Below are 55,706 nucleotides of genomic sequence, written 5' to 3' on the forward strand. Positions count from 1 at the left end.
TTTCGCCGCTGGCACGGCCAGCAAAGTGGTAACGGCGTGCGCGCCCGCGCTCTCTCCGAAGATCGTCACGTTATCGGGATCGCCGCCGAATGCCGCGATGTTCTCGCGTACCCACCTGAGCGCCGACACGAGGTCACGCAAGTAGAGGTTGTCGTCAATATGGATGTCTGCGGTGGACAGCGACGACAGGTCGACAGCCCCTAGCGCGCCGAGGCGGTAGTTTGCCGATACGTACACGCAACCGCTGCGGGCAAGCGACGCGCCATCATAGATCGGTGTCGCGGAACTGCCCAGGAAGTACGCCCCGCCGTGAATGAAGAACATCACGGGCAGAGGTCGGTCCGAGCCGCCGTCGGGTGCAACGACATTGAGGGTGAGGCAGTCCTCGCTCATGGGCTGGAACTTGCCCGGACCGACGATGGTGTATCGGCGGGGCTGTGGAGCGCAGTAGCGGAATCGGTGGCAGGGTCGGACGCCGTCCCACGCTTCGACCGGCTGGGGAGCCTTGAACCGCAGCGCGCCGACTGGTGGCTTGGCGTAGGGAATGGAACGCCAGCGATTGACGCCGTCCCGCGTGAATCCTTCGATGGCGCCCGAGGTGAGTTCGGTGCGGACTGTCTTCGCTGGCATGTATCGACAATAGCGAATGACTATTCACACCAGCGCCCGGCTCTGCCGTTCAGTCGCCGTGTCGGGCACGGTTTGGCCTGCTACTGATGACTCACTCGACTTCGGTCAGCGGCCTCCACGGCCGTTCGGTGACGTCGTGGCTGATTCTTAAGCACCGGTTACTTCTTTTCAGAAGAAGAAGCTACCCATGACCGGCTATCTCCGGGCGTGCGGGGACATCCTCAGCGTTGTGAGCGTCGGTACTCGCTCGGAGAGCGGCCGGTCCATCGCTTGAAGGCGTGTGAGAAGTTAGCAAGATCGCCGTATCCGAGCTCGGTCGCGATCTGGCTTGCCGACATTGATCGGGTGATTAACAGCATCATCGCGCTCTCCCGCAGACACGACTGGCGCAACTCGCGAAACGTGGTGCCCTCTTCGGCGAGCCGGCGTTTGAGTGTGCTGGTGGATACCGAGAGTTCGTCTGCGACCCGCTGGCAACTTCGCTGTCCGGGATCCTCGTCCAACAACCGTCTCACCTTCTTGGAGAAGGACGTGGCTCCGCTCTGCTCGTCGAGGGTCCGCCTCAGCTCGGCGACGGCGAGTCGATACGCAAGGGGATCGGAGAACCGGCACACTTCATTGAGCGCGTTGACGGGAACATGAAGGTAGGACATCGGTGCGTCAAAGAACAGGCGCCCGGCTAGTACCATCTCTGCCGCGAGTTTGTTCAGGGAGACCGGCGCTGACCAACTCAAGTGGAGCGTGACGGTCAGCGCGTCACTGACGAGCATGTCCAGCAGTCGTAACAACGCCGAGCCGGTATATGTGACTGCTAAGCAGTCCAGGGCCCGATCGCCTGTGTGCCCCCAGAGCCCGACGGTGAGACCTTGGTCGTTTGGACGGAATTGTGCATTGATCGCCGTGGTGATCAACGGTAGATAGGTGAGCAGCTCGACGATCTCGGCTACCGAGCCTGCGCTGACCAGCGGGACGCTCAACGGGCCGAAAGATGTCAACTGTGCCTGTCCTGCAAACGAGAAGCCGAGCAGGGTTGCCCGGTCGACGTCTAGATCGGGGTACAGATCGCGAAACCACCGCAGTGGCGCCTGGACATCGTGCTGCATCAGCGTCGCCTCGTCGGTTCCCTCGCGCGCCATGATGGTGCGAAGCCGCGCGACGGCGTCCGGGTCGAGTGCCTGGCTCTCCAGCATTTGCACGAACGCGACCGGAGGCACACCGGCGTTGCTGAACTTCACCGATCGTGCCCCCTGAGCCCAATCCACAAGTTCCTGATCCGCGCAAACATAGCGGAAGCGCTCGGATTGGACAATCCTGTTAACAAGTATTCACATTCAGGGCAACTTAAGAGGAGTCGGTAATGGCCGTTGTCACTTTTGTCTCCCACGACGGCGACAAGCACCAGGTGCCTCTCGATGAAGGCCAGTCACTCATGCAGGTCGCGACCAACAATGCAGTGCCTGGCATCGACGGCGACTGCGGAGGCGAAGCGGCGTGCGGTACCTGCCACGTCGTCGTCGATCCGCAGTGGTCCGATCAGGTCGGCTCCTCCGGCGTCGGCGAAGAGGAGATGCTCGCGATGAACCCCGAGCGTCAGCCGACCTCTCGGCTGTCCTGCCAGATGACGGCCTCCGAGGCATGGGACGGCTTGATCGTCCATCTGCCGGAGTTCCAGATGTGACGACGAAGGGAAGTGGTCAAACATGGTAAAAATCTCTGAAAAGGTCGCCGAGAAAGTTCAGGCGACCATCCCGATCGACCTGCAGATTCAAGGTGCACACGCCTACGACAAAACTCGGCGTTGGGTGACCGGTACGAACGGGAAGAAACTCTTTGTAGAGCGTCCTATTCCGCCGGCCGAGGAGGTCGAACTCGCCGACATCGATCTCAGCAATCCTTTTCTCTATCGCCAGGGGCGCTGGCAGTCATACTACGAGCGCCTGCGTAACGAAGCTCCGGTCCATTATCAGCGGCACAGTGCCTTCGGCCCGTTTTGGTCCGTCACCCGGCATGCCGACATCGTGGCCGTCGACAAGAATCATGAGGTCTTCTCCGCTGAGCCATTGATCGTCATCGGGGTGCCGCCCCGCTTCCTGGATATCAAGATGTTCATCGCGATGGATCCACCACGCCACGACCTGCAGCGGGCGGCTGTCCAAGGGGTGGTCGCACCCAAGAACCTACGGGAAATGGAGGGTCTGATTCGCTCGCGCGTAAGGGAGGTGCTGGATAACCTCCCCGTGGATCAGCCGTTCGACTGGGTTCACGACGTCTCGATCGAGCTGACCGCTCGAATGCTTGCGACCCTGCTGGACTTTCCGTACGAGCAGCGTCGCAAGCTTGTCGAGTGGTCGGATCTGGCAACCTCGATGGAGCAAACCAACGGCGGTCCCTCGGACCTTGACGAGACGTTCGTCGGCATGCGCGCCATGGCCCGAGATCTCAGCCGGCACTGGCACGACAAGGCGGCCCGGACCGGTGCCGGAGAAGAGCCTGGGTTCGATCTGATCACCATGCTGCAGAGCAATGAAAGCACCAAAGACCTGATCGACCGGCCGATGGAGTTCTTGGGCAACCTTCTGCTGCTGATCGTCGGAGGCAACGACACGACCCGGAACTCGATGAGCGGCGGCGTTCTCGCGTTAAACCGCTACCCGGACCAGTTCGAGAAGCTGAAAGCAAATCCCGACCTGATCCCCAACATGAACTCCGAGATTATCCGATGGCAGACGCCACTCGCCTACATGCGCCGGATCGCCAAGGCCGACACCATGCTGAATGGTCAGTTCATTCGCAAGGGTGACAAGGTCGTGATGTGGTACGCATCGGGAAACCGCGATGAGCGCGTATTCGATCGGCCCGACGACTTCATCATCGACCGGGACAACGCCCGCAACCACATCTCTTTCGGGTTCGGCGTCCACCGCTGTATGGGCAACCGGTTGGCCGAGATGCAGTTGCGGATCCTGTGGGAGGAGCTGCTTCCTCGTTTCGAGAAGATCGAGGTCATTGGTGAGCCCGAATACGTGCAATCCAACTTCGTCAGGGGAATCAGCAAGCTGATGGTCCGCCTCACCCCGAAAGCCGGCGCATGACTTTGCATCGAGCGGTCATCGTGGGCGCCAGCCACGCGGGCGCCCAACTGGCGGCCAGCCTTCGTCAAGAAGGATGGGACGGCGAGATCGTCCTCGTCGGCAATGAATCGGCAGCGCCCTACCAACGCCCTCCGCTGTCGAAGGCATATCTGGCCGGGAACTGCACAGTCGACAAGCTCGCGATCCGCAGCGCCGAGTTTTACACAAAGCTGCGAATCGAAGTTCTGGATGCGACGGTGGAGGCAATCGATCGCGCAGCGGGTCACCTCTCGCTGAGCACCGGCGAGGTGCTGCCCTACGACAGGCTCGCGCTGTGCACGGGCGCGCGCCCCCGTCGGCTCTCCACCCCAGGCGCCGACCTGGCCGGAGTCTTCTACCTACGCACCGCGGCGGACGTCGAGATGATCCGAGACGCCACCAGACCGGGGCGTCGAGCCGTGATCATCGGCGGCGGTTACATCGGATTGGAGACGGCTGCCTCCTTGCGTGCGTTGGGTCTAGAGGTCACCGTGCTCGAGGCGACGGAGCGCGTCCTCGAACGGGTGACCGCCCCGGAGGTATCGGCGTTCTTCGACCGGATCCACCGGGAGGCGGGCGTCAACATCCAGACGGGCGCGCGGGTCGAGGCTCTGTCTGGCGACGGCAAAGTCGGCGAAGTAGTCCTGGCCGGTGGCGAATCGATTTCCGCCGACCTCGTCATTGTCGGCATCGGCGTTGAGCCGAACACCGAGCTCGCCGCTGCCGCGGGCTTGGTCGTCGACAACGGCGTCGTGATCGACGACCAAGCCCAGACCAGCGACTCCGCCATCATGGCCGCCGGGGACTGCGTCAGCCACGACATGGCTCGTTACGGCCGCCGTATACGTCTGGAGTCCGTGCCCAGTGCGGCCGAGCAGGCCAAAGTCGCGGCGGCGACTTTGTGCGGGAAGTCCAAGAAGATATCAGCGCTGCCTTGGTTTTGGTCAGATCAATACGACCTCAAGCTCCAGATCGCGGGTCTCAACACCGGGTACGACGAGGTGGTCCTCAGCGGCGACCCGACCCGCGACCGCGACTTCACCTGCTTCTACCTGCGTGCCGGCGAGCTCATCGCCGCCGACTGCATCAATCGCCCCCGCGACTTCATGTTCAGCAAGCGGGTCATTACGCAGCAGGTCCCCGTCGAACGGGCCGAACTCATGCTCGCCGGCTCGGTCTGAGGTCATGGCTGCATGGGCGATGGGACGGCGACTGCGATTGCGACGCGTGTGTCGGAGACGAACGTCAGCGAGAACCGCCATCCAACTCCGCTGGCCGCGGGGACTGGCTAGCGGATGCCGCCGGGCACCTCGGCGGTGTTACCGCAGCGCATCAGAAGCTAGTGGAGGTCGCCAACAGGCGTGACGATTTTTGCGGGGGGAGCATCGTCTTGAGTCGATGCTCGCGACTGTTCTGTTCTGACAACGAGATTGGTGGAGATTGACGGTGGCGGTATTCAAGGACGAGGACGAGGTCTATGCCTTCTTGGGTGGGATCTTTCAACGGGGCTTGGAGAAGGAGGGACTGGCGGACAAGCTCGCAAATTCGGGTGTGGTGTTACGGGTGCACTACACCGATCCGGACGCGGTGGTAACGGTGGACATGCCGAAGAAGGTGGTGGAGACCGGAGCGGCCAGTACCGCGGTGCCCAACGTGGAGTTGTTCATGTCGGCGGACACTGGAAACAAGTTCTGGCTGGGCAAGGTGAACCTGACGATGGCGATGGCCAAGGGGACGGTGCGCGCAAAGGGCCCGGTGCCGAAGTTGATCAAGTTGATTCCGCAGGCCAAGAATCTGTTCCCCGAGTACCGGTTGATGCTGCAGAGTCAGGATCGGCAGGACCTCATCGATGCGTGACCGTCGCCTCATCAAGGGTTGTCGGGCGGGCTCTCGATGAGGAGCACGATGCAGGACGTTGCGTTGACGGTGCCCGCGATCGTGGCCCATGCTGCGGCAGTCCATGGCGATCGCGAGGTGTTGACCGCACGCGGACCCCAACAGATCTCTGGGGTGTCGTATCATGAGTTGGGGCAGCGTGCGGCGCGGTTGGCGAATGCGTTGCGCGAGATAGGCATTTGTGGAGACGAGCGTGTCGCGACGCTGCAGTGGAGCAACCAGGAGCACCTGGACTGTTACGCGGCGGTGCCGTCGATGGGTGCGGTGCTACATACGTTGAATCTGCGGCTGCCACCTGAACAGCTGACGTGGATCGCCAATCATGCCGAAGATCAGGTGATCATCGTCGACGGTACGGTGCTGAACCTGTTGGCGGCGGCGTTGCCGTCGATGACCTCGGTGCGCACGGTGCTGGTGACCGGCACGGGTGATCTTACCGCAGTGCAGGGCTGCGGAAAGGACGTCCTTCGCTACGACGATGTGGTGGCAGCCCAGCCGAGCACGTTCGACTGGCCCGACGTCGACGAGCAGTCGGCCGCAGCGATGTGCTACACGAGCGGTACTACCGGGCACCCGAAAGGCGTTGTCTACAGCCACCGTTCGACGTGGTTGCACTCTCAATCGGCGTGCACCTCGAACGCCTTGGGCATCGGTCATGACGACACGGTGTTGGCGATCGTTCCGATGTTCCACGCTAATGCCTGGGGGTTGCCGTATGCGGCGATGATGGCGGGGGCGCAGCTTCTGCTGCCTGACCGTTTCCTGCAGGCGGGGCCATTGGTGGAGATGATCGAGGCGGCCCGGCCCACGATGGCGGGCGCTGTGCCGACGATCTGGACCGATGTCTTGCACTACCTGCGCGACAATCCCGGCCACGACGTGAGTTCGCTGGAGATGGTGGCGTGCGGTGGTTCGGCGGTTCCGAGGTCGTTGATGACTGCCTATGACGAACTGGGCATCCGAATCGTGCAGGCCTGGGGGATGACTGAGACCTCCCCGCTGGCTGCGGTCGCTCTGCCGCGGAACACCGACACCCCGGAGAGGTCCCTTTACCTGCGGGGAACCCAAGGCAGGGTAGTGGCCGGTGTGCAGGCGCGCATCGTTGATGACAGCGGTGCAGAACAACCTTGGGACGGACTGTCGGTGGGGGAGATTCAGATCCGCGGCCCGTGGATCACTCAGTCCTATTACGAGCATGACAGTCCGGCGGTGTCGCCGGACGGTTGGTTATGCACCGGGGATGTCGGGACCATCAGCGCCGATGCGTTCATCACTCTCACCGACCGCGCCAAAGACGTGATCAAGTCTGGAGGGGAGTGGATCTCCTCGGTGGAATTGGAGAACGAGTTGGCCGCTCACCCTGCAGTACGCACCGCCACGGTGATTGGAGTGCCCGACGACAAGTGGCAGGAACGGCCGCTGGCAGTGGTGGTCCTGGCCGCTGACTGCACCGCCACCGCTGCGGAGTTGACTGAGTTCCTGCGTGCACGGGTGGCCAAGTGGTGGCTACCGGAACGGTGGGCGTTCGTCGCCGACGTTCCGTTGACGTCTACTGGCAAGTTCGACAAGAAGAAGCTGCGCCGCCAGCATGCCGACGGTGAGCTCGCCGTCGAGACGCTGGCGTGAACCATCCACTGCTACGGAAGCACCGACGTTGAGGAGAGGACACACATGAAAACACGCGCTGCCGTGCTCTGGGGCTTGGGAGAGAAGTGGGAGGTTGATGAGATCGAGCTGGATCCGCCCGGTGCGGATGAAGTGCTGGTCCGGTTGACCGCCAGCGGGTTGTGCCATTCAGACGAACACCTGGTGACCGGTGATCTGCCGTTTCCGCTGCCCGTCGTCGGTGGTCATGAAGGCGCCGGCACCGTGGTCGAGGTGGGTGCAGGTGTCGAGGACCTGGCCGAGGGCGATTCGGTCATCCTGACGTTCCTGCCGTCTTGCGGGCACTGCTCTTACTGCGCGCGCGGGATGGGAAACCTGTGCGACATGGGTGCGGCGATCATGATGGGACCCCAGATCGACGGCACCTACCGCTTCCATGCCCGCGGCGAGGATGTCGGCCAGATGTGCTTGCTGGGCACGTTCTCGGAATACACCGTGGTGCCGAAGGCCTCCTTGGTCAAGGTTGACCACGGGACACCGTTGGACAAGGCGGCCTTGATCGGTTGCGGTGTCACGACCGGTTACGGCTCGGCGGTACGCACCGGTGACGTGCGCGCCGGGGATACCGTGGTCGTGATCGGCGCCGGCGGCATCGGCATGAATGCGATCCAAGGCGCCCGCATCGCTGGCGCGTTGACCATCGTGGCTGTCGACCCAGTGGAGTTCAAGCGCGAACAAGCTGGCGGTTTCGGCGCGACGCATGCCGTTGCCACCATCGATGAGGCCTGGTCACTGATCAGCGACATCACCCGTGGCAAACTCGCCGACGTCTGCGTCTTGACCACCGACGTCGCCGAAGGGGCCTACACCGCTGAGGCGCTATCACTGGTCGGTAAACGCGGCCGTGTGGTCATTACCGCGATCGGACACCCCGAAGACACGTCGATGTCGGGCTCGCTGCTGGAATTAACGCTGTATGAAAAGCAGATCCGCGGTGCCCTCTACGGCTCGTCCAACGCCGCCCACGACATCCCGCGGCTCGTCGAACTCTACAACTCCGGACAACTCAAACTCGACGAGCTGATCACCCGTGAGTACACCCTCGATGAGATCAATGAGGGCTACGACGACATGCGGTCAGGCCGCAACATCCGAGGACTCATCCGATTCTGACAGAGCACCGAAAGCAGGGAAGCGCAAAACGGCACCAAGCGAGCTCAGTACAACGATGGCGATGCTGCGGGTCAGGGGCTCTCACCGTTGACGCTTTGATGCGGATAGCGATCGAAAGCAATGTTTCCCATAGTCATAGGCGGTCGAGCTGCGCGGGTGAGATTGGCTGCGGTCGACCAGTTCTGGCACCTACCGCCAGCCGCGACGCCTTGATGGAACGTAGCTTTCGATGAGTCTTAACAGTGCTATTGGACAAGAGAGGAAGCGGCGATGGCGAGGATTGAAATTCCCTATCCCCACAGGAGAGGAGGGCACTGTGGTTCCGGTGCGCTGCGTGACCTTACTGAATGGGCACAACTAGGATGGGGGACAGAAACACTCAGTGAAGGATTGGTCTTCACCCTCGGCGGAGCCTTGGACTTCTCGTACGTCCGCTCTACGCAATTGTTTCCCCAGATCTACCTGGTAGGACGAGGAAGCGACCTGGAAAAAGACTACCTCTCCCGAGTTGGTGCAAACTGCGTAGTGCGATCGACCGATGACGCAGACGTGGGATGGTCATTTGTTACCGACGAAGTCGACAAGGGCCGACCCGTCATGGTCTGGGCTGACATCGGCGAACTTCCTTACCTGCGCGTCCGATTGCACATGAGCCGTCACGACATCGTCATCACCGGATATGATGACGAACAAGGGGTTGCCTATGTGGTCGATAATGACCGCGAGACCACCCAAACGGTGGCTTATGACGACCTGCGCCGGGCGCGGTCCTCGGTAGGGTTCCCTACACCGACCCGGCACACCACATATCACGTCGACTGGCCGGAGCGAGTGCCCGACCTTGGGCCGATTGCCGCCACTGCATTAGCCGCGAGCGCAGCTTTCATGCGCGGCGGTGCCGTAGGTGCGCCGCTACTGCGCATCGAGGCAGCTGAAGTCGAGGCCTCCGGTTTGAAGGGTGTGCAGGAGTTCGCCGATGACGTACGGCATTGGCCAACGGTGTTTGATGACGACGCCCTGACCGCGGCATTGTTCGGGCTCGGGGCGTTCATCGAGAAAGCCGGAACCGGTGGCGGGCTCTTTCGTATGCTGCAAGCACAAGGTTGCCAGAATATCGCCGATCTCCTCGGGGACGCCGCCGCAGCCGAAGCGGCGGCCGCGGCCCGACACGCTTCCCAAGCGTGGTCTGAGCTTGCGGCCGCAGCCACCGATGCCGGCACATCGCTACGGAGTCGTAGTCTCGCTGCGGCCAAAATCGCCGCGACGATCCCGGACTCCGAAACACGCCTCGTCGAAGCCCTCGAAACGGCCAGTCGATCCGTTGGCACTGTCGATACCGGCCTCGAGGCTTATCTGAAAGGCTATCTGTGAGCGACACTTCAAACGAATCGAGTTTCCTGGAGACAACTGGGTTCCTCGATTGGCAGCACGACGATGTACAGCGCTTCACCGAGGACGCGGTCGGTGACGTTCGTGACCCTGTGCAGAAGGCGAGGTTGATCTTCACCGCTGTGCGGGACAGGATTTGGTACGATCCCTATAGCACCGACGACGATCCCGAGCATTATCGGGCGAGCTATGTAGCGACAGCGTCGAGGGCGTATTGCATACCGAAGGCGGTGCTGCTGACCGCGGCAGCTCGTGCGGCGGGCATTCCGGCCCGGCTCGGATTCGCGGACGTGCGCAACCATCTGCAGACCACCACATTGCGTGCCCGGATGGGAGGTACCGACGTGTTCGTCTACCACGGATATAGCGAATTACAACTCAACAACCGCTGGGTGAAGGCCACTCCGGCGTTCAATGCCGAGCTCTGCGCGCGATTCGGTGTACCTCCGATCGACTTCGACGGCCACACCGATGCGCTCCTCCATGCCTACGACGGTGGGGGAAGCCAACACATGGAGTACCTCAACGACCGCGGTTGGTACCACGATCTCCCCTTCACCGACATCGTTACAGAGTTGCATCACCGGTACGGCCCGCTCATGGCTGGCGCTGGAGCCCAGCGTGACGCCTTCTCCCAGGAGTTGTGAGGCGCTGCGGACTGTGTGCCAGTTCATTGTGACGCGATCTGGCCGGCTATGAATACACTGCAGTCCAAGGGATTACGGGCAGGACCAGATAGCCGACAGTGTCCTAATCGGAAGGTGTGTCGCAGCGATGATCTCGGCGGGCTAACGAGTCCTACATACATATCTACCGGCGATCAGCCCAGTCGACGCCGGCGCAATTCTTCAGTCGTGTGGTGAACCACGCGCTACGAGGGTCTATTTAGGAGGGTTTCGTCATCGAAGAGCAAGCGGAAGAAGATTCGGCCATCGCATGGTGGCATAGCTTTCAGGATCGTGCTGTCGCCGCCGACGGCGACTACCTTGATGCGCACCACCCGTGGTGCCTTGGTTGCGGCACAGACAATCCGCACGGTCATCGCCTGCGAGCGCGTCGGCATGGCGACGGGGTGGGTGCCAGGCATATCTTCGACGGCAGACATCGCGGCGCACCCGGTATCGCACATGGCGGCGCAGTCATGACCGTACTCGACGACATGGTGGGCATGTTGCTGTACGTCGTCGGTGAGATGGCCGTCACCCGCAGGTTCGATACCGAGTTCTACGCGCCGGTGTTGCTGGGGGTCCCCTACGAGGTCAGCGCGGAGCTGGTGTCCAAGACCGGCCGGAAACTCGAAGTCCGGACAGAATTGCGCGAGGAGACTACCGGTCAGCTAGTCGCGTCCGCCTCAGGGTTATTCGTCGTCGTCACGATGGCGCACTTCACTAGTTCCATACAGAAGGCGACTTCGACACCCTGCATTGTGCGGTCACCCAGGGAGGGAAGATGCTGAGCACCAGCCTTGGAGGTGGCGCACGGCTGGCCGCGCGCGTTCCACGTCTCTTACCCCGCTCGACGCAAACATCATCAACGCACTCATGTACCTGGTCGCCGAGGATCACCTCCACCAGACGGCGGCCACGGGTCAGCGCCGTCGTATTCGACGGCCCGCGCCCGCGCACAGGAGACCGGTCATGAGCACCTACGGCCTGTCGGTTCTCGGCGCGGATTTGAAGTCACTGGCCCAGACCGCACACGCCGCCGATGCGGCCGGGTTCGACGCCGTATGGGCCTCGGAGTTCTACTCCCGGTCGGGTTCGATCTCCATGGCCGCGATGGCCAACTGCACACAGAACTGCCGGATCGGTTCCTCCATTCTCTACGGCGTCGGCCGAAGCCCCCTGGTGCTGGCCACCGAGGCGCGTGATCTCGACGAACTCTCCAACGGACGGCTGGTGCTGGGCATCGGCAACGGCACCAAGCGGATGATGAGCGACTGGCACGGCGTGCCCGACACCTCCGCGCCCGCGCTGCGGATGGAAGAACTCGTGATGCTGCTGCGCCGGATATGGAACCTGCATGAAGGCCCGATCCATCACGAGGGTCGTTTTTACAGAATGAATCTCACGCCGACCGGCGACGTGGGACCCTCCAGCCGGCCGATCCCGATCGTCACCGCCGGTGTCCGGCCTCGGATGTGCGAGGCGGCCGGGCGGGTGGCCGACGGGCTGGCCGGACATCCCCTGTTCACCACCACCTACGTCGAGGAGATCGTCCGGCCCGCTATCGCCAGGGGTGCCGCGCACACCGGCCGCGACCCCAATGACGTGGAAATCATTTCCATGGTGATGTGCGCCATCCACGACGACGCCGAGGTCGCCAGGCGCGAACTGGCGCAGCAGATTGCGTTCTACTCCTCGGTCAAATCCTACGAGACGGTACTTGATGTGAACGGCTTCGCCAGCGAAGGCCGAACCATCCGGGAAGCATTCGCCCAGCGCGATTTCCCGGCGATGTTCGCCGCGGTGTCCGAGGAGATGATCGACACCATGGGCGTCGCGGGGACGGCACACGAGGTCCGTGAACAGCTGAGACGCTACGACGGCGTCCTCGACCACATCATGCTGTATTCACCATCGGTTGGCATCGCTCCCGAGCGCGTGCAGCAAAACCTCGACAGCATCATTCGGGAATGCTCGCCCGCCTCGATGTCGCCAGGGCAGTCCGGTCCACGTTCAATCTGATCCACGCATTGCCGCCGAAGTTGACCCGTCCCCGTCCGCGGTCGCATTTAGTGCGTCTGTCGCGCCGACCCCGCCGACGGTTGTGCGGCGTTGTTGAGGATGTTGGCGTCGTCGCTGTCGGGGAGGTCGTGGCGGACCACGCGTACCCGCCCCCGGGGTAGGCATGCCATGTAGCCGTGGCGCTTGCCGTACAACTCCCATGCCGTTTCCTCGGAATCGGGGTCGACGTCGATGCTGTGTCCACGCGAGAACCTCAGGTGTAGCCCTCCATCGTCGCCGGACCAGGCCTGAGTGCACACCGCGCCGGCGAGGTTCAACAACGGGCGTTCGTCAGTCGCGATCTTGAGTGGATCGATGCGTACCGCTTCTGCGGGATACGGGTCGACCGCAGGCAGTGTCAGCAGCAAGGGGCACGAGATGACAATCTCGTTGTAGTCGTCCAGGTCCAGGACCAGGCCGTCGCGCACGGAGACGCGTTGCACGACACAATTTTCGATCCATTGGGTATACATGGCACTCTCCTTCGCCGCGTCATCGAGCCTCGCCCTAAGGGTACTTCAGGTAGCGCTGCGATACTACTAGTATCGTTATGCGGTTTCCGCGGGTCGTGCGCGGCTGGTCACCACGCGCCGAGTGGCCAGGTCGATGCGTTCGCGAGTATCGGCGGCCGACGCTCGGTGGCCACAAAAGGCCACGAGGTTGGCCAGCCACACGTCGGAGATGATCGCGGCGATGTGTAAATCGGCTGGAGTCGGTTCGCCGCCCCTGAGCGTGCGGGCCAGCAGGGTCTGAATTTCGGCGGCGGCGCAGTCTAGTTCTGCGGCTGCCCGGGTGTCTGCAACGGCGAACGCTCGTGTCATGGCTGATGTCAGCCAGGGATCGCGCTGCCAGCGGTCATGTAGGTGTGTGGTGAGACGTTCGAGCCGTTCCAATGGCGTGCCGTCACCGCTAGCCCAGTCGTCAGCCGAGTCGAGTCGGCGAAACTCGCGCGATAGCGCCGCCACCAACAAGTTGGTCTTCGCCGGGAAGTGGCGGTAGAGCGTGCCGACGGCGATACCGGCCCGCTCGGCGACCGACCGCATCTGAACCGCCTCATAGCCACCTGACGTGGCCACGAGCAGGGCCGCGTCCAGAATCGCTTCCCGGCGCTGGGTGGATGAATGCGAGGCGGGCGCTACAGCGGTCCGCGTCCGGCCGCCGGCTGATTTTGCCTCCAGCGGTCGGGTTTTGCCATGGCTGCGAGAAAGGGGGAGCGTCATGGTCGCCCGTCGTCGAGGCCGCCGTGACGTGAGAACTGTTCGAGAAGGCCGCCAAAAGCACTGACGTCGCCGTGCGCAGCGAAGTGATCCTGGCTGACCGCGACAAATACCGCAGTGGCGGTGAAGCGGTTGGCCCCATCGGAATCAGTGCCCGTCGCCATGACGTGCAGAGCCCGTCCTTCGCGGCACCGGATGTGGGCGGTGATCCTGTGGGGTTGATGCAGAGGTACCGGCCGCAGATACTCCACTGTCAGGCTGCGAGTCACCGCTGGTGTGCCGGCGATCCACAATGTGAATCCCAAGACGTCATCGCACGCCGCCGCAACTGCTCCGCCATGGGCCAGCCCAGGAGCCCCGATGTGGCGCTCGTCGAAAATCACGTCGGAGTACACCGCGTCGCCGCGGCGGTGCACCACCAACTGCAGTCCGTGGGGATTGTCGGGGCCGCAACCCATGCACGTTGTCGTGTGCGAAGGTAACCGCTTCGGCAGCGACGCGCTTTCCGGCACAATCACGCTCCAATACTATCGGTTTCGCTTCGATACCGTTAGTACCACACTGCTAGACTGCCAGGACAGCATCGCGTGAAATCGACCGCCGAGGTGAATGAGTGAGCGACAGTCAGCCAGCGCCGGTCCCTGACGATGACGTGGACCCGCGGCGAATCCGGTCTCGAAATCGACTGCTGGATGCAGCCGCGACCCTTCTGAGCACTGGCGGCGTGGAAGCCGTCACGATCGATGCCGTCACCAAAGCGTCCAAAGTGGCCAGAACCACGCTTTACCGCCATTTCCAAAGTTCGTCGCACCTGCTCGCAGCCACGTTCGAACGCTTGCTTCCCCAGGTGGCGACTCCGGTACCGACCAGCGGCCCTCTGCGTGACCAGTTGATCGAATTGCTAAGCCGCCAAGCCGCTCTTTTCAACGACGCGCCACTGCATGTCACGACGCTGGCATGGCTGTCCCTTGGTCCCACCGGCCCGACGAACGAAGCCGATGATCGACACACATCCGGCGCGTTGCGGGCCCGAGTCGTCGACCAGTACCGGCAACCGTTCGACGCCATACTCTCTAGCCCGACGGCGCAAGCCGAGTTGGAGAACTTCGACCGAGAACTGGCGCTGTGCCAACTGGTCGGCCCACTGGCGTTTGCCCGGATGACCGGGATTCGCGGCATCACTCACGACGACTGCGAGAACCTCGTCGATGGCTTTCTCGCCGCCCACTGCAAGAGCGACGATGGCGAGACCAAGCGCGTGAAGGCCGCCAGTCTGCATGCAGGGCGACCGCTCGCATAGCCCTCTAGCGGCAACGAGTTTCACTGCGCCCAGTCTGGCTGGTCTTCGAACTTTCCTCTGCACTCCAGTCACGTCGGCGATGGCACCGGCGAAATGTTCGCCGTCACTCGCTAGGGGCCGTGCACGCAGATCGCAGGCATGCCCACGACGACTATGTCGGGCCAGGCGACGTGAACCGCCTCAGCGTTCGCAGTGCGGTTGCTCGCGTTGAGACCCCGTAGCACTTTCGTCAATGGCATTGCGGATCGATGCGTGTTTATCGTCCGACGAAAAGTGATCGTGCTGGCCCCAGAGTGCAAGAGGTGTGTCGGAATTGGAGGAACTGGCTGGCAGGGATGGCTTGGTGGCAAGCGGGGCGGGTTACTCGGCAGTGACGACAGCGGCCGGGGCGCGCCATCGGAAGTGACGCTGAGCGACGCGCGGAACTGAGACGAATGTGGCTGTGGTCGTGGACGAAACCTCGTGTTGCTTCGTAGGTTGTCGACATGACTGCTGTGTCGAAACTGGAGGCGCGTCGTCGCGCCGTCGAGGCGCAACGCCGAGCGAACGAAGTGCGAGCGCAGCAGGACCGTGCCAACGCCGATGACGCGACCGCCGTTCGGGCGTTGATCGGACGCCTGCAGGATGTGGACGAATGGCAGGCCCGTCGCGTCGCGCAGTCTCGCCAGCAAGCGGAGGCGGAGGCGCAGCGCAGGCGCAGCCGCTATTACGCGGAAGCCTGTGCATCGATCAAGGACATGCGGGAACGTGGCGCGACGTTGGCGGCTATCGCCGAGCTGGTCGGTGTTGATGTCAGAGAGATACGCGCGCTGCTGCGCAGCAAGGCGGCGAAAGCCGTTAAGAAGCAACCGGCTGCGCGCGCTGATGCATGGCGCGACGCTCGTGTGGACACGGAGTGGCCGCGGTGCGTGCGATGCGATGTGTTGATGATGGATCCTGAAGACAGGCCACGTCGCGGACGCTGCCGGCTCTACTGCTCGGACACGTGTCGGCGCGACTCATCTGCTGCACGCATGGCTGCCGAGCGCCACGGAACGCCGATCCGCGTCGTCGAGGTGCCGAGGGCCGGTTCCGCGACCGACCTCGCCCTGACGCCTGAAGATTCACCGGCTCCTGTCCCTGTCAGCGCGCTCGACGCCGCAGACATTGCCTCCCGGGACGAGCGGGCGCTGTGCACGCTGCTAGCGAGGCTCACGGAACGGGCACGGCACAAGGACCTCGACCGAGCGACTCTGACGGCGGCGCGTGATCTCGCCAAAGCTGTTTATCCGTATCGCGCCTGAACGGCTCAGCAACCGTATCGATCATCTGGTCGTCAACGCCCGTTGTGCCCGCGTGATGCGCGCTGCGTAACCTGGGTCACGTGGCAGATAACCCGCCAGGCAATCGATGTGCGTCCTGCGCAACATCGGCATCGGCGTTGCCGAGCGCCCTAGGGCGGATCCGTCGCCAGTGAGCGCAGTCGCTCGTAACCTGCCTTCTGACTCCGCGATCCGGCCGGGAGCGGACCGCGGCGTGCTTCGATAGGTACGTGGGGCCACCCTGTCCGAAATCAGCTGTGCGATTGGTGAGGCGGACACCCCGAGTGGGTCTATGCAAACCGTCCGCGCTCGAGAGTCGGCGCTTCGATGGGTACCGACGCGCGATAGAGTCGCACGGGGCATTTGTCGACCGTGAGGAAATGGATTGGTTCCCAAGTAATCCCGGCGGCGTTCAATGACTTCCGATGGGACTTCCATTCGTCGCGAAGCGGTTTCTTCTCCGACGGTCCGAAGCGGACGTCTGTCAGCACGAGTAGTCGCACACGCTTCGGATACAGTGTGGTCCCCTCGACGATCTCCAAACGAAGCTGTTCGACGTCATCGCACCAGTCCTGCGACTTCTTCGCCTTCGAAATGAGTTTGCGCAGAGCTTCGAATACCGGACCGGCAAGCGCATCGTGCACAGCAGGCCGGCCAAGTTTGCTGGCAAGGCGCTGTCCGAGAATGAGCTCGTCCTCAATCGAGGCGAACCCCACGACCGGTTCCTGCGCAGCGAGCAAACCCTTGCTGACCGGAACGATCGCGCGCAGGTCCACGGCCCAAACCGCTCCAGGAACCGGAGGCTCACTTAGCCAGACGTAGTCGGAGAGCTGATGGTCTTTGATCTGCTGGACCTTCTCCGTCGAAAAGACTGAGATGTCGCGTACCGGGCATGCCTGCACCAGCGGATGCCGCATCCCGGGACCGCCCGCAATGTCGCAGGTCTGTGACACCACCGCGGCATACCCGCTGTCACTCAATGGTGCTGACCGAGCACGCACCTCACCCAACGCTCCATCGGCAGCGGGTTCTCCGGTTACAGGGTCGTCTACCCACGCTGGGACGATCCATGCGCCGCGATCCATCGGGAGAAGATGCCCTTGCCGCCACCGCTCCAGAGCGAGAAGCGTGTGCGGGGGCCATCGCTCCGGCAGGAGTCGATCAATAGTCACCGGGCGAATCCGTCCTCGACGTTCTCGGTCACCACCGGACCACCGGTTCGAATGATCGGTGTCTCGACGTGTTCGGCGATCCCCTCGTATACCGAAGTGCCGATCTCTCGCCGAGGGAACGGCGTCCGATCCACAGCCAGGTCAACGAGGTCGTCGAACCGGCCGTCGAGTAGTGCGGAGGCTCGCTTCTTGTCGGCACGCAGCCACCTGTTCATCGGCTGGTCCAGTGTGCTGCGGAGGTCGTCGACGGCGTCCGCCAACTCCCACAGTCCACCCAAGCTGGCTACACGGGGCCGGCTGGCGGGGGGCTTTGCCGCCCACGAGTGGAACGTGCGCTTGTTGATGCCGGTGGCCTTGAACATCTCCTTCTGCGTTAGGCCCAGTTCGGCTCGGATTCGTTCGAAGGCATCAAGAACATCGACCGTCTCGTCGACCTGTTGCTCGTCGGACAGCACCGTATCGATGAATGTATACGGCATCGTCAACCACAGCGCCGAGCCCGGAAGGTTCATCTGCCCGTCGAGACTCTTGAAAACTTCGACGCGAACCTGATCCCATCCGCACGGGTCGAGGGCTCCAGAGAAATGCGCGACGACATCCCGCAACCCCGGCGATGAACTCATCTCCACGAACGTGCTGGACCAGAGTCCGTCCTCGCAAGGGGCCGGGTACAGGCCCTTTTGTGCTCGGGCCCAGGAAGGTGACCGGAGCACGCGGGAGCCGGTCGGCTGCTGCTCCATGATCGTCATTTCGCGCTCCCTTCTCGAAGCTCTTTCAGGTAGGTATCGGTAACCGACGCCTGAAAAAGTGACAACGAAGTGCGGTTCAGCCGCTCCGCTGAGATGACGACCTCTCGCACGTCGAACGTGAATGAGGAGTGGCGGAACACGTCCGTATCGAGTAGATACTGCACGCACTTGCCCGAATCATCGCGAACTGGTCCATGCCGCAGCAACGCGCCGTGATGATCATCAAGCCGGATCTCCACCTGCTGTTGAGCACCTCGAACACTGCCGCCGAACACTGGGTTAAGCACAGGGCCCAGAAGGGTGTCGTCGATCCGGCCACGCCAAGCCTCTGCAGAGTTGAACCCACTGTCATGGAAGCGGTCGACGTACCGCAGACCGATGCGGTGCACCAACGATGGCTTGACTAACCGTCCGAGAGATTCGACCAGAACGGTTAGCGGAGCCTTCATGCTGGTACGCCACCGCTCGTAGCGGTTGACCTGCATGATCAGGATGTCGGGCATGAGCGTGACGTGTGCTCCGTCCGCGGAAGCAATTTGCCACCCACTGGACTCCGCTGCCACCTGGGAAACGCCGTTGGCCCCGAAGTCGATCCTCATCTGCTGTTGGACGGTGGGTTGAATGCTCGGGAAGTCCACCCCCGTGTTCTCCACAAGGTCGTCCCGGAAAGCAGCGGCGACCTCCGGTGTGATCTCGTCGGTACGGGCGGTATACCGGATCTCGATCACTGCGACTTCGAGGGGAGCGTTTCCGAGCAGGGTCGGATCGGCCGAGGGCAGCCCCCCCAATGGAACGTCCTCAGCTGGGCGAAGTGTGTGTGGATCGATGGTCATACTGTCCTGTCCATAGAGATGCACCTTAGATGCACCTACCGACAAGTGTAGGCGCTATCGTCAGAGATGAGGAGCAGGAGAGGCAGCGGCCCCCGGTCCGGAAATAGCGAACGCGGCTTCAAGGGATCTATGCGCCGCTCGATCGCATCTCGTCTGTCGACACGGGAGTGCGAAAGGCCATTTCGAAGCGGATGGTGCCGCCGCAAAACGGAACCTACCTAAGGACGGCTTAGGCGCAGTGTGCTGCTCTGCCGCCGTTGGGCCGGCCCGCACGCCGTCAGAGAGCCATTTGCCCTTCCAACACCGTGGGCTGTCAACGCGGCGATCTCGGCAGGTAGGTCAGCCACGAAGCGGAGCTCCAGTTCGTCGATTGCGTCTCGTCGCGCCGCTTCGAGAAGCAGGGTCGCATCGTCACGATGGGGGAGAACTCCGTGATCGCGCGCATAGCGATCTGTGACGGTATCGATGAGATCGTCCAACGAGGTGGTGAGAAGAAGCGCATCGTCGCCGGCGTGGCGCTCTGCGAACTCCTCGCGGCGTTCGCTGGACCATGTTGCTGGATAAGAAAGATCTGACAGATACAGCTGCTTGATGGCCGCCTCCAACTGGCCTGACCACCCGTAGTCAGGCCAGTCGTGGATGACCGCCTGGACGATCGCGTCGAATTGCGTGCTCACGAAGACCACTCCTCCCGTTGAGGGACCTGGTCCAGATTCTGCCCGATGGTGCCGACGCCGCTAGCCCGACAAGCGCGGTCACGACGCCTCGACGTCTAGATCGTCGGCTGAATGACCCTTCGGGACAGTCTGGCGGTGCGCGGGCAGCTCTTGAACAGAGGACGACTGCTCCCGCGGAGCCGAAATGCGCGAGGGACGCGAGGATTGCGAGTGTTGTTTGGCCGACACATCTTTGTAGGGCGGGTAGACGGTCCACAACAGGACATTCCGATGATTTCGAGCGCCATCGTCTTCGATCGCCCAACCCAGACTCCGTAGCGCGGGTGCGTGCCGTCGTAGGACGGCCGTGACATCCCGCCCGTTCCGGGGCCACTCCTTCGGCCTGCGCCAGGTGTCGCCGGTTGGCGTGACTGTCGCCAGCAGGTCGCCTCCGGACTTTGCGACGAGCGGTTCCCGGATGTGCAGCCGTAGCTGTTCGATGAACGGGTCGGCGGACAGGCTGTCTTCGGAGAGTTGATTGGCGCGTGACAGGTAACGCCGGAAGCCATGGGTCGACAGAATCTCGTCAACGGCCGCCAGCGTGCGACTGAAGTCCGCCATCCGTGGCGACACGTCGACCGAAATGGTTTCCAGCCGTTGATGGACGACGGCGGCCAGATCGAGAAGCCCGCCCAAAATCCCTGGTAGAGCCGTGCGCCACTGTTGTCGCATCGTGGCTTCCGGTTGTCGCATGTGGCGATCAATGCGTCGCAGGTCGACAGTCGCCAGTCGCTCCGCGAGGTCGGGCCGCACTGCTCCGACGTCGATGCCGTTGATGATGACGCACCGCCGAAATTTGATGACTGCGAGATCGGAGTCTGTGTACAACGCCCGTTTGACGTTGCCGTCGCCGGTGGCGGCGCGGCACAGAGAATCCGACAACCACGGCGAGATAGTCGACAGGTTGTCCAAGGCAACGACCCACGAACCGGAGGCTGCAGTGACCCACGAGTCGGCGTCACGCGGTGCCTGCCGCAGGGGGACCGGTGACGGGTCGATGAGATCGACCAGCATGCGCGTGGTTGTGCTCTTGGCGCTGCCCTGCTCGGCGAACAGCGCCAAGATCGGGTGGGGGACGTCCGTCTGGACAAGAGCGGCAACGAGGGCAGCAAGGAGGACCGGTCGGTCTTCAAAGTCGACGTTGACGAAATCCCAGAGCTTCTCGACATTCCCGCCCTGAGCCGGCAGCGGCATCGCCCCGGTCAACTTGGTACGCAGAAAGCGCACAGGTGCCCGTTCGGTGAGCGTCCACCGGCCCTGTCGGATACGAATCGTCTGGACATCGGGCCGTCCGGTGTCGATGTAAATGGTGCCGTCATCGTCAGCGACGCGGAGGTTGAGGCGTTCGGGCGGCTTCGTGGCAGCCAAACCTTCGAGGATCAGGGTGGCGTCAGTCAGCGCCTGGCCGCCGGCGACCGCGCCGGTTTCGGCGAAGTACCGTGCGGCGAGGTCGGCGCGTAGACCGGCCTTGCCGGCGCGGAGCAGCATCACCAAGTGCGGGCGGTCGCGGTCAGCGCCGAACGGCTCGCCCTCTTCTGAGAGCCCGAGCAGGTAGCGTTCCTGTGCCATGCTGACCAAGCGTGCGGCTACCGACTTCTTGTCCGTCTCGGTGTTGTCGCTCATAGGATTTCCTGCATACGGTGCTTATGCAGGCTGCGTTGACGAGCTATTCTCATGTGGAACTTCCGTGTCGGATGATCAGGTGGTTCGAACAAAGACCTCGGCTAGGCCCCGGGGTCTTTTTCGTGGGTGCGGTTCACGCGGCGTCTCCGCCTCCGCGCCGGGTTGCGCTTTCTTGCTCCGAGATCCATCGCAGCACTTCGTCGCGCCGGTAGACGACTCGGCGGCCCAAGGTGAAACTGGCCGGTCCGATGTCGCAGTGGCGCCAGTAGCGGAGAGTTCCAACGGGAATGCCGATGATGTCTGAAACCTGTTTGGCACTCAGTAGATCCATGTAGCTGCTCCTCAATAGTGGGTTCTGTCAACGAATCCAACGGTGGTGGTGGCGCCCTGCATTTGTCCACCAGTACCCTCAACTTCGCCTATAAATTGGCTCCAGTCGAACGATTTCGTCGGCTGTCGGTGGTCGGTGGGAATCTGGCACCCAACGGAGGTGGCTCACATGCAGCGACGAAACCGCCGCGCCGGCGTCGAGGACAGGTGGCGTCGATCGGACGGGACCCCTGCCGCGCGCAATGGCAAAGGGCGCCGATGGTTGGCCCGGTATGTCGATGATCAAGGCGGTGAGAACACCCGTTCGTTCGACCGCAAGGTGGACGCTCAGGCCTTTCTCAACGAGATCACAGCCGCGCAGACGATAGGAACCTATGTCGCGCCAAAAGCCGGGCGCATTACCGTCCGTGAATTGCACGCCAAGTGGCTTGGTACCCAGGGCCATTTGAAGGAGACGACGGTTGCGACACGCGCGTTCGCATGGTCGGGCTACGTCGAAGGCCGGTGGGCCGCGGTCGCAGTAGCCGACGTGCAATCGTCGGATATCAGGGCGTGGGTGCAGCAATTGGCGGCGGGTGGAGCCAAACCGGCCACCATCGAGAATGCGCTTAGCGTCCTGAGACAGATTCTGGAGATGGCCGTCGACGATCGACGGATCCCCCGCAATCCGTGTATGGGAGTGAAGTCGCCGCGACGACAGCACCGAGCACGGGGCTACCTGACGCACCGGCAGGTGGAACTTCTGGCCCGCGAGGTCGGCGAGTACGCCATCGTTGTTCGATTTCTGGCCTACACCGGGTTGCGCTGGGGCGAGATGGCAGCGCTGCGGGTGGAGTCATTCGACATGCTGCGTCGCAGGGTGAATATCCGTGAGGCGGTCGCCGAGGTGAAGGGACGTGTGGTGTGGTCGTCGCCGAAATCCCACGAACGTCGCTCGGTGCCGTTCCCGGCGTTCCTGGCCGAGCCGCTGGCCGTGCTCATGATGGGTAAGCGGCGTGAGGACTTGGTGTTCACATCGCCAGGAGGAGCACTGCTGCGAGTGTCGACGTGGCGGCCGCGGGTCTTCAACGTGGCCGTCCAACGTCTCCAGGCAGCAGACCCGGCGTACCCCACCGTGACACCGCACGACCTTCGCCACACGGCGGCGTCGCTGTCGATCAGCGCGGGGGCCAACGTCAAGGCCGTCCAGACGATGCTCGGGCACGCGTCCGCAGTCCTGACCCTGGACACCTATGCAGACTTGTTCCCGGACGACCTGGAGCAGGTTTCGGTTGCACTAGATGCGGCGCGGATGCGGTCTTTGGAATCCACTGCGGACCAGCTGCGGACTGGGAAGTAAGAAGGCCCCGACCAGAATTCCCGGTCAGGGCCTCTACCTGCGAACACACCAGTCGGGGTGGCGGGATTCGAACCCACGACCTCTTCGTCCCGAACGAAGCACGCTACCAAGCTGCGCCACACCCCGCGTGAAGCTTCGACAGCCTATCGCACCGGGTGCCCCGAATGCCAAACGGCCACCTCGGGAAGCAAACCGGAATCGGAGGCGTTATACGACGCATGACTGTCCTGGGCGCCACCGTCTATCTGGGGTTCATTGCCCTGGCGGTGTTGTGGCTCCTGCTGACGGCCGAGACCACTGACCCGGCCGATACGGATCAGGACCAGCTGCCCGAGCGTTCGAACTCCGACAACACCGCCGCGGCCTCCGAGGTGTCCAGCCCCTGGGCGCTGAGCCAGTCCGCGTCGAAATAGGTATCCGCGTAGCGGTCACCGCTGTCGGCCAGCAGGGTCACCACCGACCCGCTGCGGCCGTGGGCGATCATCTCGGCCAGCAGTTGGAACGCACCCCACAGGTTGGTACCGGTCGACGGCCCGACCCGCCGGCCCAGAACCCGGCTGGCGTGATGCGCCGCGGCCACCGATCCGCCGTCGGGGACGGCAATCATCTGATCGACCACGCCCGGCAGGAACGACGGCTCCACGCGTGGCCGGCCGATGCCCTCGATGCGTGACGAAGCCGCCGTGACGACGTCATCGCGGTCCTGCGCGTAGCCGGGGAAGAACGCCGAATTCTCCGGGTCGACGACGCACAACCGCGAGGCATGCCTGCGGTAGCGGATGTAGCGACCGATGGTCGCACTGGTGCCGCCGGTGCCGGCGCCCACCACGACCCACTCCGGAACCGGATGTGGTTCGAGACGCATCTGCTCGTAGATCGACTCGGCGATGTTGTTGTTGCCGCGCCAGTCGGTGGCCCGCTCGGCATTGGTGAACTGGTCGAGATAGTGCCCGCCGGTCTCCTCGGCCAACCGCTGGGCCTCGGCATACACCTGCGAGGACTCGGTGACGAAATGACAACGCCCGCCTTGGGCTTCGATCAAGGCGATTTTGGAGGCACTGGTCGACGCGGTCATCACCGCGATGAACGGCAGCCCGAGCAGCGCCGCGAAATAGGCCTCGGACACCGCCGTCGACCCCGAGGACGCCTCGATGATCGTGGTGTCCTCACCGATCCAGCCGTTGCACAACCCGTACAGGAACAGGGACCGGGCCAGCCGGTGCTTGAGGCTCCCGGTGATGTGGGTGGACTCGTCCTTGAGGTACAGCTGGACATCGACGTCATTGCCCCAGGCCGCAGGCAGCGGGTAGCGCAGCAGATGGGTGTCGGCGCTCCGTTTGGAATCGGCCTCGATCAGCCGCACCGCATTGTCGACCCACCGGCGTGGCCGGGGGCGGGAGGCGGTACAGCCAGGCCGGCTCACCGGGCCGAGACGGCCGGGCTGGATTGCCCGGCCCTGGTCCCCACGTGCCCACCGCCGGTCGGTGCTGCGACGAGTGTCAACAGCGTGGCCTCCGGGCGGCAGCAGAACCGCACCGGCGCGAACGGCGACGTGCCGATGCCTGCGGACACGTGCAACTGCATGTGCGACCCCCACTTGGAGGCGCCCTTGGCCCGCGAGCGGTCGAGCTCGCAATTGGTCACGATGGCTCCGTAGAACGGCAGGCACAGCTGGCCGCCGTGGGTGTGCCCGGCCAGCACCAGCTGGTAGCCGTCGGCGGCGAAGCGGTCCAACACCCTCGGTTCGGGGGAGTGCGTGAGCCCCAACGTCAGGTTCGCCGCGCCGTTGGCCCGGCCGGCGATGGTGTCGTAGCGGTCGCGCTTGAGGTGCGGATCGTCGACGCCGGCTGCCGAGATGTGCAGCCCGGCGACCTCGACATCGCGGCGGAGGTGGGTCATGTCGAGCCAGCCGCGCTCGGTGAAGGCCGCGCGCAGGTCCTGCCACGGCAGCGGCTCACCGTGCGTCCGGTGCTGCGGGTTGACGATGTAGTTCAGCGGGTTCTTCAGGCGCGGCGCGAAATAGTCATTGCTGCCGAACACGAACAGACCGGGGGCCGAAAGCAGATCGGTCAATGACTGCACGACGGCGGGCACGGCTTTGGGATGGGCCAGGTTGTCGCCGGTGTTGATCACCAGGTCGGGTTCGAGACGCGCCAGGTCACGCAGCCAGGCCTGCTTGCGACGCTGATTGGGACGCATGTGCAGATCGGACAGGTGCAACACCCGCAGGGGTGAGGAGCCCGGGGCCAGTACCGGCATGGTCGCTTCCCGCAGCACGAACGCATTGCGCTCGATCAGCGACGCGTAGCCGATCCCGGCAACCAGCGAACCGGCGGTGACGGCAGCTGCCTTCTTAACTGACATGCAGGCAAGCGTACTGCGAAGCGGTCCTCACGGGGGCGGCGGTGGAGGCCCGAGCACCGGGACGGTGATCGGAGGCAGCCCCGGGATCTCGACCACCGTCTGGCCGATCTCGACCGGCGGGCCTCCCGGCATCGGGAACGCGACCGGAGGTGGCGGCGGGGCCGGCGGGATCCCGTTGCTGATCTGGATCGTGATGATCGAGCCCGGAATGGTCTGTCCGCTGGGCGCCGTGCCGACCACGGTCCCGTACCGCGAGCTGCTGTTGACCGAGGCGGCGCCGTCGGCCACCTGGAATCCGGACTCCTTGAGCCGCTGACGTGCGGCCGTCTCATCCAGTCCGATCACGGTCGGCACCACCGAGCCGGGGCCGCCGTCGACGTAGCGCGGATCCGTCGGCGGCATGACCACCGGGCCGAAGCTGTTGGCGAGTGGCTTCAGGGCCGTGAACCAGGTACGGGCCGGCTCGTTACCGCCGAACAGGTTGCCGTCCCCGCACTGGCGCAGCGGGAACGAGCACAGCTCGCCGGGGCTGGTGGAATCGTCATAGATGTAGTTGGCCGCGGCGTACTGGTTGGTGAAGCCGAGGAAGCCCGACGAGCGGTGCGCCTCGGTGGTGCCGGTCTTGCCCGACATCGGGAGGTCCCAACCCACCGAACCGGCCGAACCGGAGGCGGTACCGCCGGCCTGGTCGTCCTTGCTCATCGCATTGGCCAGCGTGTTGGCCAGACCCTCGGGAACCGCCTGATCGCAGGTCTCGGTGGTCACCGACACCTCCTGACCGCGCCGGTCGAGCACCTGGGCGATCGGGTTGGGTGGGCACCAGGTTCCGCCCGAGGCCAAGGTTGCGGCCACATTCGACAGCTCGAGCGCGTTGACCTCGATGGGGCCCAGCGTGAACGAACCGATGTTCTGGCGCTTGACGAAGTCGGCCAGGCTCTCGTTGCTCTCCGGGTCGTAGTCGCGGGCGGTGCCGGGCAACGCGTAGGACCGCAGCCCCAGCTTGACCGCCATGTCGACCGACCGCTGCACGCCGATCTGCGAGATCAGCTTGGCGAACGCGGTATTCGGTGAGGTGGCGAGGGCGTCGGTGACACTCATCGAACCCCGGTAGCCGCCGGCGTTCTTCACGCACCAGGTTTCCTTTGGGCAACCCGGGGCGTCGCTGCTGCCCAGCCCCTTGGCCTGGAAGAACGCGGGCACCGCCAGTTGGGTGTTGATGCCCATCCCCATATCCATGGCCGCGGCCGTGGTGAAGATCTTGAAGATCGACCCGGCGCCGTCGCCGACGAGGGAGAAGGGTTGCGGCTGCATGGTCTCGCCGGCATCGGTGTTCAGGCCGTAGGTGCGATTGCTGCCCATCGCCAGGACCGGATGGGATTCCTTGCCCGGCTTGATCACGCTCATCACGCTGGCGATGCCCGGCGTATCCGGGCGGGCGATACTGTCGATCGCCGACTTCACCGAGCCCTGCACCTCGGGATCGAGCGTGGTCTTGATCAGATAACCGCCCTTGGCTACCTGCTCCTTCGACAGTCCGGCGCGGGCCAGGTACTCCAGCGCGTAATCGCAGAAGAATGCCCGGTCACCGGCCGCGATGCAGCCCCGGGGCAGTGCCTTGGGCTGCGGCAGGACACCCAGCGGCTGCTGCTTGGCGGCCCGCAGCGCGTCGGCCTCCTGCGGGATGTTGTCGATCATGGTGTCCAGCACCAGGTTCCGCCGGGCCAGCGCACCGTCGGGATTGGTGTACGGATTCAAGGCGCTGGTGGACTGCACCATGCCGGCCAGCAGCGCGGCCTGCTGCCAGTTCAGCTCGGAGGCGTTGACGTCGAAATATGTCTGCGCGGCGTCCTGAATGCCGAACGCGCCGTTGCCGAAGGAGACCAGGTTGAGATACCGGGTCAGGATCTCGGGCTTGGTGAATGTCTTGTCCAGCGTGAGGGCCATCCGGATCTCACGCAGTTTGCGGGCCGGTGTGGTCTCGATCGCGGCGCGGCGCTCGGCATCGGTCTGGGCGATCACCAGCAGCTGGTAGTTCTTCACATATTGCTGCTCGATCGTCGAACCGCCGCGGGTGTCCGTGTCGCCACTCATATATCCGGTCAGGCCGGTCAGCGTGCCCTGCCAGTCCACACCGTTGTGTTCGGGGAAGCGTTTGTCCTCGATGGAGACCAGGGCGAGCTTCATCGTGTTGGCGATCTGATCGCTCGGCACCTCGAAGCGGCGCTGCGAATACAGCCATGCAATGGTGTTGCCCTTGGCATCGACCATGGTCGAGACCTGCGGAACTTCACCGTCGACGAGGGCGGCCGAGCCGTTGGCCACGACGTCGGAGGCCCGGTTGGACATCAGGCCGAATCCACCCACCGCAGGGAACATGAGCGCGGCCACCAGCACGCTCGCGAGCAGCACACACCAGGCGAGTTTGATGACGGTGACCGCTTGGGGTGGCTGCGCGGGCGGTCGAGTCGGCAGCTCCGGCATGGGTACAGAGTAGCCAGCTCGCTCAGGGTTCCTGTTCGAGAGCAGGCCCTGTGGGATTTATCCCAGTTGCCTGCAGAAATACCTGGGTTCGCCCGAATACCGGTCAGACGGCACGGCCGTCCCAAAAAAGGCGGGTACAAACTGTTGCGTAAATACCCTCTGACCACCTAGCTTGGACACACAGTGCGATCCAGGTAACACGGGCTGGCGCAATGTGGCGTAGATCGCAAGGGCTTTCTACCCGGGAGGTTCGACCGCCCGCCATCTGGGGAGATGGCTGGAACGAAGGGATCGCTGGTGTCAGGTATACGAACTGTCGCAGACAATATGAACGCTTCCGCCCCTGCCGCCACCCTGGTCCACCGAGGTGAGGGCGAAGCCCGGATCGCGTGGGTTTCGCAGGCGCGGTGCCGCCAGGCCGATCCGGACGAGCTGTTCGTCCGGGGTGCCGCCCAACGTAAAGCCGCGGTGATCTGTCGGCACTGCCCGGTGATCCTCGAATGCGGCGCTGATGCGTTGGACAATCGCGTGGAGTTCGGAGTCTGGGGCGGAATGACCGAGCGCCAGCGTCGTGCCCTGCTCAAGCAGCATCCCGAAGTCAATTCCTGGGCCGAGTTCTTCGCCGCCCAGCGCAAGCACCACCGCAGCGCGGTCTGACCGACCAACGCGCGACCCCCGTAGCGCCACCCGCCTGAATATCAGGCGGGTTCAGCCACGCCCGTGATCTGGTCGGCGATCGCGCGTAGCGCGTCGAGATCAGACACATCGAACGGCAGCGACGGCACTCCGACGATCGCCACATGCGGATTGGCCCCGGTGAACCGGGACAGCAGACGTACCTCACGCTTGGCGGTGTGCGCCCGATCGGCGTGGATGCGCAGCACCGCCGCGGTCAGTGAGTCCGGATCCTCGGCCGCCAACTCATCGGCGGCTTCCTCGGCCTTGTCGGCGTGAAGCTCGCACAGGGTGGGATGGGTGCGGTTGAGGATCAGGCCGGCCAGCGGCATGTGCTCGTTCGACAGCCGGTCGACAAAGAACGAGGCCTCGCGCAACGCGTCGGGCTCGGCCGCCGACACCACCACGAACTGGGTGCCGCGCCGCTTGAGCAATTCGTAGGTACGGTCGGCCTTCTCCCGGAAGCCGCCGAAGGTGGCATCCAGTGACTGCACGAAACCTGCTGCATCGGAGAGCATTTGCGACCCCAGCACGGTGGACAGGGCCTTCATGGCGAGTCCGACGGCGCCGGTGACGAGACGCCCGATCCCGCGCCCGGGTGCCAGCAGCATGCGCCACAGTCGGCTGTCCATGAAGCTGCCCAGGCGCTTCGGCGCGTCGAGGAAGTCCAGGGCGTTGCGCGAGGGCGGGGTGTCCACCACCACCAGGTCCCACTTGTCCTCGGCCAGCAGCTGGCCGAGCTTCTCCATCGCCATGTACTCCTGCGTGCCGGCCAGCGAGGTCGCCACGGTTTGGTAGAACTGGTTCTCCAGAATCGAGTCGGCGCGGTCCGTCCCGGAGTACTGCACCACCATCTCGTCGAACGTGCGGCGCATGTCCAGCATCATCGCGTGCAGCTCACCGGTGACCTCCGGGGCCAACGGAACCCGCTGCGGGGTGTTCCCGAGATCCTTGATTCCCAGCGCCTGAGCCAATCGCTTGGCCGGGTCGATCGTGAGCACCACGACGGTGCGGCCGTACTCGGCGGCCCGCAGGGCCATCGCGGCTGCGGTGGTGGTCTTGCCGACTCCGCCTGCGCCGCAACAGACTACGACGCGGTTGGCGGTGTCCGACAGGATCGAGTGCATATCTAATGCGGGCGGTTTGGCACTCACTATCGGACCCCTTGCTGTTCCAGTGCTTCGGCGAGTTCGTACAGGCTGCCCAAGTCGACACCGTCGGTCAGTGCGGGCAACTCCAGGCGGGGCACATCGATGGCATCGAGCAGTTCGGCACTCTCGGCGCGCGCCGAGATCCGGGTGGCGTGCTGGATGGACTCGGTCAGTAGGCCGGCAAAATCGTTGTCCGCCAACGTGATCCCAGTCTTCGCCAGACCCGCGCGGACCGCGTCGGCGTCGATGTCACCCTCGGCGGCCTTGATCAGGTCCTCAGGCGGAAGAAATGCCGGGATGTTGCGGTTGACGATCACGCTGCCGATCGGCAGACCCATCTCGGTGAGTTCGTCGATAGCCTCCAGGGTCTCCTGGATCGGCAGTGCCTCCAGCAGCGTCACAAGGTGGATCGCGGTCTGCTCGGAGTGCAGCAGTTTCACCACGCCATCGGCCTGGGAGTGCACGGGCCCACCCTTGGCCAGGTCGGAGACCGCCTTGGTGACGTCCAGGAATCGCGAGATACGGCCGGTGGGTGGGGAATCCACCACCACGGCGTCGTAAACCCCGCGTTTTCCTTTGGCGTCCTTGGCGGTTCGCGTCACGATTTCTTTGATCTTGCCGGTGAGCAGCACGTCCCGCAGGCCGGGCGCGATGGTGGTGGCGAATTCGATGGCGCCGATGCGGCGCATCGCCCGGCCGGCCAGACCGAGGTTGTAGAACATGTCGAGGTACTCCAGGAACGCAGCCTCGATGTCGATCGCGAGCGCGTTGACCTGTCCACCGCCATCGGCCGTGGCCACCTTGACTTCCTCGTACGGCAGCGGCGGTACGTCGAACAGCTGCGCGATGCCCTGCCGTTCCTCGACCTCGACCAACAGCACCTTCCGGCCGCCGGCCGCCAGGGCCAATGCCAATGCCGCCGCGACGGTGGACTTGCCGGTGCCGCCCTTGCCGGATACGAAATGCAGGCGGGCCTTGGTGAGCCTCGACGGCCAGCCGACGTGTTTGGCGCCGCTCTCTGTGGTTGCCACCACTGCATGCTAGCCAAGCCCCGGTGTCCGCCCGATAGGCTCGGGTCATGAATGAAGGAACTAGGTGGGCGGCGTGAGCGAAGCGAACAAATGGGAGTACGCCACGGTGCCGTTGTTGACCCACGCCACGAAACAGATTCTCGATCAGTGGGGTGAGGACGGCTGGGAATTGGTCTCGGTGCTACCGGGCCCGACCGGCGAGCAGCACGTCGCCTATCTGAAGCGGCCGAAGTGACCAACTCACAACGGCTGACCGAACTGGGCATCGAACTGCCCGGTGTGGTCGCGCCGCTGGCCGCCTACGTGCCCGCGGTGCGGACCGGCAACCTGGTCTACACCGCCGGTCAACTTCCGATCCAGGCCGGTGAGCTGCTGGCCACCGGCAAGGTCGGCGCGGAGATCAGCCCCGAGCAGGCCAACGAGCTGGCCCGGGTCTGCGGCCTCAATGCGTTGGCCGCCGTGCACACGCTGGTGGGCATCGACTCCGTCGTCCGAATCATCAAGGTGACCGGGTTCGTCGCCTCCGCACCCGGATTCAGCGGACAGCCCGCCGTCGTCAACGGCGCCTCCGAGCTGTTCGGCGAGATATTCGGCGAGGCGGGCGCGCATGCGCGTTCAGCCGTCGGCGTGTCGGAACTGCCGCGTAACGCTCCGGTCGAAGTCGAGATCATCGTCGAAACAGCGTGACGGCAGCACAGCACCCGGCCTACGGGCTGCTGCGACCGGTCGTCGAAACAGACACGGTGTCGGCCTCGGTGCTGCTGTGCGACAACCCGGGGCTGATGACCCTGGACGGGACCAACACGTGGGTGCTGCGTGGCCCGGGGAGCGACGAGATCGTCGTCGTCGACCCCGGTCCCGACGATGAGGCGCACATCGCGCGTATCGCCGCACTGGGCAAGGTCACGCTGGTGTTGATCAGTCACAAGCATGAGGACCACACCGGCGGCATCGACAAGCTCGTGGACCTGACGGGCGCCACCGTCCGCTCGGTCGGCAGCGGCTTCCTGAGGGGCCTGGGCGGCCCGCTGACCGACGGCGAGGTGATCGACGCGGCCGGGCTGCGGATCAAGGTGATGGCCACGCCCGGTCACACGGTCGATTCGCTGAGCTTCGTGCTCGACGACGACAACGGACCAGGGGCGGTCCTGACCGCCGACACCGTGCTGGGCCGCGGCACCACCGTCATCGACACCGAGGACGGCAGCCTGCGGGACTACCTGGAGTCGCTGCAACGCCTGCAGGGTCTCGGCCCGCGCAGGGTGCTTCCCGGGCACGGCCCCGATCTACCGAATCTTCACGAAGTGACGGCGATGTACCTGGCGCACCGCGAGCAGCGGTTGGACCAGATCCGGGCAGCCCTAAGGGAACTGGGAGATGACGCCGGGGCGCGACAGGTTGTCGAGCACGTCTACACCGATGTCGACCAGAAACTCTGGGATGCCGCCGAGAAGTCGGTGCAGGCCCAGCTGGACTATTTGCGGGACTAGCGCGCGCTGTGCTGGACCCTCGCGCTAGCGCGCTCGGCGCGCCAGCCGCTCGCTGTCGCTGATCAGCACGCTCTTACCCTCCAGCCGGATCCAGCCGCGGTGGGCGAAATCGGCCAGTGCCTTGTTGACGGTTTCGCGGGAGGCGCCGACGAGCTGGGCGATCTCTTCCTGCGTCAGGTCGTGCGTGACGCGCAGCGCCCCGCCCTCCTGGGTGCCGAACCGCTGTGCCAGCTGCAGCAGCTGCTTGGCCACCCGGCCGGGAACGTCGGTGAAGATCAGGTCGGCCAGGTTGTTGTTGGTGCGGCGCAGACGACGCGCGAGCACCCGCAGCAACTGCTCGGCGATCTCAGGACGGTCGGCGATCCACGCGCGCAACGCATCGCGGTCCATCGACACCGCACGCACCTCGGTGATGGTGGTGGCGCTCGAGGTGCGGGGCCCCGGGTCGAAGATCGACAGCTCACCGAACATGTCCGACGGACCCATGATGGTCAGCAGGTTCTCGCGGCCGTCCGGTGAACGGCGGCCGATCTTCACCTTGCCGGAAATGATGATGTACAGGCGGTCGCCGGGCTCGCCTTCGGCGAAGACGGTGTGCCCGCGCGGGAAGTCGACGGGCTGCAACTGCTTCGTCAGCGCCGAAACAGCGGTCGGCTCGACGCCCTGGAAGATTCCGGCCCTGGCCAGGATCTCGTCCACGTTGCCCCTTAAGCTATTGGGTGTAGTCCTCTTACTGAGAATTCCTGCTCAGTCTAGAGGTACGCGGTTTCGCGACTAGCCCACGCTACACACGATTGACGTGTCGAGACGCCGGAAACCCGGTATTCATGGCCTGCGGTTCGTAGTACCGCGTCGGCAAACCTTCACTCTCGACGTCGAGGAGTACCGGCTTGACCCGCGGCACGGCCGGCGCCGGGCCGGGCTTTCGGTCCAACCCTGCTTCGAGTCGCTCGAGCCCGAAGGCCGCCAACATGAGCAACCCGGGGATGAGCGCGACCAGCAACCACGACACAAGGCAGTAGTTAACACGGCGTAGGTCTCAGCGGGGTCACGAATCATCACCGGTCCGCACCACGGAACGTCCGACGAGGTCAGTACGCTGACTGATGTGACTGAGGCTGCCGCCCCAACAGGGAAAACGCGCCGGTCCAAGAAGTGGGACACCGAAACCCACCTGGGCCTGGTCCGTCGGGCTCGACGGATGAATCGTGAACTGGCGCGGGCATTTCCGCACGTCTACTGCGAGCTGGATTTCACCAATCCGCTGGAACTGGCTGTGGCGACCATCTTGTCGGCGCAGAGCACCGACAAGCGGGTGAACCTGACCACCCCGGCGTTGTTCCTCAAATACCGCACGGCCCTGGACTACGCGCAGGCCGACCGCGCCGAGATGGAGGAGCTGATCCGGCCGACCGGGTTCTACCGGAACAAGGCCAACTCGCTGATCCGGCTTGGGCAGGAGTTGGTGGCGCGGTTCGACGGGCAGGTGCCGGACAACATCGAAGATCTGGTGACGCTGCCCGGTGTGGGGCGCAAGACCGCCAACGTCATCCTCGGTAACGCCTTCGACGTTCCCGGGATCACCGTCGACACCCACTTCGGGCGGCTGGTGCGGCGCTGGCGCTGGACGGCCGAGGAAGATCCCGTGAAGGTCGAGTTCGCGATCGGTGAACTCATCGAACGCAAGGAATGGACCCTGCTCAGCCACCGGGTGATCTTCCACGGGCGCCGGGTGTGCCACGCCCGTAAGCCGGCGTGCGGCGTGTGTGTGCTGGCCAAGGACTGCCCGTCGTTCGGGCTGGGGCCCACCGATCCGCCCACCGCTGCTGCGCTGGTCAGAGGTCCCGAGACCGAGCATCTGCTGGAGCTGGCCGGGCTGTGAACACACGATGAGTAGATCGGCCCGCTGGACCGTGGTGGTGCTGGTGATCCTGGTCGCGCTCGGCACCGCGTTCTGGATGGAGTTGCGCGACGAGCCGGCGCAGCAGGCCGGGGCGGGGCAGTCCACCTCCCGTGATCACCGTGACGCCGACACCTCCGAGGCCCTCGCCGGTCCCCGGGCGCGCGCGGATCTGCCGCCGTGCCCCGGCCCTGGGAAAGGGGAGGGCACCGAAGCGCTGCGCGGCATCACGCTGGAGTGCGCCGGTGACGGGAAGTCCGTGGATGTGGCCCGCGCGCTGGCCGGCCGGACCGTGGTGCTCAATCTCTGGGCGTACTGGTGCGGCCCATGCGCCGACGAGCTGCCGGCGATGGCCGAATACCAGCGCCGCGTCGGCGACGACGTGCTGGTCGTGACCGTGCACCAGGACGAGAACGAGACGGCGGCGCTGGTGCGCCTGGCCGAACTCGGAGTGCGTCTGCCGACCCTGCAGGACGGCAGGCGATTGGTGGCTGCCGCGCTCAAGGTGCCCAACGTCATGCCTGCGACGGTGGTGTTGCGCGCGGACGGTAGCGTGGCCGGGACCCTACCCAGATCGTTCGTCAGCGCCGACGAGATCGCGGCGGCGGTTGACGAGTTGATCCGCTCTAGCCGATAGGAGCACCCGGGGTGAGTTCGACGCACGACGGGCTGTTCCCGGATGCCGCCCCGGCCTGGCTCAAACCGCTGGTGGACAACCTCGACCGCGTGCCCGATGCCTACCGTCGACGGGTGCCCCCTGACGTGCTGGCGGGCATCGCCGAAGCCAACAATCAAGCCGCCCGGGCCGGCGCGCTACGCGACGCCGCAGTTCTGGTGTTGTTCTCCGGTCCGGCGGGCCCGTCTCAGGGCACGCCTCCACTCCTTCCCGAGGATGCCGACCTGCTGGTGACGGTCCGCGCCTCGACCCTGCGCCATCACGCCGGCCAGGCCGCGTTCCCTGGCGGGGCGGCCGATCCCGGCGATCAGGGCCCGGTGGGCACGGCCTTCCGCGAGGCCTGGGAAGAGACGGGCATCGACACCAGTCGGCTCTACCCGTTGGCGACGCTGGAGAAGATGTTCATCCCGCCGTCCGGGTTCCACGTGGTCCCGGTGCTGGCCTACTCGCCCGACCCGGGGCAGGTCGCCGTGATCAACGAATCCGAGACCGCCGTCGTCGCGCGGGTTCCGGTGCGCGCCTTCATCAACCCGGAGAACCGGCTCATGGTGTACCGGGACGTCAACGCCGGCCGGTTCGCCGGGCCGGCCTTCCTCCTCAACCAGATGCTGGTGTGGGGTTTCACCGGCCAGGTCATCTCGGCGATCCTCGACGTCGCGGGTTGGGCCAAACCCTGGAACACCGACGACGTCCGCGGACTCGACGATGCAATGGCCCTTGTCGGGCATGACAACGGTTACGGTTAAGCCCAATGTTGAAGTGGATATAGATGACATCTTCGGTCTGGCTCGATTTCGCCATCCTCGGCATCGGGTTCGTCGCAGCGATCTCCGGCTGGCGTTCCGGCGCGCTCGGCTCCCTGCTGTCCTTCATCGGCGTGGTGCTCGGTGCGGTGGCAGGCGTGCTGCTGGCGCCGCACGTGATTCCGCACATCTCCGGTGACCGCACCAAGCTGTTCGCCACGCTGTTCCTGATCCTTGCGCTCGTGGTGATCGGTGAGATCGCCGGTGTGGTGCTCGGCCGCGCCGTGCGCGGCACCATCCGGAACCCCGTGTTCCGGGTGTTGGACTCGGCCGTCGGGGTGAGCCTGATGCTGGTCGCCGTCCTCGTCGCGTCCTGGTTGCTGGGTAGCCTGCTGACTTCCTCGGACCAGCCGAATCTAGCTGCGGCGGTGAAGAATTCGCGGGTACTCACCGAGGTTGACAAGGTGGCGCCGGATTGGCTTCGCTCGGTGCCGAACCGGTTGTCGGCGCTGTTGGACACGTCCGGGCTGCCCGATGTGCTCGAACCGTTCGGCCGAACCCCCATCGTCAACGTCGACGCCCCGGACGCCGCACTGGCCAACGACCCGGTGGTGGCGATGACCCGGCCCGCCGTGGTGAAGATCCGCGGCGTCGCGCCGAGCTGCCAGAAGGTGCTTGAGGGCAGCGGATTCGTGGTCGCCCCCAACCGGGTGATGTCCAATGCCCACGTGGTGGCCGGCGCCGACAGCGTGACGATCGAGGCCGACGGCAAGACCTACGACGCCGGCGTGGTGTCGTATGACCCCAACGCCGACATCTCCATCCTCGACGTCCCGAATCTGCCGATCACCCCGCTGCAGTTCGCCGACCAGCCGGCCCCGAAGGGCACCGACGCTGTGGTGATGGGTTACCCGGGTGGCGGCGATTTCCTGGCCACCCCGGCCCGCGTGCGCGAGATCATCGAACTCAACGGGCCCGACATCTACCGCACCACCACCGTCACCCGCGAGGTCTACACGGTCAGGGGCACGGTGCGGCAAGGCAATTCAGGCGGGCCGATGATCAATCGGTCAGGCAAGGTGCTGGGCGTGGTGTTCGGTGCGGCAGTCGACGACGTCGACACCGGGTTCGTGCTGACCGCCAAGGAAGTCGAGCATCAGCTGGCCAAGATCGGCAACACCGCGCGCGTCGCGACCGGCACCTGCATCAACTCCTGATCAGTTGGCGTGCAGCTGGGCCAGGAACCGGCTCAGCTGCTCGTTGACTGCCTCCGGTTGTTCTTCATGGCCGAAATGTCCGGCACCCGTGATCGATACGTACCGTCCATGTGGCGCATAGTGCTGGGTCCGGTGCACCGGGTCGGCCAGCACGTACGGGTCGGCGTCACCGCGCATGTGCAGCACTGGCACGCCGATCGGATGTTTCATCGAGCGCATGAATCGCCGACCCTCAGCGCGCAGTTGACTGCGCACCGCCCACCGCTGGTACTCCAGTGCACAGTGCGCGGCCCCGGGGATCTGGATGGCCTGACGCAGATGGCCCATGGTGAGGGCGAAGTCCTGGCTGGTCTGCCAGGCGGCCCCGGCCCGGCCGCGGACCAGACGCTCCAACTCCGCGCCGCCGTGACGGGCCAGCGTGTGCTCGGGCCAGACCGGTAGCTGATATCTCAACATCGACGGCAGCAGCGCGCGGCCCTGGTCGCGGCGCGTCAGAGTGGATGCCCTCAGCGCCCGCGGGTGCGGTGAGCTGACGAGTGCGATCGCGTCGACCACACGCGGATGCAGCGCCGCGGTCGCCCAGCACACCAGACCACCGTCAGCGTGCCCGACCAGCGTCGCGGTCTTGTGCCCCAGCGCGCGCACCAAGCCGGCGGTGTCCCCGGCCAGGGTCCAGCCGTCGTAACCGCGAGGCGGTTTGTCACTGTCGCCGTAGCCGCGCAGGTCGACCGCCACCACACGGGCGTCGGTCAGTCCGGTGAGTTGGTGACGCCACGACCACCAGAACGAGCCGAACCCGTGCAGGAGGATGACCAGCGGTCGGTCCGTGTCGCTGTTGTCACTCGGGCTCTCGCCCTCGACCAGATGAAACCGAATACCGTTGGCATGCACCTGCAGATGTCGCCACGGCCCCTCGATCCTGGCGATCGACGGGGCGGGTGGAGGCATTACCAGCCTGACGGGTCGGTGGCCGGCTTGGCCGGGACGGCCGATGCCGACCCGATGGCCGCGGTGCCCTTGTCGTGGCCCGGTGTCAGGGCGACGCGGGTCTCCTTGACCGACTCGATGGTCTGCTGCGGACCCTTGATCCGTCGCACCTTCAGGAAGCCGAACAATGCCAGCGCACCGGTGGTCAGCACCATCAGGCCGAACACGATGAGGAAGGCCACCCAGCGCCACAGCCAGGTGTCGAGCAGCTCGGCCATGAAGAAGAAGAAAAAGAACGTCGAGTAGAACAGGACCACCAGCGCGGCGATGAAGAACACGCTGCCGGTCAGGCCCTTCTTCACGTCTCGGGTGATCTCGGCCTTGGCCAGCTCCACTTCGGCGCGCAGCAGGGTGGAGACCTGCGCGGTGGCGTCCTTGACCAGGTCGCCGATCGACGGGTCCGGTTTGGGGGCATGCGGGTCGACGAGCGGAATCGAGGTCACCGTCGTCGGAACGCCGTCCCTGCGGTCGCCTGTGCTCATGGCGTTCATGTTGCCATGCGGCGAAGCCGTTAACGATCCCGGCCGACATCCTGCACTCAGTAGACTGAGCCCATTCTTGAGTTGCGCGGGTCGGGCGCGTCGATCGGAGGACACTTGACGAGCAGACACCGCTGGCAGTCGCTGATTGGTGCACCGGTCGTCGCCGCTGTTGCGATGTTGACTCCGGCCCTTGCGCATGCCGCTCCGCCGGTGGTGCTGGGTGGCGGTTCGGGGATCGTGGTCAACGGCGACGCATTCTGCACGCTCACCACGATCGGGCACGACAGCGCCGGCCGGCTCATCGGCTTCACCTCGGCGCACTGCGGCGGGCCGGGCGCCACCGTGTCGGCTGAGGGTGCCGACAGCGCCGGAGTGGTCGGCACGATGGTGGCCGGTAATGACGGGCTCGACTACGCGGTCATCCAGTTCGATCCGGCCAAGGTGACGCCGATCAACAACGTCAACGGTTTCCAGATCGACGGGCTCGGACCGGACCCGGCGTTCGGTGAGATCGCCTGCAAGCTGGGCCGAACGACGGGCTACTCCTGCGGCGTCACCTGGGGGCCGGGTAAGGACCCGGGCACCATCGTCAACCAGGTGTGCGGCCAGCCCGGCGACTCGGGCGCGCCGGTCACGGTCAACAATCGGCTGGTCGGCATGATCCACGGCGCCTACAGCGAGGAATTGCCGACCTGCGTAGTGAAGTTCGTGCCCCTGCACACGCCGGCGGTGACGATGTCGTTCAACACGCAGCTGGCGGACATCACCGCCAAGAACCGACCGGGAACGGGTTTCGTCCCGGTCGGTTAGGCGGGCCTGGAACCTACTTGCTGGCGCGGATCGCTTCGAAGACGCTGGGGTCGACCAGGGTTGAGGTGTCGCCGAGTTCGCGGCCCTCGGCCACGTCGCGCAACAACCGGCGCATGATCTTGCCGCTGCGGGTTTTGGGTAGCTCGGGCACAACGTGGATCTCCCGCGGCTTGGCGATCGGGGAGATCTCGGTGGACACCTGCGCGCGCAGTTCGTCGATCATGGTGTCGTTTCCGCCGTGGGCGGAGGCCTTGAGGATGACGAACGCGCAGATCGCCTGGCCCGTGGTGTCATCGGACGCGCCGACCACGGCGGCCTCGGCGACCCCGGAATGTCCGACCAGAGCCGATTCCACCTCGGCGGTGGAGATCCGGTGTCCGGAGATGTTCATGACGTCGTCGATGCGGCCCAAAACCCAGATGTTGCCGTCGCTGTCGTAGCGGGCACCGTCACCGGCGAAGTACCAGCCCTGCTCGGCGAAACGCGACCAGTAGGTCTCCTTGAATCGCTTGGGGTCGCCCCAGATGCCGCGCAGCATCGCCGGCCACGGCTGGTCCAGGACCAGGTAACCGGTGACGTGCTCGGCTTCATCAGCCCCGGGGACCAGTTCGTTGCCGTCGTCGTCGACGATCTTGGCGCTGATGCCGGGCAGTGGGGTCATCGCCGAGCCGGGCTTGGCCGCGGTGACACCGGGCAGCGGGGAGATCATGATCGCCCCGGTCTCGGTCTGCCACCAGGTGTCCACGACCGGGGTTTTGCCCGCGCCGATGACTTCCCGGTACCAGCGCCAGGCCTCGGGGTTGATCGGCTCACCGACTGAACCCAGTAGCCGCAAGCTGGACAGATTATGGTCGGCCGGTATCTGACGTCCCAGCTTCATAAAGGTGCGGATCAGCGTGGGCGCGGTGTAATAGATTGTGACACCGTACTTTTCGATGATCTCGAAGTGGCGGTGCTCGGTCGGTGAGGTCGGGGTGCCCTCGTAGACCACCTGAGTGGCGCCGTTGGCCAGCGGCCCGTAGACGATGTAGGTGTGCCCGGTCACCCAGCCGATGTCGGCGGTGCACCAGTACACATCGGTGTCGGGTTTGAGGTCGAACACGTTGTAATGGGTGTACGCCGACTGGGTCAGATAGCCGCCCGAGGTGTGCACGATGCCCTTGGGTTTGCCCGTGGTCCCCGAGGTGTACAGCAAGAACAGCGGCTGCTCGGAGTCGAAGGCTTCGGGCGTGTGCTCGGGCGAGGCTTGCTCGACGGTGTCGTGCCACCACAGATCGCGGCCCTCGGTCCAGTTCACGTCGATCCCGGTGCGGCGCACCACCAGGACGTGCTCGACGCTGGGCTGATCTGAAACCGCCTCATCGACCGCATCTTTGAGCGAGGCGGCCTTACCGCGCCGGTACTGGCCATCGGTGGTGATGACGAGCTTGGCTTGCGCGTCCTCGATGCGCGCCTTGAGTGCGGCCGCGGAGAATCCGGCGAACACCACCGAATGCATGGCGCCCAGGCGCGCACAAGCCAGCATCGCCACGATCGCCTCGGGCACCATCGGCATGTAGATGGCGACCCGGTCACCGGCGACCAACCCCAACCCGGCCAGGGTGTTGGCGGCCTTGCAGACTTCGTCTTGGAGTTGGGCGTAGGTGATGTCGCGGGCATCCCCGACCGGTTCACCTTCCCAGTGGATTGCGACGCGATCCCCGTTGCCGGCCTCGACGTGACGGTCCACGCAGTTGTAGGCCACATTGAGCTTGCCGCCGACAAACCACTTCGCGAACGGCGCCTGCGACCAGTCCAACACCTCGGTGAACGGGGTCTGCCACGACAACCGCTCGGCCTGGGCGGCCCAGAACGCCAACCGGTCCGTCTCGGCCTCGATGTACAACTGTTCCGTCGCGTTGGCATCGGCCGCGAAACCGGCAGGCGGTGGATAAGCTGACGGAACTTCGGTTGACGTCGTTGGTGCGTGTGACATGGATGTGAGCGTAGTCACCAAACGTTGCACCGGCGTTGGGACGTCACAAGACGGTTGTCGGGCGGCGGTCCTGATGCGCCCAACGGTCGGCGCGACGGAGTTCAGCGGTCCGCTAGCGTTTCGCGTATGACCGATCCACTCGCACCCCTGGTCGACCTGCCCGGTGTGTCTGCGGCCAGCGACGAGGCGCGTGAGGCCTTGGGCCGGGCGCATCGACACAAGTTCAACCTGCGCGGCTGGCCGCAGACGGCGGCCGAGGCGGCCCTGCGTGCGGCGCGGGCCTCCGCCGTGCTCGACGGTGGGGCCCTCCAGTTGTCGGCCGACGGTGAACCCGATGCGGTGACCGCGGGCGCCATCCGCGTCGCCGAGGCATTGGAAGGCGGTGCTACCTCGCTCGTCGGTGTGTGGCAGCGGGCGCCGATGCAGGCCCTGGCCCGACTGCACGCATTGGCGGCGGCCGACCTCGCCGACGATGAGCACCTGGGCCGGCCGCGGACCGACCCCGACGTCGGGCGCCGTCTCGAGCTTCTGACGGAGATCCTGGCCGGCGGCTCCAAAGTCCCCGCTCCCGTGCTGGCCGCGGTGGCCCACGGCGAACTCCTCAGCCTGGCTCCATTCGGGACCGCCGATGGGGTGGTGGCACGCGCGGTGTCGCGCCTGGTGACCATCGCCAGCGGGCTGGATCCGCACGGGCTGGGGGTTCCCGAGGCGCACTGGATGCGAAAGTCGGGGGAGTATCGGGCTGCTGCACGGGGATTCGCCTCCGGCACCGCCGACGGGCTGACCGCATGGCTGCTGCTCAGTAGTGAGGCCCTGCAGGGCGGTGCGCGCGAAGCGCTGCAGATCGCCCAGTCGGCGGCTGGCTGACCCCGCAGCTCGGGGCACTCCCAGCAAACGAAAGCGGGCGACGGTCCGAAACGATGTTTCGGCTCGTCGCCCGCTAGCACGGATACCGGTTACCAAGCGTGCCAGGTGGGTTGCGTGGGTGACCTCGGCGTCCTTGCAATGCGCTTCGGCTGCAACCCCACCCAAGGGGCCGTCGTGGCCGTCCGCTCTCCGCAATCACGCAGGCCCGCAACACTTTTGCCTATTCCGCGGCATGTGCTCCGCGTGGGTGCCGGGACCCGTGCTGGGAAACCTGGTTCGGGAGATTTAGCCTTCTCTTCCGACTACCTCTTGGCCTCATCAAGCTTCCGTGGTTCCTTTGTACTACGTGACCACGGTCACAGCAAGGGTGAAATGCACCCGAGTTCCGATCGTTACTCCGGGGTCGTCAGCTACTACATCCGGTAGCTCAGGAAGTGAAGCGGCGCAAGAGTGAGTACGTCAGTGCGCCGGCCGCCAGGGCACTGATCCCGACGGCCGCAGTGGTGGCGACCGCGGCCCCCGACGGCGCCGGAATCCGGTCCCGCAACGACACCGGCCTGGTGAAGGTCAGCACCGGCCAGCCGCGCGCGGCGGCCTCCTTGCGCAGGCCCCGGTCGGGATTGACGGCGGTGGGGTGGCCCACCGATTCGAGCATCGGAACATCGGTGATCGAATCCGAATAGGCGTAGCAGTGATCCAGGGCGTAGCCCTCGCGTGCGGCCAGGGCGCGGATCGCCTCGACCTTGCCCTCGCCGTAGCAGTAGAACGCGATCTCGCCGGTGTAGCGCCCCTCTTCGACCACCATCCGGGTCGCCATCGCATGGGTGGCGCCCAACGCCCTGGCGATCGGTGCGACGATCTCCTCGCCCGAGGCTGACACCACCACGACGTCGCGGCCGCACAGTTTGTGGTCGGCGATCAGCTCGGCGGCCTCGGCGAACACCAGCGGGTCGACGATGTCGTGCAAGGTCTCGCCGACGATCGACTTGACCTGCTCGACGTCCCAACCGGTGCACATGTTGGTGACGTAGCTGCGCATCCGATCCATCTGATCGTGGTCGGCGCCCGACATCAGGAACAAGAACTGGGCGTAGGTCGACTTCAACACCGTCCGACGGTTCAACAGACCCTGATTGAAGAAAGGTTTGCTGAAAGCGAACGCGCTGGACTTGGCGATGACGGTTTTGTCGAGGTCGAAAAAGGCGGCCGTGCGCACCGGCCGACCATCGTCCGGCCCGGATTGCAGTGCGGTCAATTCCCCGGCAGCCCGATCGGAAGCGGTCACGAGCGCCAGCATAGAGGCAGGTGCACCCGCATAACCGACGGGCGATACAAAATGGCAGTTCAAGACACATTCTTTCGGGCGGTGATTCCGCAATCGCGCTCGGTAGCTCGCGCCGGTGTCCCTTGCGGGTTTTGGCAGTTCCGTGTGTATAGTGAGCATTACTCGGCTTATGCCGAGGGTGTATCAGCCCGACCCCCCGGGGCTGATACACGACGACCTCCGCCTCCTCCCCCCCTGGCGGGGGTCGTCCCTTTTCTGGGGGAAAATAATCTCTGTCGGCCCAGCCGCTGTGGTTGCGGAACCGCATTTTCAGCGTGTCGCCCAGCGTGTCTCCCGCCCGGGGGATTGATCCACAGGCCGAAGTTCATCCACAATCCGCGGATTGGTGATGGTGTCGGCCCCGTCGTTGCCCGCAGGGTGGGCACATGGCCATTCCGAGCACCTCGATCAGCCCGTCCGGCACCGTGCTGGCCCTGATCGGTGACCCGCAGCTGCGTGAGGATGTGTCCCGGGTGGCCGCTGCCGCCGGCGTCGGACTCGTCCTCGTCGACGACCCCTCCGGACGCAAGGCCTGGACGGCAGCCGCCGCCGTGCTGCTCGACGCCTCGGCCGCACTGCGGTGCGCCGCCAGGGGGCTGCCCCGTCGTACCCGGGTGGTTCTCGTCGGCCGCGACGATCCGCGGCCCGACGACTGGCAGGCCGCGATCAACGTCGGCGCCCAACACGTGGTGACGCTGCCCGCCCAGGACGCCGATCTCGTGGCGGCCCTGTCGGAGGCGGCCTGCTGCGACGACGGTGGTCGCGGCCCCGCGGTGGCGGTCGTGAGCGCCAGGGGTGGTGCCGGTGCATCGGTGTTCGCGGTGGCGCTGGCTCAATCGGCGCCGGCCGCACTGTTGATCGAGGCCGACCCGTGGAGCGGGGGGATCGACCTGGTGGCGGGCAGTGAGGACCTGGCCGGTCTGCGCTGGCCGGACCTGGCGCTGCAGGGTGGCCGGTTGGGTTTTCCGGCGCTGCGCGACGCGCTGCCCTGCCGTGACGGGGTCAGCGTGCTCTCCAGCGGGCGCTCGGGTGCCGATATCGAGGCCGAGCCGGTGGCGGCGGTCATCGAGGCGGGGTGCCGTGGCGGTGTCACGGTGGTGTGCGACGTGCCCCGCCGCGCCACCGAGGCGGCCGAAACCGCTTTGAACGCAGCCGATCTGGTGGTCCTGGTGGCACCGGCCGACGTGCGGTCGTGCACCGCCGCAGCGGCCGCGCGGCCGTGGGTGCTGGCCTGCAACCCGAATGCCGGTGTGGTGGTTCGGGGCCCGTCGCCGGGCGGGCTTCGGGCAGCCGAGGTGGCCCGCATCGTGGACCTGCCGCTACTCGCCGCGATGCGACCACAGGCCGGCATCGCCGAGGTGTTGGAGCGCGGCGGCCTGCGGGTGCGGTCGCGGTCGCCGCTCGGCTCGGCTGCGCGGCGGGTGCTGGAGGTCCTGGCCCGTCACCCCGTGCAGGAGCCGGCGTGAGTGCCTCGCTGATCGACCGGGTACGCGAACGGCTGGTGGCCGAAGCGTCTCCGCTCAGCCCCGGTGTGGTCGCCGCGGCCATTCGGGCGGAGTCCGGCGGCCTGCTCGGAGACACCGAGGTGCTGAGCAACCTGCGGCTGCTGGAGACCGAGCTGACCGGCGCAGGCGTCCTGGAACCGCTGTTGTGTGCGCCGACCACCACCGATGTACTCGTCACGGCCCCCGGCGCGGTGTGGGTAGATGACGGCAACGGGTTGCACCGCAGCGCAGTGTGTTTCCCCGACGAGGGAGCGGTCCGGAGGCTGGCCCAGCGATTGGCACTGTTGGCCGGGCGCCGTCTCGACGAGGCGCAGCCGTGGGTGGACGGTCAACTCAGCGGGATCGGCCCGTTCACCGTGCGGTTGCACGCGGTGCTACCTCCGATCGCGGCCGCAGGTACCTGTCTGTCGCTGCGGGTGTTGCGCCCGGCCACCCAGAATCTCGACACCCTCACCCGGTCCGGTGCGATTCCGCCACCGGCCGCCGAACTGCTGCGCGCCATCATCCGGGCCAGGCTGGCGTTCCTGATCTCGGGCGGAACCGGCTGCGGCAAGACCACGCTGCTGGCCGCGGCGCTCGGTGCCGTATCCGCCGATGAGCGCATCGTCTGCGTCGAGGACGCCGCCGAACTGGCCCCACCGCACCCACATCTGGTCACGCTGGTGGCCCGGGGCGCCAACGTCGAGGGCGTCGGTGAGGTCACAGTGCGTGACCTGGTCAGACAGGCGTTGCGGATGCGTCCGGACCGGATCGTCGTCGGTGAGGTTCGCGGCGCCGAGGTGGTCGACCTGCTGGCGGCGCTCAACACCGGGCATGACGGCGGGGCAGGCACCGTGCATGCCAACAACCCGGCGGAAGTGCCGGCCCGGCTGGAGGCCCTCGGTGCACTCGGCGGTCTGGATCGTGCCGCGCTGATCAGTCAACTGGCCGCGGCCGTGCAGGTGCTGCTTCACGTCGGGCGTGACGGCGCCGGGCGGCGCAGGCTCGCCGAGATCGCGGTACTGCGCCGGGCGGTCCGGGGTGATCTGGAGGTGGTGACGGCGTGGCATGCCGACACTGGTTTGGGCGGTGGCGCAGAGACTCTCCAAGCCCTTGTCGAACAGCGGGTGTCGCCGTGACAGCGGGTGCACTGGCGTTGGCCGCCGCACTTCTGCTGTGGCCGGCCACGCCCCGGCGGGCGGCTGCGCTACGGCGCACGGATGCGCCGCGTCGGCGCCACCTGCGCGCAGCGCCCGTCCTGGTGGTGCTGGGAGTCGTTCTGGCCTGGCTGGTTTCACTGCCCGCCGCCGTGGCCACGGCGCTGCTGTCCGGCACAGTCGTGGTGCGTCGCAGGCGTCGCGCTGCATGGCGGCAGCGGCAACAGGAATCCGCCGCGCTGCAGGCCGCCCTGGACGTGTTGGTGGGTGAACTGCGCACCGGTATCCATCCGGTCAACGCCTTCGGCACCGCGGCCGGCGAGGTGACCGGGCCGGTACGTCAGGGCATGAGAGCTGTCGCCGCGCGGGCCCGCCTGGGTGCCGATGTCGCGGCCGGGCTGGAAGATGTTGCGGCAGCGTCGGAGTTGCCGATGCATTGGGAACGGCTCGCGGTCTGCTGGCGGTTGGCCCACGTTTACGGACTTTCGATCGCCACGCTGATGCACACCGCGCAGCGCGACATCGTTGAGCGCGAACGGTTTTCTTCCCATGTCGAGGCGGCGATGGCGGGCCCGCGGGCGACTGCGGCGGTGCTGGCCGGGCTGCCCGTGGTCGGGATCGCACTGGGTCAGTTGATCGGTGCGCAACCCCTGGCGTTTCTGTGCGGGCCTGGAGTGGGGGGTTGGCTGCTGACGATCGGTGTCCTGCTGGCCTGTGCCGGACTGATGTGGTCGGACCGGATCATCGGACGGGTATTGAGATGAGTTGGGCGGCACTGTTTCTCGCCGCAGCGCTGCTGATCGGGGCAGATCCGGTGCGGGTGCGGTCCCGCGCCGCGCCCGCACCGGTGACGAGGGTGGACACGCGACGGGTGTACACCGATGATCCGCTCGCTGCAGCCTCGACGTTCGATTTGTTCTCCGCTTGCCTGGCCGCGGGGATGGCGGTGTCGACCGCGGCTGCGGCAGCCACCGCATCGGCCCCACCGTCACTGGCGCCGATGCTGCGCCGCGCAGCCGAACTCCTCGCGCTCGGGGCAGACCCGGCCCGGGCCTGGGCCGGTGGTGGTGACGTGGTGCCGCAGGGGAAGAACGCCGAGGCCCTGCTGCGGCTGGCCCGCCGTTCGGCGGCCTCGGGCAGCGCGCTGGCCGACGGGGTGGCCGAGTTGGCCGTCCACGCCCGACACGATGCCGCTGCCGCTGCCGATGCGGTGGCAGAACGTGCCTCGGTACTGGTCGCCGGACCATTGGGCCTGTGCTATCTGCCGGCGTTCCTGTGCCTGGGCGTGATCCCCGTGGTGGCCGGTCTGGCCGGTGACGTGCTGGGTTCAGGTTTGTTGTGAGTGCACATCGCAGAGGGAGGAAATATCATGGCAGGAAACATGATTCAGCGGGCGCATGCCAGGGCGGCGCTGTTGATGGTCGACGAAACAGGGATGAGCACCGTCGAATATGCGATCGGCACCATTGCCGCGGCGGCGTTCGGGGCGATCCTGTACACGGTGGTCACGGGGGATTCGATCGTGAGCGCGCTGACCAACATCATCAGCCGGGCGCTGAACACCAGCGTCTAGATGCCCGGCTGGATGACCGGGGTGCGGTCACCGTCGAGGCCGCCTTTGCGGTCGCCACTCTCGTGGCTGTCCTGGTGCTGTGTGTCGGCGGACTCGGTGCCGTGGGCATGCAGATCCGCTGCATCGACGCGGCGCGCGAAGCCGCCCGCCTGGCCGCCCGCGGTGAAGGCGAGGCGGCAACGGCGGCCGCTCGCCGGGTCGCGCCGTCCGGCGCGGTGGTGCATGTCGGTCGTGACGGCGGTTTGGTGGTGGCCCGGGTCAGTGCCGCCACGGCGTTGCCGGGGTTCACCGTGTCCGCTGAGGCGGCCGCGGCACCTGAACCCGGCGTCGGGTGAGCGAGGCTCGGCCACGCTGTTGGCCTCGGCGATGATCGCGATGCTGATCGTGTTCGCGACGGGTGGCGCCTACCTTGGTGCCGCCGTCACGGCCCGGCACCGGGCCCAGGCGGCGGCGGATCTGGCCGCCCTGAGCGCCGCCGGTGCGGTGGTGTCCGGGCCGGATGCAGCGTGCGCACAGGCCGCCCAGATCGCGGTACGGATGCGTTCGGTCCTCGGCGCCTGCCGGATCGACGGTCTCGACGTGGTGCTCGAGGTGTCGGTTCCGGTCCGCCTCGGCCGGTGGGGCGTCGGTCCGGCCCGGGCGGCCGCCCGCGCCGGACCGGTGGACGTCGCGACCTAGTCGGGCCGGTCGAGGTCCGCGGCGGCGACCTCGTCGTCGGTGGGCAACCGCAGCGCGATCAGGCCCGCGGAAGTCTCTTCGTCGAGTTCGATCCGGTTGATCGTCATGTGCACCGGTTGCCAGCCACCGTCCGCGGCGCGCATCCGCAGCACCGCGGCGGTGACGCCGTCGGTGAATTCGGTGGTCATCCGGGCCATGTGCCGAGCGTCGGTCGGATGGATGCGGGCCGGACCGCCCTCGCGGTTGCGCCAGTCGAAGAATGGTGCCGGGTCATCGAGCCACTTCAACAACTTCCAGTCGTCGAGGCCGACCAGGGCCCGGTGCACGCCGGGCCGGGCCAGCCCGTTGAGGATCCGCTGGGCCAGGCTGTCGGGCGGTACCGGATGCTCGCGTTCGCTACGCCAGTTCATCGCTCGACAGATCAGTCGGTCGGAGCCGTCATCGTGAGGTTCCAGAGTCACCCGGGCGACAAATCCCACCGTGATGGGCTCGCCGCGGTAGTCGGTGACGTCCCAGGTGGTGCACAAGGTGCGGCCGACCACGGGATTGACGGTCATCGCCAGAATCTTGGCTTCGCTGCCGTTGAAGGCCCTGGCAGGCAGGTCGTCGGCGAACGACCGGTCGTGGGTGGGCTCGGTCTCCGGGTTCATCCCGCTGTTGTGCAGGGATTCGGCCGTGTCGGTGGCCACGCCCGTGGTCAGGTCCCAGACCAGTGGGCCGGGAACCGGCCGCTGCGGCGGGTCGACATCGATCGGCCCGACCCAGACGTGCACCCCGTGGATGCAGCCGTCGGACATCCGCGCCACTTCGGTGCGGATTACGCGGTCATTCTTGGGCGTGATGCTGCTGAGGCCCTGGCCGGCCTGGACCGTTTCCCTGATCGCGGACTGGATCGCCATCAGGTGCGGATTTCGTCGCAGAAACACACTGATCGGGACGAGGTTCTTCGTCTGCAGACCTCGGGCGACGACAACAGGCTCGCTACCCAGCGTCTCCACGAGCAGCCAGTCGTGAGTCATTCGCGGCATTTTACCGGGGTACGAGTAGCTACATACGCGCGCCGCAGCGCCGTAATCCGCAGGAGAGAACTGCGGATTACGGTCGCGGATATCCGAAATGAGGTCTGTGGGGTTGCAAACATGAGTGGGTTAACGTAATTTGCCACTGCACCCGGCCTCCGGGATTGGGAACGGATCGCGTTGTCCGACCGTTCGTGGCACCGTCTGTGTGTTCGGCGTAGCCGAATGCAGCCACGCAGTTGTGGATCCGTGTAGTCGGCCGTCGAGGGGTCGGTCGTCAACGCGGTCGGGGGTTCGCTGAGGACGTACTCAGCGCGCCGAGCACCAGGCGGAGTACTTTTACCGCGCCCGATTTGTCCAACGGGTCGTTGCCGTTGCCGCATTTCGGTGACTGCACGCACGAGGGGCAACCGTGCGGACACTCGCAGGCTTCGATCGCGTCGGCCGTCGCAGCCCACCAGGTACCGAGATTGCGGAATCCGCGGTCGGCGAAACCCGCACCGCCGGGATAGCCGTCGTAGACGAAGATCGACGGCCGGCCGTCCACCGGGCCGACGGCCGTCGAGACCCCGCCGATGTCACCCCGGTCGCAACTGGCCACCAGGGGCATCAGGCCGATGGCCGCGTGTTCGGCGGCATGCAGACTTCCCGGCATGGCGAGCAGGTCAATATTATTGTCCTGCAATGCCTCCGGAGTGATCGTGCACATGACGGCCATGGTGTCCAGGGTTCTCGGCGGCATGTCCAGCTCCACGAAATCGATGACCTCGCCGTCGATGCGGCGGCGCAGGTAGCCGACCACGGTGTTGGTCACCGACACCGGAACCAGGCCCACGGTGACCGGGCCGAAGGTACTGCGCTCGCCGGGGCCGGTGACCTCGATGTCGGTCAGTTCCCTGGCGAACGTGCTGTAGCCGGGATTGGCGGCATACACGAACGCCACCCCGTCCTCGAAGGACAACGAGTCGACCAGATAGGTCTCGCCCTGGTGCAGATATACCGCGCCCGGATGCAGCGAGGCCGCCGCCTGCCCGGCGCCGGTGCTGCCCAGCATTCTGCCGGTATCGGCCTCCAGGATCGCGATCTGACCGCCGCTGGAGCCGCGGATGTCCACTGCCGGGTGCGGATCCACCCCGGGTGCGGGGAAATAGCCGCTGGGGCGTTTCCGGAGCAGTCCGTCGTCGACCAGGGATTCGGCCACCGCCTCGGCGTTCCACAACCGCACTTCGGCCTGGGTGAGCGGTAGCTCAGCCGCGGCGCAGAGCAATTGCGGGCCCAGCACGTGCGGATTCGTCGGGTCGATCACCACCCGCTCGATCGGCTTGTCCAACAGCGCTGCGGGATGGTGCACCAGGTAGGTATCGAGCGGATCGTCGCGCGCGATCAACACGATCAGCGCGCCCTGCCCGCGCCGGCCGGACCGGCCGGCCTGCTGCCAGAACGAGGTGACGGTGCCGGGAAACCCGGCCATCACCACCGCGTCCAGCCCGGCGATGTCGATGCCGAGCTCCAGCGCGTTGGTGGTGGCCAGCCCACGAAGCTGCCCATTGGTCAGCGCGTGTTCCAGGTCGCGGCGGTCTTCGGAGAGATAACCGGCGCGGTAGGACGCCACCAGATCGGCCAGCTCCGGTGCGGTGTCTTCCAGCCGGGCCCGGGTCCCCAGCGCGGTGAGTTCGGCGCCCCGACGGGACCGGACGAACGTCAGGGTGCGTGCCCCCTCGGTCATGAGATCGGCCATCACCCGCGCCGCCTCGGCGCCGGCCGAACGCCGCACCGGCGCGCCGTTCTCGCCGGTGAGATCGTCGAGCAGGGCCGGTTCCCACAGCGCGATCGTGCGTGCACCCTGCGGTGAGCCGTCCTCGGTCACCTCGGCCACCGTCTGCCCGATCAACTCGGCGGCGGTTTCGGCCGGTGACGCCGTGGTGGCACTCGCGAAGATGACTGTCGGACCGGCGCCATCCGGCGCGTATCTCTCACACAACCGCAGCAGCCGGCGCAGCACCATGGCCACGTTGGAGCCGAAAATGCCGCGGTAGTAGTGACATTCGTCGATGACGATGAACTTGAGGTGGCGCAGGAACACCGCCCAGCGGGCGTGGTTGCGCAGCAGCGACAAATGGATCATGTCCGGGTTGGAGAAGATCCACCGCGATCGTTCCCGGGCGAATCGGCGTACCTCGGTCGCGCTGTCACCGTCATACGGGGCCGGTCCGACGTCGCGCAATGCCGTGACCGTCTCGGCCAGACTCTGTGCGGTACGCAGCTGGTCGTGTCCGAGCGCCTTCGTCGGGGACAGATAGAGCACCCGTGCCCGCGGGTCCTCGGCCAACGCCGACAGGATCGGCAGTTGGTAGGCCAGCGATTTGCCCGATGCGGTGCCGGTGGACACCACCACGTGCCGTCCGTCATGAGCCAGTTCGGCCGCGGCGAGTTGATGCGACCAGGGCGCACTGATCCCGCGGTCTCTCAACGCCTGGACGACCTCCGGATTGGCCCATTCCGGCCACTGACGAGGTTTGCCGTGGCGAGGCGGGATATCCGCAACATGGCGTAGCGGATTCTCGCCGGAAGGGGTGCCGTCAACAGCGCATGCGAGCAGCTCACGGCCGAAATCCGACCCCTGATCAAGCACCGCTCTTCCTCCCGCGATCTATCCCACCGACATCGGCCCGGATTTGTAAACGAATTGTTCACCACGCGCCGAATACCAACACTGTTGCAGTAAGCCCGAACATGGTTGACTGATCGCGGTCGCAGCTTCTGTGTTTGTACTCGCACTCGCAGGATCGTCGTTGCGATCGCGGTTCCTGCGAGGGTTGTAGGTCGGGTCAGTTCCGGTCGACTCGCGCGTTGGTATGGCGGTCGGAACGGGCCCGGTGCACCGGAAGTCGGTGGACCGCACCCGGTTGAAGAGAAGGAAAGAACAAAAGATGCCACAGGGAACTGTGAAGTGGTTCAACGCGGAGAAGGGCTTCGGCTTCATTGCTCCGGAGGACGGCTCTGCCGACGTGTTTGTCCACTACACGGAAATCCAGGGTAGCGGATTCCGCACCCTGGAGGAGAACCAGAAGGTTGAGTTCGAGGTTGGCCAGAGCCCCAAGGGCCCGCAGGCCACGGGTGTTCGGGCCGTCTGAGACAAACCCAACACAGACACCCCCGCTGAGTCCGTGCCGGACACCGCGGGGGTGTTCTCGTTGTTACGGCCTCTGCTGGCCTAGTGTCGATTTGTGAGTCAGCTGTCCTTCTTCTCGGCAGAGTCGGTGCCGCCCGCAGTGGCCGACCTGACCGGGGTGCTCGCCGGGCCGGGACAGATTGTGCTGGCCGGCAACGGTGGCAGGCAGGCGGCCCGGATCTCGGTGGTCGTCGACGAGATGTGGCGTGCCCAGGGCCTGGCCGAGATGATCAGCGATGCCGGACTGGTCTCGGAAATTTCCCGCACTGATGAGAACAATCCGCTGGTACGTACCGCGCTGGATCCGCAGTTGATGTTGATCGCCGGTGAGTGGACGCGCGGTGCGGTCAAAACCGTGCCGCCCGGATGGCTGCCGGGCTCCCGTGAGCTGCGGGCCTGGACATTGGCGGCCGGCTCGCCGGAGGCCGACGACCGTTACCTGCTGGGCCTGGACCCGCACGCCCCCGATACCCACGCGGCGTTGGCCGCGGCCATGATGCGGGTCGGGATTGCACCGACATTGATCGGGACTCGAGGCTCCCATCCGGCCCTGCGCATCAGCGGGCGGAGACGGCTGTCACGCCTGGTCGAGAACGTGGGGGAACCACCTGGGGATACCTCCGCGTTGGCGCATTGGCCGCGTATTTAATGGTGGACACGCGGAGAGCCGGTTTGCGTAGGCTCGCAGGTAATGCGAAATTGTCAGTTGCCGGGCGTGGCGCGGCAACTATAGAAGTGGAGCGTAAGCACAGTTGGCTGGCGATAGCGGCAGCGGTAGCAAGGGGAATGTCCGGCGACTCGTAATTGTCGAGTCGCCGACCAAGGCGCGCAAGATCGCCGGCTACCTGGGCTCCAATTACGTAGTCGAATCCTCCCGCGGGCACATTCGTGACCTGCCGCGCAATGCTGCCGACGTGCCCGCCAAGTACAAATCCGAGCCGTGGGCGCGCCTCGGGGTCAATGTCGACGACAACTTCGAACCGCTCTACATCGTCAGCCCGGAGAAGAAGAGCACCGTCACCGAGCTCAAAGACCTGCTCAAGGGTGTTGACGAGCTCTACCTCGCAACGGACGGTGACCGCGAGGGTGAGGCGATCGCCTGGCATCTGCTGGAGACGCTGAAGCCCAAGGTCCCAGTCAAGCGGATGGTGTTCCACGAGATCACCGAATCCGCCATCCGGGCCGCCGCGGAAAACCCCCGTGACCTGGACATCGCCCTGGTCGACGCTCAGGAAACCCGCCGCATCCTCGACCGTCTCTACGGCTACGAGGTCTCGCCCGTGCTGTGGAAGAAGGTCGCACCGAAGCTGTCCGCGGGCCGCGTGCAGTCGGTGGCCACGCGCATCATCGTGCAGCGCGAGCGGGAGCGCATGGCGTTCCGCAGCGCCGGGTACTGGGACGTCACCGCCGAACTCGACGCGTCCGTGTCGGATGCCAGTGCTGCGCCGCCCAAGTTCACCGCCAAGCTCAACACCGTGGACGGCCGCCGGGTCGCCGCCGGTCGTGATTTCGACTCGCTGGGGCAGCTGAAGAAGCCCGACGAGGTGCTGGTGCTCGACGAGGCCAGCGCCGGGGCCCTGGCCGCCGGTCTGCGCGGTGCTCAGTTGGCCGTGAGCTCCGTCGAGCAGAAGCCGTACACCCGCAAGCCCTACGCGCCGTTCATGACCTCCACGCTGCAGCAGGAGGCGGCCCGCAAGCTGCGGTTCTCGTCGGAGCGCACGATGAGCATCGCGCAGCGGCTGTACGAGAACGGCTACATCACCTACATGCGTACCGACTCGACGACGTTGTCGGAGTCGGCCATCAACGCCGCTCGCACCCAGGCCGGGCAGCTCTACGGCGCCGAGTACGTGCATCCGTCGCCGCGGCAGTACACCCGCAAGGTCAAGAACGCGCAGGAGGCGCACGAGGCGATCCGCCCCGCCGGTGACGTGTTCCAGACCCCGGGTCAGCTGCACGCCCAGCTCGACACCGACGAGTTCCGGCTCTACGAGCTGATCTGGCAGCGCACCGTGGCCTCGCAGATGGCTGACGCGCGCGGCACGACGCTGTCACTGCGCATCGCCGGTACGGCAGCGGGCGGCGAGCAGGTCGTCTTCAACGCCTCCGGCCGCACCATCACGTTCGCGGGCTTCCTGAAGGCCTACGTCGAGAGCCTCGACGAGCAGGCGGGCGGTGAGGCCGACGACGCCGAGAGCCGGCTGCCGAACCTGACCCAGGGTCAGCGCGTCGATGCCGCCGACCTGACCGCCGACGGACACACCACCAGCCCGCCGGCCCGCTACACCGAGGCCTCGCTGATCAAGGCCCTCGAAGAACTCGGCATCGGCCGCCCGTCGACGTACAGCTCGATCATCAAGACCATCCAGGACCGCGGCTACGTGGTCAAAAAGGGCAGTGCGCTGGTCCCGTCGTGGGTCGCTTTCGCTGTCATCGGACTGCTCGAGCAGCATTTCGGCCGGCTGGTGGATTACGACTTCACCGCAGCCATGGAAGACGAACTCGACGAGATCGCCAATGGCCAGGAGCAGCGCACCAACTGGCTGTCGAACTTCTACTTCGGCGGTGACCACGGCGTCGAGGGCTCGATCGCCCGGGCCGGTGGGCTCAAACACCTCGTCGGCGGCAACCTCGAAGGTATCGACGCGCGAGAAGTCAACTCCATCAAGCTCTTTGATGATGCCGAGGGGCGCACGATCGTGGTCCGCGTCGGCCGCAATGGGCCGTACCTGGAGCGGATGGTCGATGATCCCGACAATCCGGGCGAGCTCAAGCCCCAGCGCGCGAATCTCAAGGACGACCTGACTCCCGACGAGCTGACCCTGGAGCTGGCCGAAAAGCTTTTCGCCACACCCCAAGAGGGCCGCGTGCTGGGTGTCGACCCGGTGTCCGGACACGAAATCGTCGCCAAGGACGGACGATTCGGCCCCTATGTCACCGAGATCCTCCCCGAGCCGCCGGAAGATCCGGAGGCGGGGGCGACGGCCAAGAAGGGCAAGAAGCCGACCGGGCCCAAGCCGCGCACCGGATCACTGCTGCGCTCCATGGATCTGGAGACGGTGACGCTCGACGACGCGCTCAAGCTGCTGTCGTTGCCGCGGGTGGTCGGCGTCGACCCGTCGAACAACGAGGAGATCACCGCGCAGAACGGCCGCTACGGGCCGTACCTCAAGCGCGGCACCGACTCTCGCTCGTTGGCCACCGAGGAGCAGATGTTCACCATCACCCTCGACGAGGCGCTGGCGATCTACGCCGAGCCGAAACGCCGTGGGCGCCAGGCCGCTGCGGCCCCGCCGCTGCGCGAGCTCGGCAATGATTCGGCCACCGGCAAGCCGATGGTG

The 55,706-nt window shown here is 65.6% G+C and carries 58 protein-coding genes and 1 tRNA gene (2 of these 59 running past the window's edge); 33 read left to right on the plus strand and 26 right to left on the minus strand.

Translation table 11 applies throughout. The features are described from left to right. Both JOF57_RS27970 and JOF57_RS27975 read right to left on the minus strand, forming a co-directional pair. On the minus strand, positions 1-630 hold the 5' end (the start) of the coding sequence (locus tag JOF57_RS27970; RefSeq protein WP_067992190.1) for a carboxylesterase/lipase family protein. It extends 879 nt beyond the left edge of the window; the window shows 630 of its 1,509 coding nt (coding positions 1-630); it begins with the start codon at positions 628-630; the stop codon falls past the left edge of the window. Between the two features lie 221 nt (positions 631-851). Continuing rightward, the gene (locus tag JOF57_RS27975; protein WP_041800299.1) at positions 852-1,865 is read right to left on the minus strand and encodes a helix-turn-helix domain-containing protein; all 1,014 of its coding nucleotides are present in this window, start codon (positions 1,863-1,865) and stop codon (positions 852-854) included. Between the two features lie 122 nt (positions 1,866-1,987). Here JOF57_RS27975 and JOF57_RS27980 point away from each other — a divergent pair, with 122 nt between their 5' ends. The 8 genes from JOF57_RS27980 (at position 1,988) to JOF57_RS28015 (ending at position 10,450) form a co-directional block, all read left to right on the plus strand. Continuing rightward, complete coding sequence (locus JOF57_RS27980; RefSeq protein WP_011895435.1) at positions 1,988-2,308, plus strand: 2Fe-2S iron-sulfur cluster-binding protein; 321 nt, start codon at positions 1,988-1,990, stop codon at positions 2,306-2,308. Between the two features lie 22 nt (positions 2,309-2,330). After that, entirely contained in the window at positions 2,331-3,722 is a 1,392-nt protein-coding gene (locus JOF57_RS27985) for a cytochrome P450 (protein ID WP_011895434.1), read from the plus strand. Then, positions 3,719-4,921 carry an NAD(P)/FAD-dependent oxidoreductase gene (locus tag JOF57_RS27990; RefSeq protein WP_067992193.1) on the plus strand — a complete coding sequence of 401 codons (1,203 nt, stop codon included), beginning with the start codon at positions 3,719-3,721 and terminating at the stop codon, positions 4,919-4,921. The genes JOF57_RS27985 and JOF57_RS27990 overlap by 4 nt, the downstream gene beginning before the upstream one ends. A gap of 265 nt (positions 4,922-5,186) precedes the next feature. Beyond that, entirely contained in the window at positions 5,187-5,597 is a 411-nt protein-coding gene (locus tag JOF57_RS27995) for an SCP2 sterol-binding domain-containing protein (RefSeq protein WP_067992196.1), read from the plus strand. Between the two features lie 48 nt (positions 5,598-5,645). Further along, positions 5,646-7,262, plus strand: coding sequence for a fatty acid--CoA ligase (locus tag JOF57_RS28000; protein WP_078290122.1), 1,617 nt, complete (start codon positions 5,646-5,648; stop codon positions 7,260-7,262). 45 nt (positions 7,263-7,307) lie between these two features. Continuing rightward, complete coding sequence (locus tag JOF57_RS28005) at positions 7,308-8,414, plus strand: NDMA-dependent alcohol dehydrogenase (protein ID WP_067992199.1); 1,107 nt, start codon at positions 7,308-7,310, stop codon at positions 8,412-8,414. A 270-nt stretch (positions 8,415-8,684) separates the two neighbouring features. After that, entirely contained in the window at positions 8,685-9,785 is a 1,101-nt protein-coding gene (locus tag JOF57_RS28010) for a BtrH N-terminal domain-containing protein (RefSeq protein WP_067992202.1), read from the plus strand. Continuing rightward, positions 9,782-10,450, plus strand: coding sequence for a transglutaminase-like domain-containing protein (locus tag JOF57_RS28015; RefSeq protein ID WP_043985051.1), 669 nt, complete (start codon positions 9,782-9,784; stop codon positions 10,448-10,450). The genes JOF57_RS28010 and JOF57_RS28015 overlap by 4 nt, the downstream gene beginning before the upstream one ends. 224 nt (positions 10,451-10,674) lie before the next feature. Here the strand turns inward: JOF57_RS28015 and JOF57_RS28020 are convergent, their stop codons facing one another. Then, positions 10,675-10,908: a hypothetical protein gene (locus JOF57_RS28020; protein ID WP_162291742.1), complete on the minus strand. Its 234-nt coding sequence runs from the start codon at positions 10,906-10,908 to the stop codon at positions 10,675-10,677. On the opposite strand from JOF57_RS28020, the gene JOF57_RS28025 reads away from it, so the two are divergent. Together JOF57_RS28025 and JOF57_RS28030 are read left to right on the plus strand one after the other, a co-directional pair. Next, a complete protein-coding gene (locus tag JOF57_RS28025; protein WP_078281697.1) occupies positions 10,876-11,259 on the plus strand; it encodes a PaaI family thioesterase in 384 nt (127 codons plus the stop codon). The genes JOF57_RS28020 and JOF57_RS28025 overlap by 33 nt on opposite strands. A 181-nt stretch (positions 11,260-11,440) precedes the next feature. Further along, positions 11,441-12,490 (plus strand): LLM class flavin-dependent oxidoreductase, encoded by a 1,050-nt coding sequence (locus JOF57_RS28030; protein ID WP_062655119.1) that lies wholly within the window; start codon positions 11,441-11,443, stop codon positions 12,488-12,490. Between the two features lie 47 nt (positions 12,491-12,537). Here JOF57_RS28030 and JOF57_RS28035 read toward each other — a convergent pair whose 3' ends face one another. From JOF57_RS28035 to JOF57_RS28045, 3 genes are all read right to left on the minus strand, one after another. Then, entirely contained in the window at positions 12,538-13,002 is a 465-nt protein-coding gene (locus tag JOF57_RS28035) for a DUF6188 family protein (RefSeq protein ID WP_062655118.1), read from the minus strand. A gap of 75 nt (positions 13,003-13,077) precedes the next feature. Beyond that, complete coding sequence (locus JOF57_RS28040) at positions 13,078-13,749, minus strand: TetR/AcrR family transcriptional regulator (RefSeq protein ID WP_067992207.1); 672 nt, start codon at positions 13,747-13,749, stop codon at positions 13,078-13,080. After that, positions 13,746-14,204 (minus strand): PaaI family thioesterase, encoded by a 459-nt coding sequence (locus JOF57_RS28045; protein ID WP_218620378.1) that lies wholly within the window; start codon positions 14,202-14,204, stop codon positions 13,746-13,748. The genes JOF57_RS28040 and JOF57_RS28045 overlap by 4 nt, the downstream gene beginning before the upstream one ends. 155 nt (positions 14,205-14,359) lie before the next feature. Between JOF57_RS28045 and JOF57_RS28050 the strand changes: the two genes are divergently transcribed. Further along, positions 14,360-15,046, plus strand: a complete 687-nt coding sequence (locus JOF57_RS28050) for a TetR/AcrR family transcriptional regulator (RefSeq protein WP_067992211.1) — start codon at positions 14,360-14,362, stop codon at positions 15,044-15,046. A 485-nt stretch (positions 15,047-15,531) separates the two neighbouring features. Further along, entirely contained in the window at positions 15,532-16,329 is a 798-nt protein-coding gene (locus JOF57_RS28055) for a coiled-coil domain-containing protein (protein ID WP_067992214.1), read from the plus strand. 308 nt (positions 16,330-16,637) lie between these two features. Here the strand turns inward: JOF57_RS28055 and JOF57_RS28060 are convergent, their stop codons facing one another. The 6 genes from JOF57_RS28060 to JOF57_RS28085 form a co-directional block, all read right to left on the minus strand. Next, positions 16,638-17,432 (minus strand): hypothetical protein, encoded by a 795-nt coding sequence (locus JOF57_RS28060; RefSeq protein WP_070953155.1) that lies wholly within the window; start codon positions 17,430-17,432, stop codon positions 16,638-16,640. Between the two features lie 83 nt (positions 17,433-17,515). Beyond that, entirely contained in the window at positions 17,516-18,268 is a 753-nt protein-coding gene (locus JOF57_RS28065; RefSeq protein WP_043985060.1) for a helix-turn-helix domain-containing protein, read from the minus strand. After that, the gene (locus JOF57_RS28070) at positions 18,265-19,101 is read right to left on the minus strand and encodes a TIGR04255 family protein (protein ID WP_070953156.1); all 837 of its coding nucleotides are present in this window, start codon (positions 19,099-19,101) and stop codon (positions 18,265-18,267) included. The genes JOF57_RS28065 and JOF57_RS28070 overlap by 4 nt, the downstream gene beginning before the upstream one ends. 218 nt (positions 19,102-19,319) lie before the next feature. Beyond that, on the minus strand, positions 19,320-19,778 hold the full coding sequence (locus JOF57_RS28075; protein ID WP_131822210.1) for a transposase: 459 nt from the start codon (positions 19,776-19,778) through the stop codon (positions 19,320-19,322). 78 nt (positions 19,779-19,856) lie between these two features. After that, positions 19,857-21,440 (minus strand): AICE element replication initiation protein, encoded by a 1,584-nt coding sequence (locus tag JOF57_RS28080; protein WP_067992223.1) that lies wholly within the window; start codon positions 21,438-21,440, stop codon positions 19,857-19,859. A gap of 133 nt (positions 21,441-21,573) precedes the next feature. Then, entirely contained in the window at positions 21,574-21,771 is a 198-nt protein-coding gene (locus tag JOF57_RS28085) for a helix-turn-helix transcriptional regulator (protein ID WP_062657835.1), read from the minus strand. A 168-nt stretch (positions 21,772-21,939) separates the two neighbouring features. Between JOF57_RS28085 and JOF57_RS28090 the strand changes: the two genes are divergently transcribed. Further along, positions 21,940-23,109 carry a tyrosine-type recombinase/integrase gene (locus JOF57_RS28090; protein WP_067992226.1) on the plus strand — a complete coding sequence of 390 codons (1,170 nt, stop codon included), beginning with the start codon at positions 21,940-21,942 and terminating at the stop codon, positions 23,107-23,109. A gap of 52 nt (positions 23,110-23,161) precedes the next feature. On the opposite strand, the gene JOF57_RS28095 is transcribed toward JOF57_RS28090, so the two are convergent. The 4 genes from JOF57_RS28095 to ponA2 all read right to left on the minus strand — a co-directional run bounded on the left by JOF57_RS28095 (position 23,162) and on the right by ponA2 (position 27,954). Further along, positions 23,162-23,235 (minus strand) — tRNA-Pro (locus tag JOF57_RS28095). 190 nt (positions 23,236-23,425) lie between these two features. Next, positions 23,426-24,532 carry an L-cysteine desulfhydrase Cds1 gene (gene cds1, locus JOF57_RS28100; protein WP_209922532.1) on the minus strand — a complete coding sequence of 369 codons (1,107 nt, stop codon included), beginning with the start codon at positions 24,530-24,532 and terminating at the stop codon, positions 23,426-23,428. Beyond that, positions 24,529-25,473 (minus strand): metallophosphoesterase, encoded by a 945-nt coding sequence (locus tag JOF57_RS28105; RefSeq protein ID WP_209922534.1) that lies wholly within the window; start codon positions 25,471-25,473, stop codon positions 24,529-24,531. Before JOF57_RS28105 ends, cds1 begins: the two co-directional genes overlap by 4 nt. A 27-nt stretch (positions 25,474-25,500) precedes the next feature. Further along, the gene (gene ponA2, locus JOF57_RS28110) at positions 25,501-27,954 is read right to left on the minus strand and encodes a transglycosylase/D,D-transpeptidase PonA2 (RefSeq protein ID WP_209922536.1); all 2,454 of its coding nucleotides are present in this window, start codon (positions 27,952-27,954) and stop codon (positions 25,501-25,503) included. 327 nt (positions 27,955-28,281) lie between these two features. On the opposite strand from ponA2, the gene JOF57_RS28115 reads away from it, so the two are divergent. Continuing rightward, the gene (locus JOF57_RS28115) at positions 28,282-28,611 is read left to right on the plus strand and encodes a WhiB family transcriptional regulator (protein ID WP_234938270.1); all 330 of its coding nucleotides are present in this window, start codon (positions 28,282-28,284) and stop codon (positions 28,609-28,611) included. A 41-nt stretch (positions 28,612-28,652) separates the two neighbouring features. On the opposite strand, the gene JOF57_RS28120 is transcribed toward JOF57_RS28115, so the two are convergent. Then, positions 28,653-29,783 carry an ATPase BagB gene (locus tag JOF57_RS28120; protein WP_209922538.1) on the minus strand — a complete coding sequence of 377 codons (1,131 nt, stop codon included), beginning with the start codon at positions 29,781-29,783 and terminating at the stop codon, positions 28,653-28,655. Next, the gene (locus JOF57_RS28125; RefSeq protein ID WP_209922541.1) at positions 29,783-30,814 is read right to left on the minus strand and encodes an ATPase BagA; all 1,032 of its coding nucleotides are present in this window, start codon (positions 30,812-30,814) and stop codon (positions 29,783-29,785) included. The genes JOF57_RS28120 and JOF57_RS28125 overlap by 1 nt, the downstream gene beginning before the upstream one ends. A 70-nt stretch (positions 30,815-30,884) precedes the next feature. Here JOF57_RS28125 and JOF57_RS28130 point away from each other — a divergent pair, with 70 nt between their 5' ends. Genes JOF57_RS28130 through JOF57_RS28140 form a run of 3 tightly spaced genes read left to right on the plus strand, consistent with a single transcriptional unit; the run spans position 30,885 to position 32,301 of the window. After that, positions 30,885-31,046 (plus strand): Sp36 family protein, encoded by a 162-nt coding sequence (locus JOF57_RS28130; RefSeq protein ID WP_098002231.1) that lies wholly within the window; start codon positions 30,885-30,887, stop codon positions 31,044-31,046. After that, the gene (locus JOF57_RS28135) at positions 31,043-31,498 is read left to right on the plus strand and encodes a RidA family protein (protein WP_209922543.1); all 456 of its coding nucleotides are present in this window, start codon (positions 31,043-31,045) and stop codon (positions 31,496-31,498) included. The genes JOF57_RS28130 and JOF57_RS28135 overlap by 4 nt, the downstream gene beginning before the upstream one ends. Further along, positions 31,495-32,301, plus strand: coding sequence for an MBL fold metallo-hydrolase (locus JOF57_RS28140; RefSeq protein WP_209922545.1), 807 nt, complete (start codon positions 31,495-31,497; stop codon positions 32,299-32,301). The genes JOF57_RS28135 and JOF57_RS28140 overlap by 4 nt, the downstream gene beginning before the upstream one ends. 24 nt (positions 32,302-32,325) lie before the next feature. Here JOF57_RS28140 and crp read toward each other — a convergent pair whose 3' ends face one another. Continuing rightward, positions 32,326-33,000, minus strand: coding sequence for a cAMP-activated global transcriptional regulator CRP (crp, locus tag JOF57_RS28145; RefSeq protein WP_003883807.1), 675 nt, complete (start codon positions 32,998-33,000; stop codon positions 32,326-32,328). Between the two features lie 85 nt (positions 33,001-33,085). Further along, on the minus strand, positions 33,086-33,313 hold the full coding sequence (locus JOF57_RS28150) for a hypothetical protein (protein ID WP_209922549.1): 228 nt from the start codon (positions 33,311-33,313) through the stop codon (positions 33,086-33,088). A 96-nt stretch (positions 33,314-33,409) separates the two neighbouring features. Here JOF57_RS28150 and nth point away from each other — a divergent pair, with 96 nt between their 5' ends. Genes nth through marP form a run of 4 tightly spaced genes read left to right on the plus strand, consistent with a single transcriptional unit; the run spans position 33,410 to position 36,837 of the window. Continuing rightward, positions 33,410-34,183 (plus strand): endonuclease III, encoded by a 774-nt coding sequence (gene nth, locus JOF57_RS28155; protein ID WP_209922550.1) that lies wholly within the window; start codon positions 33,410-33,412, stop codon positions 34,181-34,183. A 7-nt stretch (positions 34,184-34,190) separates the two neighbouring features. Further along, the gene (locus JOF57_RS28160; RefSeq protein WP_209922553.1) at positions 34,191-34,838 is read left to right on the plus strand and encodes a TlpA family protein disulfide reductase; all 648 of its coding nucleotides are present in this window, start codon (positions 34,191-34,193) and stop codon (positions 34,836-34,838) included. 11 nt (positions 34,839-34,849) lie between these two features. Continuing rightward, entirely contained in the window at positions 34,850-35,623 is a 774-nt protein-coding gene (locus JOF57_RS28165; RefSeq protein WP_209922555.1) for an NUDIX hydrolase, read from the plus strand. A gap of 23 nt (positions 35,624-35,646) precedes the next feature. Continuing rightward, entirely contained in the window at positions 35,647-36,837 is a 1,191-nt protein-coding gene (gene marP, locus JOF57_RS28170) for an acid resistance serine protease MarP (RefSeq protein WP_209922557.1), read from the plus strand. On the opposite strand, the gene JOF57_RS28175 is transcribed toward marP, so the two are convergent. Continuing rightward, positions 36,838-37,785, minus strand: coding sequence for an alpha/beta fold hydrolase (locus JOF57_RS28175; RefSeq protein ID WP_209922559.1), 948 nt, complete (start codon positions 37,783-37,785; stop codon positions 36,838-36,840). After that, positions 37,785-38,306, minus strand: coding sequence for a phage holin family protein (locus JOF57_RS28180; RefSeq protein WP_209922561.1), 522 nt, complete (start codon positions 38,304-38,306; stop codon positions 37,785-37,787). Before JOF57_RS28180 ends, JOF57_RS28175 begins: the two co-directional genes overlap by 1 nt. Before the next feature lie 174 nt (positions 38,307-38,480). On the opposite strand from JOF57_RS28180, the gene JOF57_RS28185 reads away from it, so the two are divergent. Then, complete coding sequence (locus tag JOF57_RS28185) at positions 38,481-39,116, plus strand: S1 family peptidase (protein ID WP_407666655.1); 636 nt, start codon at positions 38,481-38,483, stop codon at positions 39,114-39,116. Between the two features lie 13 nt (positions 39,117-39,129). Here the strand turns inward: JOF57_RS28185 and acs are convergent, their stop codons facing one another. Further along, positions 39,130-41,091: an acetate--CoA ligase gene (gene acs / locus JOF57_RS28190; protein ID WP_209922566.1), complete on the minus strand. Its 1,962-nt coding sequence runs from the start codon at positions 41,089-41,091 to the stop codon at positions 39,130-39,132. Between the two features lie 126 nt (positions 41,092-41,217). On the opposite strand from acs, the gene JOF57_RS28195 reads away from it, so the two are divergent. Next, a complete protein-coding gene (locus tag JOF57_RS28195; protein ID WP_209922568.1) occupies positions 41,218-41,958 on the plus strand; it encodes a Fic family protein in 741 nt (246 codons plus the stop codon). Positions 41,959-42,385: 427 nt separating this feature from the next. Here the strand turns inward: JOF57_RS28195 and JOF57_RS28200 are convergent, their stop codons facing one another. Beyond that, positions 42,386-43,255, minus strand: a complete 870-nt coding sequence (locus tag JOF57_RS28200; protein ID WP_209922570.1) for an HAD-IB family hydrolase — start codon at positions 43,253-43,255, stop codon at positions 42,386-42,388. Between the two features lie 413 nt (positions 43,256-43,668). On the opposite strand from JOF57_RS28200, the gene ssd reads away from it, so the two are divergent. The 7 genes from ssd to JOF57_RS28235 are packed head-to-tail and all read left to right on the plus strand — an operon-like array spanning position 43,669 to position 48,174. Beyond that, the gene (gene ssd, locus JOF57_RS28205) at positions 43,669-44,748 is read left to right on the plus strand and encodes a septum site-determining protein Ssd (RefSeq protein ID WP_273544760.1); all 1,080 of its coding nucleotides are present in this window, start codon (positions 43,669-43,671) and stop codon (positions 44,746-44,748) included. After that, positions 44,745-45,905, plus strand: a complete 1,161-nt coding sequence (locus JOF57_RS28210) for a TadA family conjugal transfer-associated ATPase (RefSeq protein ID WP_209922572.1) — start codon at positions 44,745-44,747, stop codon at positions 45,903-45,905. Before ssd ends, JOF57_RS28210 begins: the two co-directional genes overlap by 4 nt. Continuing rightward, on the plus strand, positions 45,902-46,687 hold the full coding sequence (locus JOF57_RS28215) for a type II secretion system F family protein (RefSeq protein WP_209922574.1): 786 nt from the start codon (positions 45,902-45,904) through the stop codon (positions 46,685-46,687). The genes JOF57_RS28210 and JOF57_RS28215 overlap by 4 nt, the downstream gene beginning before the upstream one ends. Further along, positions 46,684-47,265, plus strand: a complete 582-nt coding sequence (locus JOF57_RS28220; RefSeq protein ID WP_209922576.1) for a type II secretion system F family protein — start codon at positions 46,684-46,686, stop codon at positions 47,263-47,265. The genes JOF57_RS28215 and JOF57_RS28220 overlap by 4 nt, the downstream gene beginning before the upstream one ends. 27 nt (positions 47,266-47,292) lie before the next feature. Then, positions 47,293-47,496 carry a DUF4244 domain-containing protein gene (locus JOF57_RS28225; protein ID WP_209922578.1) on the plus strand — a complete coding sequence of 68 codons (204 nt, stop codon included), beginning with the start codon at positions 47,293-47,295 and terminating at the stop codon, positions 47,494-47,496. Between the two features lie 8 nt (positions 47,497-47,504). Then, positions 47,505-47,831, plus strand: a complete 327-nt coding sequence (locus JOF57_RS28230; RefSeq protein WP_209923797.1) for a TadE family type IV pilus minor pilin — start codon at positions 47,505-47,507, stop codon at positions 47,829-47,831. A 31-nt stretch (positions 47,832-47,862) separates the two neighbouring features. Continuing rightward, positions 47,863-48,174, plus strand: coding sequence for an Rv3654c family TadE-like protein (locus JOF57_RS28235; protein ID WP_234938271.1), 312 nt, complete (start codon positions 47,863-47,865; stop codon positions 48,172-48,174). On the opposite strand, the gene JOF57_RS28240 is transcribed toward JOF57_RS28235, so the two are convergent. Further along, on the minus strand, positions 48,171-49,193 hold the full coding sequence (locus JOF57_RS28240; RefSeq protein WP_209922582.1) for a PAS domain-containing protein: 1,023 nt from the start codon (positions 49,191-49,193) through the stop codon (positions 48,171-48,173). The genes JOF57_RS28235 and JOF57_RS28240 overlap by 4 nt on opposite strands. 277 nt (positions 49,194-49,470) lie before the next feature. Then, positions 49,471-51,825, minus strand: a complete 2,355-nt coding sequence (locus JOF57_RS28245) for a DNA 3'-5' helicase SftH (protein ID WP_209922584.1) — start codon at positions 51,823-51,825, stop codon at positions 49,471-49,473. Positions 51,826-52,123: 298 nt separating this feature from the next. Between JOF57_RS28245 and JOF57_RS28250 the strand changes: the two genes are divergently transcribed. The 3 genes from JOF57_RS28250 to topA all read left to right on the plus strand — a co-directional run. Next, positions 52,124-52,327: a cold-shock protein gene (locus JOF57_RS28250; protein ID WP_006243848.1), complete on the plus strand. Its 204-nt coding sequence runs from the start codon at positions 52,124-52,126 to the stop codon at positions 52,325-52,327. Positions 52,328-52,420: 93 nt separating this feature from the next. Then, the gene (locus JOF57_RS28255) at positions 52,421-53,014 is read left to right on the plus strand and encodes a hypothetical protein (protein WP_209922586.1); all 594 of its coding nucleotides are present in this window, start codon (positions 52,421-52,423) and stop codon (positions 53,012-53,014) included. Positions 53,015-53,117: 103 nt separating this feature from the next. Next, positions 53,118-55,706, plus strand: partial view of a type I DNA topoisomerase gene (topA, locus tag JOF57_RS28260; RefSeq protein WP_209922588.1) — the 5' portion only. The gene runs 237 nt beyond the window's last position; the window shows 2,589 of its 2,826 coding nt (coding positions 1-2,589); it begins with the start codon at positions 53,118-53,120; its stop codon lies off the right edge, out of view.

The organism is Mycolicibacterium lutetiense, from assembly GCF_017876775.1.
Lineage (GTDB): Bacteria > Actinomycetota > Actinomycetes > Mycobacteriales > Mycobacteriaceae > Mycobacterium > Mycobacterium lutetiense.

What these genes read in the sequence shown, in the direction of transcription:
- JOF57_RS28090 (WP_067992226.1), top strand. Translation starts at nt 21,940, where the DNA reads ATGCAGCGACGAAACCGCCGCGCCGGCGTCGAGGACAGGTGGCGTCGA.
- JOF57_RS28020 (WP_162291742.1), bottom strand. Translation starts at nt 10,908, where the DNA reads ATGTCTGCCGTCGAAGATATGCCTGGCACCCACCCCGTCGCCATGCCG.
- JOF57_RS28240 (WP_209922582.1), bottom strand. Translation starts at nt 49,193, where the DNA reads ATGACTCACGACTGGCTGCTCGTGGAGACGCTGGGTAGCGAGCCTGTT.
- acs (WP_209922566.1), bottom strand. Translation starts at nt 41,091, where the DNA reads ATGTCACACGCACCAACGACGTCAACCGAAGTTCCGTCAGCTTATCCA.
- JOF57_RS27990 (WP_067992193.1), top strand. Translation starts at nt 3,719, where the DNA reads ATGACTTTGCATCGAGCGGTCATCGTGGGCGCCAGCCACGCGGGCGCC.
- JOF57_RS27985 (WP_011895434.1), top strand. Translation starts at nt 2,331, where the DNA reads ATGGTAAAAATCTCTGAAAAGGTCGCCGAGAAAGTTCAGGCGACCATC.
- JOF57_RS28060 (WP_070953155.1), bottom strand. Translation starts at nt 17,432, where the DNA reads ATGGATCGCGGCGCATGGATCGTCCCAGCGTGGGTAGACGACCCTGTA.
- JOF57_RS28200 (WP_209922570.1), bottom strand. Translation starts at nt 43,255, where the DNA reads ATGCTGGCGCTCGTGACCGCTTCCGATCGGGCTGCCGGGGAATTGACC.
- JOF57_RS28175 (WP_209922559.1), bottom strand. Translation starts at nt 37,785, where the DNA reads ATGCCTCCACCCGCCCCGTCGATCGCCAGGATCGAGGGGCCGTGGCGA.
- JOF57_RS28195 (WP_209922568.1), top strand. Translation starts at nt 41,218, where the DNA reads ATGACCGATCCACTCGCACCCCTGGTCGACCTGCCCGGTGTGTCTGCG.
- JOF57_RS28225 (WP_209922578.1), top strand. Translation starts at nt 47,293, where the DNA reads ATGGCAGGAAACATGATTCAGCGGGCGCATGCCAGGGCGGCGCTGTTG.
- ssd (WP_273544760.1), top strand. Translation starts at nt 43,669, where the DNA reads ATGGCCATTCCGAGCACCTCGATCAGCCCGTCCGGCACCGTGCTGGCC.
- JOF57_RS28070 (WP_070953156.1), bottom strand. Translation starts at nt 19,101, where the DNA reads ATGACCATCGATCCACACACACTTCGCCCAGCTGAGGACGTTCCATTG.
- JOF57_RS28080 (WP_067992223.1), bottom strand. Translation starts at nt 21,440, where the DNA reads ATGAGCGACAACACCGAGACGGACAAGAAGTCGGTAGCCGCACGCTTG.
- JOF57_RS28045 (WP_218620378.1), bottom strand. Translation starts at nt 14,204, where the DNA reads ATGGGTTGCGGCCCCGACAATCCCCACGGACTGCAGTTGGTGGTGCAC.
- JOF57_RS28030 (WP_062655119.1), top strand. Translation starts at nt 11,441, where the DNA reads ATGAGCACCTACGGCCTGTCGGTTCTCGGCGCGGATTTGAAGTCACTG.
- JOF57_RS28040 (WP_067992207.1), bottom strand. Translation starts at nt 13,749, where the DNA reads ATGACGCTCCCCCTTTCTCGCAGCCATGGCAAAACCCGACCGCTGGAG.
- marP (WP_209922557.1), top strand. Translation starts at nt 35,647, where the DNA reads ATGACATCTTCGGTCTGGCTCGATTTCGCCATCCTCGGCATCGGGTTC.
- JOF57_RS28005 (WP_067992199.1), top strand. Translation starts at nt 7,308, where the DNA reads ATGAAAACACGCGCTGCCGTGCTCTGGGGCTTGGGAGAGAAGTGGGAG.
- JOF57_RS28105 (WP_209922534.1), bottom strand. Translation starts at nt 25,473, where the DNA reads ATGTCAGTTAAGAAGGCAGCTGCCGTCACCGCCGGTTCGCTGGTTGCC.
- JOF57_RS28220 (WP_209922576.1), top strand. Translation starts at nt 46,684, where the DNA reads ATGAGTTGGGCGGCACTGTTTCTCGCCGCAGCGCTGCTGATCGGGGCA.
- JOF57_RS28085 (WP_062657835.1), bottom strand. Translation starts at nt 21,771, where the DNA reads ATGGATCTACTGAGTGCCAAACAGGTTTCAGACATCATCGGCATTCCC.
- JOF57_RS28055 (WP_067992214.1), top strand. Translation starts at nt 15,532, where the DNA reads ATGACTGCTGTGTCGAAACTGGAGGCGCGTCGTCGCGCCGTCGAGGCG.
- JOF57_RS28235 (WP_234938271.1), top strand. Translation starts at nt 47,863, where the DNA reads ATGATCGCGATGCTGATCGTGTTCGCGACGGGTGGCGCCTACCTTGGT.
- JOF57_RS28180 (WP_209922561.1), bottom strand. Translation starts at nt 38,306, where the DNA reads ATGAGCACAGGCGACCGCAGGGACGGCGTTCCGACGACGGTGACCTCG.
- JOF57_RS28250 (WP_006243848.1), top strand. Translation starts at nt 52,124, where the DNA reads ATGCCACAGGGAACTGTGAAGTGGTTCAACGCGGAGAAGGGCTTCGGC.
- JOF57_RS28010 (WP_067992202.1), top strand. Translation starts at nt 8,685, where the DNA reads ATGGCGAGGATTGAAATTCCCTATCCCCACAGGAGAGGAGGGCACTGT.
- JOF57_RS28115 (WP_234938270.1), top strand. Translation starts at nt 28,282, where the DNA reads ATGAACGCTTCCGCCCCTGCCGCCACCCTGGTCCACCGAGGTGAGGGC.
- JOF57_RS28185 (WP_407666655.1), top strand. Translation starts at nt 38,481, where the DNA reads ATGTTGACTCCGGCCCTTGCGCATGCCGCTCCGCCGGTGGTGCTGGGT.
- JOF57_RS28160 (WP_209922553.1), top strand. Translation starts at nt 34,191, where the DNA reads ATGAGTAGATCGGCCCGCTGGACCGTGGTGGTGCTGGTGATCCTGGTC.
- JOF57_RS28000 (WP_078290122.1), top strand. Translation starts at nt 5,646, where the DNA reads ATGCAGGACGTTGCGTTGACGGTGCCCGCGATCGTGGCCCATGCTGCG.
- ponA2 (WP_209922536.1), bottom strand. Translation starts at nt 27,954, where the DNA reads ATGCCGGAGCTGCCGACTCGACCGCCCGCGCAGCCACCCCAAGCGGTC.
- JOF57_RS27980 (WP_011895435.1), top strand. Translation starts at nt 1,988, where the DNA reads ATGGCCGTTGTCACTTTTGTCTCCCACGACGGCGACAAGCACCAGGTG.
- JOF57_RS28035 (WP_062655118.1), bottom strand. Translation starts at nt 13,002, where the DNA reads ATGTATACCCAATGGATCGAAAATTGTGTCGTGCAACGCGTCTCCGTG.
- JOF57_RS28065 (WP_043985060.1), bottom strand. Translation starts at nt 18,268, where the DNA reads ATGACGATCATGGAGCAGCAGCCGACCGGCTCCCGCGTGCTCCGGTCA.